A 57,100-nucleotide genomic window follows, 5' to 3' on the forward strand; every position below is an offset into this window, starting at 1 on the left:
CACGTCTTTCAGCTTGGCGAGCGTTACAGCAAGAGCATGGGGATTACCGTGCTCGACGAAACCGGTCGTGATGCCACGGTCACCATGGGTTGCTACGGTATCGGGGTGTCGCGGGTGGTGGCAGCGGCGGTGGAGCAGCATTTCGACGAACGGGGCATCACCTGGCCGGTGGCCCTCGCGCCCTTTGAGGTGGGCATCGTCGCCATCAACGCGCGCAAGTCACCGGATGTGACCGCCGCCGCCCAGGCCTTGCACGACCGCCTGGAGGCGGAGGGTTACAGCGTGTTGCTCGACGACCGCGATGAGCGTCCCGGAGTACAGTTCGCCACCATGGACCTGATCGGCCTGCCCCATCGCATCGTGGTCAGTGACGCGGTGCTGGCGCAGGGCGTGTGGGAATATCGCGCCCGGCGGACTACGGAAAACGTGCTGCTTGACGAAACACAACTCATGGAACGCCTGCGCAAGGAGCATGCCCGTGGATAAATCGCCCGTAAAACCGCTCATAAAGCATATTCTGGTGGCCGTGGATTTTTCACCCATGGCGCTGGTCACCGCGCAGATGGCCGCACAGGAGGCGCAACTGCGTGGCGCCCGCCTCACCCTGCTGCATATTTTCAATCCGCAGATGCTGAATCTGCAGATGCCGGAGGAAATCCTGCCCCCCACCCTGGATCTGCGCGAAAAACTGCTCCATATGGCCCATGCCGAAATGGAAAAGCTGCGTCAGTCGGTAACCGAAGGTGGAATCACGCCGCAGGTGGAGATAGTGGAAAGCGGGGAGAATATCGGCAAGGCAGTGATCGCCTTCGGCAAGGCCCATGAAGTGGACATGCTGGTGGTGGGCAGTCATGGCCACGGCGCCATTGGCCGGTTGCTGCTGGGTTCCGTCGCCAACGATATCGTCCATTATGCCCGTTGCCCGGTGCTGGTGGTCAAACAGCCGGAGGAGTGAGCCCGGGAATCGTCAGGGCTGGCGCGCGGAGTGCTCCGTAGCCGCCGTCTGCGCCGCCCAACTGCTTATCGCCCTCACGAAGCGTGCGCTGGCCGTGGCCATCGCCTTCGCGCCGCCCTGCGCACTCGCACTGGGAAGCATCTTGGTGAAACGGAAATGACGCTGCGCGATCACCTGATAATCGGCAGTTTTCACCAATGTCGCCGTACCGGCAACCAGCGCCGCGCCCGCATCCGGACCGCTGAAATTCACCACGAAGTCCGTCAGTTTTACCTGTAGCAACCAGACGGAACGGCCTCTCGACAGCGGCGTCAGCACGGCCCGCCACTGGCCGGATTCTTCCAGTTGCCGTTGCAGACGACTGGCAATCATCTGCGGCGGGGTGCCGATCCAGCGGGCATCCCGGTAGGCCAGCAGTCGCTGCGGGTCCTGGTAGAGCAGGTGGTACTGATAATTGTCCGTTTCCAGCCAGTGCACGGCGCTGACCGGCCTCAGCCGCAGCACGGGCAGCGTCGCCGTTGAGCCCGTGGTGCTGGCCAGAGGGGCAGGATGTGGGGGCGTAATATCGTAGGGCGCCTGCCAGGAAACGCTAGTGGCACAACCTGTGGCGAGCAGGACCAGACCCGCCAGTATCATGCGCTTCCCGACTGGTGAACATTTGGAGTAAAGGTGTCGCATGCGCTCAGTTTCCTCCTGCGGAAAATCCCGGTTCACCCGGACCCGGCGGCGGGCCACGATCGCCGTAGAGCAGCGATTGTGGGGAGCGTTGCAGCGAGCGGCTGAGACTCTGCACCGCCGTGCTGCTGGCGATCAGACTTTGTGTCAGACGATTCACCTGTGGCAACGTATCGTAATTGAGGGTATTCACCGTCCGCTCCCCGGCCACAGCAAGTCCACGCAAGGATTTGGCGGCCGCTGCCGTGTCCGCCAGTGGTGCCTGGGCGGAGACCGTCAGCGCATCCAGATGTTTGAGCATTTGCTGGCTTGCCACCATGGTGGACCGGGTGGCGGCGACCATCCCGGGCAGCGCCTTGATGGTCGGCAATAATGCCGTCTCCATCTGCACCAAATGGTCCGTGGCCTGGTCCAGGTGGGCAAGGGTCTGCGCAAAACGGGTACGATTCTGGCGGTTGAGCAGCACGTTCAACCGGCTGGCCAACATGTTGCCACGATTCACCAGGGATTCGCCATTGCGGGACAGCACCTCCAAAAAGCTGGGATGCATGGGAATTTCGGCCGGTCGGCCGTCCACCCTCGGCAAAGGCGCGAAGTCGGTACCGCGATCCGTCAGGGATAAATAACTCAGCCCAGTTACCCCTTGCGGCGACAGTTCGGCGAAAGTCGCTCGGGTAACGGGAGTCGCCTCATCCACTTTGATCCGCACCCTGATCATGCGCGGATTCGCCGGATCCAGACCAATTGCGGTCACGTCTCCGACCCGCACGCCTTTGAAACGTACCGGCGCCTGCAGAGTCAGACCCGCTACGCTGTACGGGGATATGACATCGAAGGTCACGCCCGGCCTCTGCCGGTGATGCATCCACAATCCGACCACCACCATTCCAATGCCGAGAACGGCCAGAAAGATGAGTGCTACCAGCGCGTGTGCACGGCTCTCCAAGGGGAACTCCTCTGCGATATCCTGGACTATTGGAGCACAGGACGGGCGCCAAGCCAATGACCCCCCGGCACGTCCATGGCCCGGCGCACGGATTGACTTGCCACAAGACCCATGCCTAAATGTCGGAAATTCACTGGAACGCTGATGCCCTATGGACTTTGACATCCTCCGCCGTACCATGATCGACACCCAGATCCGCACCTGGGATGTGCTCGACCCCCGTGTGCTGAACGCCGTTGCGCAGGTGAAGCGCGAGAACTTCGTAGCGGCCGCCTACCGGCACCTGGCTTTCGCTGATTTCACCCTGCCTCTGGAGCATGGTGAAACCATGTGGTCGCCGAAAATGGAGGCGCGGGTCGTTCAGGAGCTGGATTTGCGGGAACAGGACCGGGTACTGGAGATCGGTACCGGAAGCGGCTATCTGACCGCCCTGATGGCACAACTTGCGGGAATGGTACACAGCGTTGAAGACCGCGCCGATCTCTCCCGGACGGCGGGAAATCATCTGCGCATACAGGGTATTCAGAATGCCTGTCTGTACATTGGCGACGGCTCCGAGGGCTGGGCGGACAATGCCCCATATGATGCCATCTGCATCACCGGCTCCCTGCCGGTACTGCCGGATGTCTTCAAACAGCAACTGACGGTCGGTGGGCGGCTGGTCGCCATTCTCGGCACCGGTCCGGCCATGGGGGTGCGGCGCATCCTGCACTCCCGGCCGGGTGTTTTTGAGAGCTCGGAGCTTTTTGAGACAGAGATCCCGCCTTTGCGTCATCAGCCGCTACCAGCCCACTTCGTGTTCTGAGCAGTCATGCGTATCGAGGCTGCGCAGAGCATCGTCATTGCCATCGATCTGCAGGATCGCCTACTCGGTACACTTGTGCCGGCGCGGCGGACGCCGCTCCTGGACAATGTCTCCCGGCTGCTGAAATCGGCCACCACCCTGGGGCTGCCTGTCCTCGCCACCGCCCAATATCCGCAGGGACTGGGGCCGGCCCGCGAGGATATCTGCGTCCATGCTGCACAGGTTCTGGAAAAGACCGCCTTTTCCTGCTGGCGCGGCGATGACATCCGCCAGTGGCTGACGGCACAGGACGATCGGCGTCAGGTCATTCTGACCGGCATAGAGTTGCACATCTGCGTGCTGCAAACGGCGCTGGACCTGCAGGCGGCGGGCTGGCAACCGGTGGTAGTGGCCGACGCCTGCGCCAGTCGTGACGCCGAGCATCAGCAACCTGCCTTGGAGCGGCTGCGGCACGCCGGGGTTACGGTCGCTGTCGCCGAATCCGTATTTTATGAGTGGCTGGGGGACGCGACCCACCCGGCCTTTCGCGGTCTTGCCGCCGCATGGCGTTAGGAATGCTGCTTTGACCATTCCCCCACTGAGTTACCGGATCAGCGCCGCGCCGCGGGCCCATCTTTTTCGGGTAACCCTGAGCATTTCGGAAGCGGACCCGGAAGGACAGATCCTTGCCCTGCCCGCCTGGGTGCCCGGCAGCTACACCATCCGCGACCTTGCCCGTCATGTGACCCAAATCCGCGCAGAACGCAACGGACAGGAGATCGCCCTGCACAAAATCGCCAAAGACCGCTGGCGGCTTGCGCCAGGGCATGGTCCGGTGGTCGTCCGTTACGCCGTCTACGCCTTCGACCGCTCGGTACGGACCGCATATCTGGATGATCAGGGTGGCTTTTTCAACGGCCCGGCCATCTACCTGCGAGTATCCGGACAGGAGACACAAACGCACGCGGTCCTCCTCGAAGGCCCCGAAGACTGGCAGGTAGCCACCGCCCTTCCCCGCCATAGCGGTGCGGTGTGGAGTTGGGGCGGTTTTGAAGCCCCCGGCTATGATGCCCTCATCGATCATCCAGTGCTCATGGGGTCCCTTACCCTGCTGGATTTCGAGGTAGGAGAGCGGCCCCATCACCTGCTTATCCAGGGCACTCACCAGGCGGATCTGCAACGTCTCGGTACCGACCTGACCCGCATCTGCGACTGGCAGCAGCGCTTCTGGGGGGATGCCGCCTTTGCCGAGTATCACTTTCTGTGCATGACCGGCGCCGACGGCTATGGCGGGCTGGAGCACCGTGCGTCCAGCGCCCTCCTCTGCGCCCGGGATGACCTGAGCGGTCGTAACGACGACCATTACCGGCGTTTTCTGGGGCTGGCCAGCCACGAGTATTTTCATGGCTGGCTGGTGCAGGCCATCCGTCCCGCCGTGCTCAGCGCCAGCGCACTGGACCGGGAGGTACTCACCCGCGATCTCTGGGTCTTCGAGGGTATCACCTCCTATTATGACGACCTCTGCCTGCGTCGCGCCGGTCTGACGACCCCCGCGCAATATCTGTGCGGCGTCGGGAAGGAACTTACCCGCCTGCTGCGCCGCCCCGGACGTTTCCTGCAAAGCGTGGCGGAATCCAGTGAAGATGCCTGGATCAGGCTCTATCATCCCCATGTCAACAGCGCCAACTTTGAGATCAGCTATTACAACAAGGGCGCCCTGCTCGCCCTCTGCCTGGACCTCAGTCTGCGCTTGGAGAGTGCCGGCGCCCTGAGTCTGGACACGGTACTTGTGCGCCTGTGGCAGAATTTCGGACGCACCGGCATTCCCCTGCCGGAAGGCCAGTGTGTCGGAATAGTCGAAGACCTTGCGGGCCCTGCGCTCGCCGGGCGTCTGCAGGACTGGATCACCGCGAGGACCGACTTACCGTTGCCGGCGCTGCTCGCGGAAATGGGCATTGCGCTGCGCCTGCGCGCGGCCAGCGGCCCGCAGGATGAGGGCGGACAGCCCGCAGAGAAAACCCTGCGCGCATGGCTTGGCGCGCAGTGGTTACCCCATGCGCTGGGTGTCCAGTTGCGCCATGTGCAGACGGACAGCCCTGCGGAGCAGGCGGGTCTGTCGCCGGACGACATTCTCATCGCCCTGGATGGCGTCCGGACTACGGCGGAACAATTGTCGGAGCAACTGGATGCGGTTCCGGGGGGTGCGGCGCTGCGCATTCAGTTCTTCCGCGACGACATCCTCCGGGAAACCCGCGTGACCCCTACCCCACCACCACGGGATACGGCCTGGCTGGAATTACTGGAGGACGTAGATGATGTGGTCCTCGCGCGTCGCCGCGCCTGGCTGGAGGGGAACGGGCGCGGCCAGTGAAGCGTCCCGATGCGCGTCCCTGCCGTACGGGGGATGGGCTCAGGATATTTCTTGCGGAAAGTCGTAACGCACACGACGCACGGCGCTGCATCGGCCAGTGCCCGTATCCACCGTCATCAGCAGGCCGCAAAAAGTGGCCACGCCGTCCACCGCTTCTCCGTGTCCGGGCAGGGCGGTAATGAAGCGGCGAATGGCGGCGTCCCTGTCCACGCCGATCACCGAGTCGTAGCAACCGCACATGCCCGCATCGCTCTGATAGGCCGTGCCGCCGGGGAGCACTCGCTCATCCGCCGTAGGCACATGGGTATGGCTGCCCATGACGCCAGCCACTCGGCCCGCCAGGTGCCAACCCATGGCCGTCTTCTCACTGGTGGCTTCGGCGTGCATATCGACGAGGACGACATCGCAATCCATCGCCTCTCGCGCCAGCACGGCATCCGCGGTGCGAAATGGGCAGTCATACACCGGATGCATGAACAGCCGTCCCATGAGATTGAGCACCCCCAGACGCCAGCCGCCCTGCGCCTCCACCACCACCCAGCCCGCTCCCGGTGTGCCCGGCGGTGCATTGCAGGGCCGCAGCAGGCGCGGCTCCTCCCGGATGAAGGCCAGCGCCTCCCGCTGATCCCAGACATGGTTCCCGGCAGTAATCACGTCCACACCCCAACCGCGGAATTCCCGGACGATGGCCGCCGTGATCCCCATACCGCCGGCGGCGTTCTCCCCATTCACCACCACCGCGTCCAGCGGCCCCTCCTGCCGCAGCCGCGCCAGCGCCAGCCGCAAGGCACGCCGCCCTGCGGACCCCATCACATCACCGGCAAACAATATTTGTGCCATCATGATCCGATCCGGTAACAGCCTTTTTCTGTACAGACGATGCCCAGTGGAATATCCCAGGGCTCTCTGGGCAGCCGGGGCACCTCCTGAAAGGCATGCCCGACACCAACCAATCGCGGGCGCCGCCAACTGCGGCGATGGGGCAGATGCGCCAGGCTGCGATCATAGAAACCGCCGCCCATCCCCAGACGGTACCCCTCCGCGTCGAAGGCAACCAGCGGCAGGATCAGCAGATCCAGCTCGCGTACCGACCGTTGACAGCCGGGGGGCACCTGCGGTTCCGGGATGTGAAAGCGATTGCTGCGCAGGTCCGTATGCGGATGAAAAGGCGCAAAGCGGAGGCTGCGCGCAAAGTGCCCGGCCAGCACCGGCAGATAAAAATGTTTGTTGCCGGCGATGGGATGCTGCATGACCGGCAAGGGGCTGATTTCGCCCTGCATAGGCCAGTAGAGTCCGATATGCCGGGCCCGCCGAAAATGGTTGAGGCGCACGAGGTGACTGGCGAGGGCCGCGGCGGCATGGTACAACGCCTCCGACGATAGCCCACGTCGCTGCTGACGTATCTGTCGGCGCAACTGACTTTTGGTCGGCAGATCATCCTGCCCTGGAAATAAGGAACCCCCCGCCTGGGTCGTGCAGCCCGCTACCCCATGAACCTGATGTACAGGTGGGAATCCACACACCGCTTCAGGCTACTCCGCAAAGGAGCGGCACACCACGGCGATGACTGGGGACACCCTGGATAGACAATGTTGGTTCAGGAATCATCTCGGCCACTCGAGCCCCGCAGGAGGCAATAACCAAGCTACTCTGCCCCCCTACCCATGTCAACCAGCCGGCGCAGGCGACTCTCCAGCCGATCGAGCTGTTCATCGCGCGCCTGCACTTCCTGGCGGGCGCGCTGCAGGTCTGCGGCCAGATTGACCGCCACCATCAGAGCGGTGCGCTCCTTGCTGATCGTCCGCCCCCCCGCGCGGGCGGCGTCGAGCTGTTGATTGAGCAGAGCCACCGCCTCCAGGAGCAGCGCCTGCTCTTCGGGCAGACAGGGTACCTGATAGCTTTGCCCCATCAGGTTGATATTGACGCGGTTGGTGGCGGAATTACGGGTCGCTTCAGGCACGGTCTTCTCCATCTGTCTGGGTGTTCTTTATTCGTTTTCCCAACAACTGACCTGCGTGAGCAGTTCGCTGAGTCGCAGACATATTGCCTCCTGACGTTCCCGCAGCAGGGTATTTTCTGCATCCAGCATCTGGAGTTGCTTCTGCAGTGCCTGCAGGGAACGCCTGTCGCGGTCGTCGCCTTCGAGGTGACGACGCAGGCCACGATAATCCGTTATAATGCTCTCCAGCTCTATGAACAGGGATTCAAAACGGGACTCCACCACTGCGCCACCCCATCTCTCCAAGGATTTTGCGTTCGAGTGTACGAAGCGTCCCAGCCATTTGCAAACTGAATCAGGTCATTCCCGGTTATGTCCCCTTCTGATCACGAGAAACGTATTCGCAGCTTCCGCTTCCGACTAGGGGTGGCAGCCGGTCTGATGTGGCTGGCGATACTGGTCGTCGTGCTGCGCATCGTGGACCTGCAGGTGCTGCATTATTCCAAATTTCGCACCCTGGCCTACGATAATCATGTGGCTCTCGTGCCCGTCGCACCGCCCCGCGGCCTGGTGCTGGCCGATCACGGCGCGGTGCTGGCCGAAAATGAGCCCACCTATGCCCTGGAAATCACCCCCGACCAGGTGCCCAAACTGCAGGACACATTGCAGCGACTGCAGCAATTGCTCGGGCTGGACGCGAACGATATGCGCCGCTTTCAGGAACGGCGCATGGGCAGGCCGGATTTCGATCCGGTGGTGCTCAAGGCCGGTCTGACACCGGCACAGATCGCCGCGGTAGCCGTGCGCGCGTTGGATCTGCCCGGGGTGCAGGTGGTCGCCATGCTTCATCGTCATTATCCCTACGACGCGCTCTTTTCCCACGTCGTCGGCTATGTCGGCCCGATTACCGCCACCGACCTCAAGGATTTTCGCGCCAGCAACTATGTCGGACGCAACTACATCGGCAAGAATGGCCTGGAACGCTATTACGAACGCCAGCTCCGCGGCACCATGGGCTATCAGATCAAGGATATCAATGCACGCGGCCTGCAGGTGGGCACCCTGCGCGAGATCCCGGCGCGCCCTGGTGAAAATTTACTCACCCACCTGCGGGTGCGGGTTCAGGAGGCGGGGGCACTGGCCCTACAGGGCAAGGGGTATCGCGGCGCAGTCGTCGCCATGAACCCGAACGATGGCGCTGTACTGGCCATGGTGACCAGCCCCAGCTTCAATGCCAACTGGTTCGTGGATGGTATCAGCACGGCCCACTGGCAGAGCCTCCTGGACAATCCGGGTCGCCCATTGATGAATCGCGCCGACAATGGCCTCTACCCGCCAGGTTCCTGCGCCAAGCCCTTTTATTCTGTAGAGGCGGTACAGGAAGGCATCATTGCGCCGGATTACCATACTTTCTGCGCGGGTAATTATCAGCTTGGCGGCCATACCTACTGGGACTGGAACCGGGCAGGATTCGGCAACACCGGCCTGACCAAGGCACTGACCTGGTCGGTGGATGTTTTTTATTACAAACTTGCGGTGAAGATGGGCATCGCCCTGCAGGACAAGACCCTGTGGCGATTTGGCTTCGGCAGCAAACCACCCATCGATCTGCCAGGGGGGGCCAGCGGCCTGGTACCCACCCCCGCCTGGAAGCAGGCGCATCTGCATGCCCCGTGGTACACCGGGGATTCCGTCATTCTCGGAATTGGCCAAGGGTATCTTCTGGAGAGCCCCCTGCAATTAGCGCGGGCGGTCTCCGCGCTCGCCAATGGCGGCTATCTGGTCCAGCCTCAGGTGGCCAAAGCCTTCGTCGATCCGGACAATGGCAGGGTGGAGCCCATCGCCGATGCGCCGCCCATCGACCTCCACATTTCCGCGGAGGCCATGCAGGCGGTGCGTAAAGGCATGGAGTCCTGTGTCACCAGCGGGACCTGCCATACGGTCGCCATCCCCGGCATCACCATTGCCGGGAAGACGGGCACCGCGCAAGTCCCGGTGGGGTACAAAAATGGTCACACCGTCTATAACAACGACTCTCTTTTTATCGGCTGGGCACCGGTACATCACCCCAAAATCGCCGTCGCCGTCGTGGTGGAATATGGTGGGCATAATGCCTGGCAAGCCCTGCCGGTAGCCCGCGCAGTGATCAACGCCTATTTACGGCCCGATGGAAAAATGCCGGAAACGGTTGCCGAAAAAACCGCGGCGCATTATGATGCGCCCCTTGCCATTGGGGAGAAAGGTTCTGTCAACCCTCGCCCCGCTCAACCCGCGATACCATAAGGAGTCCAGAAAATGACAGATTTTGCGATTGCGGCCCAGCCGCGCGAAGATATCGGCCGTCGTGCCAGCCGCCGCCTGCGCCGCACCGGCATGGTACCCGCCGTGCTCTACGGGGACGGCAAGGCCGCGCTGGGCATCAGCATTGAAGCCCGCCTGCTGCGCAAGCTGTTGCCCGACGAGCGCGCCTATACCCACATCATCACGCTGCAACTCCCCGGTCGCAATGAGACGGCCCTGATCCGCGATATTCAGATGCACCCTTATAAGGAGGAGGTCCTGCACATGGACTTCCTGCGCGTTCACGCTGGCGAACAAGTACGCTTGCATGTGCCCGTCCACTTCCTGAACGAAAGCACCTGCGCCGGCATCAAGGCAGGCGGAGTATTGCATCGCGCCCTGGTGGAAGTAGAAGTGGAAGCGCGGGTGGATCGCCTGCCGGAAGCCCTCCAGGTGGATATCGCCGGGCTGCACATTGGTGACAGCCTGCATCTGTCCCAGATCAGTGTGCCCGCCGGCGTGACACTGGTACCTTTGCTGCATGAAGACGACAAGGAAGTCGTCGCCATCCACAATCCGCGTACCGGTGCCGAGGCGGAAGAGGCCCCGGAGACCACCGCCTGAGGCCTTATGGACTGGTTGTTGGCGGGCCTGGGTAACCCCGGCGCGGAATACGCCCGGACCCGCCACAATGCCGGTTTTTGGACGCTCCAAACCCTTGCGGATCGGGTCGGGGCGTCTTTGCGTATGGAGAAGCGCTGGCATTGTCTGGCCGCTACGGCGCGAGCTTCGGGACTGGAACTGGGGCTGTGTATGCCCCAGGATTTCATGAACCGCAGTGGCGGCCCGGTGCAGGCCATGGCGGCCTTTTATAAAGTACCCGCGGAACGGATTCTGGTGATGCATGACGAACTGGACCTGTTGCCGGGCACGGCGCGGCTGAAACGCGGTGGAGGTCATGGCGGCCACAATGGGCTCCGCGACCTCGAACGTGCCCTGGGCACACGGGATTACTGGCGACTGCGTATCGGCATCGGCCATCCGGGGCATAAGGACGCAGTCATCCCTTATGTGCTGAGCGCTCCGCCGCCGGCGGATAAGGCCCTGATTGACGAGGCGATTGAACGCAGCCTCGGCGTACTTCCCGACTTTCTCTGCGGCCGCACGGATGCGGCGCAAAAAACCCTGCACAGCGATTAGGAGTTTCTTATGGCTTTGGCCTGCGGCATCGTCGGCTTACCCAACGTCGGCAAATCCACCCTTTTCAACGCCATCACCAGGGCGGGCATCGCGGCGGAAAACTATCCCTTCTGTACGATCGAGCCCAATGTCGGGCTGGTTGCCGTTCCGGATCCCCGTCTTGAGGCCCTGTCAGAGATCGTCAAGCCACAGAAGGTACAGCACGCCACTATGGAGTTCGTGGACATCGCCGGGCTGGTGGCCGGTGCGGCGCAGGGCGAGGGTCTGGGCAACCAGTTTCTCGCCCATATCCGCGAGACAGACGCCATTGCCTTGGTCACCCGCTGCTTTGAGGACCCCAATGTAGTTCATGTGAGCGGTCACGTGGATCCCGTGGCAGATCTGGAGGTGGTGCTGACGGAGCTGATTCTGGCCGATCTCGGCACCGTGGAGAAGGCGCAGGCACGGGTGGCGCGACAGGCCAAGGGCGGCAACAAGGACGCGGTGGCCGAAGTCGCCGCCATGGCCCGTCTCCTGCCCCATCTGAATGAAGGAAAGCCGGCCGCCAGCCTGAAACTGAACGGGGAGGAGCAAGAGCATCTGCGCGGCCTCTGTCTGCTGACCATGAAACCCCTCATGGTTATTGCCAATGTCGCCGAGAACGAGTTGCAGGGTGGCCCCTGGCGTGCGCCCCTGGAAGCCTGGGCGAGCGAACGGCACGCGAGTGTGGTGCCCGTCTGCGCCGCCATAGAATCAGAGCTGGCAGAACTGGAACCGGAGGAGCAAAGCGCTTTCTTGCAGGACTTGGGACTGGAGGAGCCCGGCCTCAAGCGCATCATCCGTGCGGCCTACCGTTTACTGGGTCTGCAGACCTACTTCACTGCCGGCGTCAAGGAGGTCCGCGCCTGGACCATCCCGGTGGGCGCCACAGCGCCACAGGCGGCGGGTGTGATCCACAGCGACTTCGAACGCGGCTTCATCCGCGCCCAGACCATCGCCTATGACGATTTCATCCGCTACAAAGGCGAACAAGGGGCGAAGGAAGCAGGCAAGATGCGCGCGGAAGGAAAGGAATATGTAGTGCAGGACGGAGATGTGCTGAACTTTTTGTTCAACGTGTAGGGAATACCGTCCAAAATAGATTGCATATCGCGCGTTTTAACGTACACTCTCCGCCCATGGAACAGGTCTGCAAAAAAATTCGGCAACTTCGCGAGGATAAGAGATGGTCCGTGCGCGGGCTGGCAGCGCGTGCCGAAATTTCACCCAGCGCCCTCTCGCAGATCGAGGCCGGGCAGAACTCCCCCTCCATCGCCACGCTGGAAAAAATCTGCGCGGCGCTGCAGATTCCCATCGCCGCAATTTTCGATGACGGTGAAACGGCGGGTTTGCCATGGATCATGCGCAGCGGTGACCGACGCAAGTTTTACAGTGCCGGTTCCCACGCTTCACTAGAACCGCTGGCCCACGGCCTGCCGCAAAAGAAAATGCAACCGCTGCTGATGGTACTGGAACCGGGCGGAGAGTGTGGTGAGCACCCCTACACCAGCGCCGAAGGAGAAGAATTCACCATCGTCATCCGCGGGACAGCCGCTTTTGAGCAATCCGGGGTGGCCACGGAACTGGGGGAAGGCGACGCCATTTACTATGATCCGCGTCTGCCCCACAACTGGCACAACCGCGGCCACTCCGCAACAACCCTGTTGGTGGTGGTAGCCTAGTGATCTCCTGCCTGCCTCTGGATCTCGCCACTGGGGCATTACTGCTCTGGCTGGGTCTCGGGCTACTGGGCTTTCTGCTGGGCGGCTGGCCAACCGCCGCCTGCCGGCTGATCTTCCCCCTCAGCAGCGTGGTTGCCCTGCTGCTGGCCATTGCCGGGTTCAGCGCGCTGACGGCCCCTCCAGACCAACTGCAACTGCGCGGGCCCCTGCCCGCCTTGCCTTGGTCTTTCCAGATCGATCCCCTCTCGGGATTTTTCCTGATTCTGCTGGGATTGCTAGCCTTCGCGGTATCCCTTTTTGCCACGGGCTATTTCCGCACCCTTTCGGGACCGGCACTGCGTCGGCTCGTGCTCCAATACCACACCTTTCTGCTGGGGATGGGGCTGGTTCTGCTGGCGGCCAATGCCTTCACTTTCCTGGTCGCCTGGGAAGTCATGGCGCTGGCCTCGTATTTCCTGGTGGTGACGGAGCATGAGGAGGCGGGCAGCCGCCATGCCGGTTTCGTCTATCTGCTCATCGCCCACCTTGGGGCGCTGGCCATTTTGCTGGGCTTCGTCCTCCTCGCCGGAGCGGCCATAGCCCAGGGCGGGCCGTTCAGCGCCATGCTGCACGCCCCCCTCGATCCATTCTGGGCATCGGCCGCCTTTCTCCTGACCTTTTTCGGATTCGGTGCCAAGGCGGGCTTGCTTCCCCTCCACATCTGGCTGCCGGATGCCCATCCTGCCGCCCCCGCACCGGTCTCCGCGTTGATGAGCGGGGCCATGCTGCAGATGGCCTTCTATGGCATGTTGCGCGTGGACTTTCTCTTTCTCGGCAAGCTGGCCTCGTGGTGGGGTCCCTTTGTACTGGGCGTGGGCCTGGCGACGGCCCTCTTCGGTGTGCTTTTCGCTGCCGTCCAGACCGACATGAAACGCCTGCTGGCCTATTCCTCCATAGAAAACATGGGGCTGATCATGGTGGCCTTCGGCCTCGCCCTGATCTTCCGCGCGCATGGACTCGGTGCCCTGGCGGCACTGGCTCTGGCCGCCGCCCTGTATCACGCCCTGAACCACGCCTTCTTCAAGGGTCTGCTTTTTCTCGGCAGCGGCAGCGTCCTGCACGGAGCGGGCAGCGTGGCCATGGATCGACTGGGCGGCCTGATCCGGCAGATGCCTCAAACCGCCTTTTTCATGCTCCTCGGCACCCTCGCCATCGCCGGGCTACCCCCCCTCAACGGCTTCGTCTCTGAATGGCTGCTCCTGCAGGCATTCCTGCTGTCGCCTGCCTTGCCCCAAAGCACCCTCAGCGCGGTATTGCCCCTGGCGGCCTCCGGCGTCGTGCTGGCGGTAGCGCTGGCGGCCTATGCCATGGTCAAGTTTTACGGTATCGCCTTTCTCGGTCAGGCGCGCGGCGCACGGCATGCCCATGAGAGCGGACGCTGGGAACGCTCGGCCATGGCCCTGCTGAGTGTCGCCTGTATTGTCCTCGGACTTTTTCCGGGTATTTTGTTGAATATGCTGCATCCCGTGCTGCAGGAGATGCTCGGCCAAGGCTTCGCCGTCCAGCACGGGCTGTGGCTGACTCCGGTCTCCGCGCAACGCGCCAGTTACAGTCCGATCATTTTCTTCCTCGGCATAGCCACCGCCCTGGGACTGGGTTTTCTCCTGATCTGGAGCTTCTTTGGCCGGCCCCTGCGGCGGGTGCCGGTCTGGTCCTGCGGCTTTCCCGTCCGGACGTCGGCCATGCAGGATAGCCCACTGGGATTTGCGCAACCCCTGCTGCGCATCTTCGCCCCGCTGTATCAGGCGGGACGAGAGGCGGACGGCGCCGGCCGCTGGCGAATGCGGATCGGAGAACCTTTGTACCGTGGCTTCTATCAACCCCTGAACCTTGTTGCCTTCTGGCTCTCGGCTCAGGTGCTGCGCCTGCAGCAGGGCCGCATCACCCTGTATCTGCTCTACAGCTTCCTGACCCTGCTGGTCCTGCTGGCGATCTGGCGATGACGGGCATACTGCTGGAACTGGCACAGGTACTGCTGGTGGCATTTCTGGCGCCACTCTTTGCGGGGTTGCTGCGGGCCTTGCGGGCGATCCTGCAAAACCGGCGACCGGCAGGCTGCTGGCAGAACTACCGTGATCTGTATCGTCTGTTCCATAAAGAATCTCTACAGGCCGACGGCACGTCCTGGCTCTTCCGCTTTGCCCCTTATGCAATTTTCGGGGCGTTCTGTCTGGCGGCGGCGATCATCCCCATCCTTGCCACCGGCCTGCCTCTGGCACCCGCCGCCGACGTCATCGCCTTGGTGGGTCTGTTCGCCCTGGCACGGGTTTTTCAGGTGCTGGCAGCCATGGACACGGGGACGCCCTTCGCCACCCTGGGCGCCCATCGGGAAATGCTGATCGCCGGACTCGCGGAGCCCGCCCTGCTGGCCACACTCTTTACGGCGTCCCTGCTCTCCCGGTCCACTTCGCTGAGCGTGATCGTGGCCCATCTGGAGCAACTGCGCTTCGCCCTGCACCCCAGCATGGTTTTCGCGGCCGCCGCCTTTTTCATCGTGCTGTTGGCGGAAAATGCGCGGATTCCCGTGGACAATCCCGCTACCCACCTGGAACTGACCATGATTCACGAAGCCATGCTCCTGGAGTACTCGGGGCGGCATCTCGCACTCATGGAGTGGGCGGCGCAGATCAAGCTGACGCTCTATGTGGCCATCGGTATTGCGCTGTTCCTGCCCTGGGGTATCGTGCCCATCGCAGAAGTCGCGATACTGCCCGTGACCCTGCCGGTCCTGCTGCTGAAATTCGCGGGCGCCGCCGTGATCCTGGCATTGATCGAAACCTTGCTCGCCAAGCTCCGACTTTTCCGCGCCCCGGAGTTCATGGCCACCGCCTTTCTGCTCGGGGTTATCGGCCTTTTGACTTTTTTCATGCTGGGGGCATGACATGATCATCACCGCACAGGGACTCGCGTGGGGCATCCCCCTGCTGAAGCTCCTCGCCGCCCTCCTCCTGCTGCTCGCTTTCGCCATGCTGGCGCAACGGCGCCTCCTCACCCTGATCCATCTCCTCGCTTGGCAGGGAGTAGTCCTCGCGGCCGGCACGGCGCTGGTGGCACTGCTGACCGGGCAGACGGAATTGTGGTTTTCCGCAGCCCTGACCCTGGGGCTGAAGGCCATTCTGATCCCAACGGTACTGCATCGTCTGTTACGACGCCTGCAGGTACATGGCGATGTGGAGGCAGTGCTCAACATCCCCCTGACCCTGCTCGCCGGCATCGCGCTGGTCATCTTTGCGTTCTCCCTGGCCGCCCCCATCACCGCCCTGACCGACACCGTGACCCGCGGTATGGTCGGCATTGCCCTCGCCGCCGTGCTGCTCGCTTTCCTGATGATGATCACGCGGCGCAAGGCCATTTCTCAGGTGGTGGGATTTCTGGCCATCGATAACGGCCTCTTCTTCGCCGCCACCAGCGCCACCCTGGGCATGCCGATGATCGTGGAACTGGGGGTGGCCCTGGATGCCCTGATCGGCTTCGTCATTCTCGGCGTATTCTTTTTTCAGATACGGGAGACCTTCGACAGCATGGATCTCCAGAATCTGGAACATATCCGGGAGGAATGATGCTGATTCTATTGGTTCTGGCTTGTGCGGCGATGGGCATCCCCCTGCTTGCCCTCTGGGGCGACGGGCGCCGGGGGGCGGCGATGTTCATCGGCTTCAATACGCTGACGCTGCTGGCCATCCTGGCCCTGGCCATACAGGTGCTGCAAGACGGTGCATTTACCGCGGGCGGCGGGCAATTCTTGGTGGATGATCTCAGTATCGTGCTGGTACTGGTGGATGGCGTGGTGGGACTCAGTACGGCGTGGTTCTCCCGCAACTATATGCTGCACGAAACGGCGCACTGGTCGCTCTCTCGCCGGCGTGTCCGCCTTTATCACGCCATGTTTCAGACCTTTCTCGCCACCATGCTGCTGGCCCTGCTGACCAACAATATGGGCATCCTCTGGGTAGCCATGGAAGGCGCTACCCTATCCACGGTACTGCTGGTGAGCCTCTTCCGCACCGCGGAGGGCCTGGAGGCGGCGTGGAAGTATTTCATTCTCTGCGGCGTCGGTCTGGCGATGGCGCTATTCGGTACGATCCTGCTATATTTCGCCGCCCAGAAAATCATGGGGCACGGTGCGGACGCATTGTTGTGGACGCATCTGGCGGCCGTGCGCCATCAGTTGGAGCCGCAGGTCATGGCCATCGCCTTCATCTTCATGCTGGTGGGCTACGGCACCAAAATCGGCCTGACTCCGCTCAACAACTGGCTGCCGGATGCTCACGCCAGCGGCCCCAGTTCGGTTTCGGCGGTGCTCTCCGGCCTGTTGCTCAATGTCGCCCTCTACGCCATCCTGCGCGCCAAGGTACTGGTGGATGGCGCTCTGGGTCGGGACTTCGCCAGCCACCTGCTGATGGGTTTCGGTTTGCTCTCCCTGCTGGTGGCAGGCTTTTCCATGCTGCGGCAACGGGATGTGAAGCGGCTTTTCGCCTATTCCTCCATCGAGCATATGGGGCTGGCCACCTTCGCCTTCGGGATCGGCGGACCACTAGCGAGCTTTGCGGGCTTGCTGCACATGGTCAGCCACAGCCTGACCAAGTCCTCGGTGTTTTTCTCGGTCGGGCAAGCGGTACAGGACATCGGCAGCCGCGAAATCCAGCGCATCCGCGGTATGCTGGAATTCAACCCCTTGCTGGGCTGGGCGTTTATGCTGGCGGTGCTGTTCATCCTGGGAATGCCCCCCAGCGGGCTTTTCTTGAGCGAATTCCTGATCATCACCAGTACCCTGCAGGCCCAGCCCTGGCTCACGCCCTTGCTTCTGCTGGGGTTGGGTGTGGCTTTCGCCGGGATTTTCCCGCGTCTGCAGAGCATGGTCTTCGGGGTACATCAGGAAGGCGTTGTGCGCCAGTCCGCCGTCGGCATCATTCCGGTCTTCATCCAATTGGCCCTCGTCGCCATGCTCGGGGTGTTCATCCCCTTGACGCTGGACCAGTGGATGCAGCACGCCGCTCAGCTTCTCCACGGATAGGGACGCCATCATGCCCAACCCCGCGCTGCGCGTACTGACCGATTTCCGACAGTGGGGCACGACCTTGCCGGTGTGGTCCGGTCGCCTCTGCAAAGAGTACTGGCTCCTTGCCGCCGAAAACATCCATGCGCAAGGGGGTCGCCTGCTGGCCCTCTGGGGCGAGGACCGCCGTACTGAAGAACCTGGTTATCTCGTCCATGCGGCCTTTTTGTCGGAGACGGGCATCGTGCATACGGAGATGATCGTAGACCCGGCCGCGGCGTCCTGCCCGAGCCTGGCCGCCGTTTTTCCGGGCGCGCTGCGCATGGAACGCGCCCTATACGACCTGCTGGGCATTCGCGCGGGGAATGGCGACACTCGTCCCTGGCTGCGGCATGCCGCATGGCCTGCGGATCAGTTTCCCCTACGCACGGATTTTTGCGCTGACAACCTTACTACCGCTGGAGACGGAGACTATGCCTTCGTGTCTGCCGCCAGCCCGGATGCCCACGAGATTCCGGTGGGTCCCATACATGCCGGCATCATCGAGCCGGGGCACTTCCGCTTCCAGGTCCTGGGCGAAGAGATTCTGCACCTGGAGGAGCGCTTCGGCTATACACACAAAGGGGTGGAGCGCCTGCTCCAGGGCCTGGATGTGGATGCGGGCGCACGTCTGGCCGGACGGATCAGCGGTGACAGCACAGTGGCGTATGCGTGGAGTTATGCCCAGGCGGTGGAGCAGATCGCCGCGATGCAGGTCCCGGAACGCGCCCAATGGCTGCGCGTCCTCTGCCTGGAACGGGAGCGCCTGGCCAATCACCTCGGTGACATCGGCGCCATCGGCAACGACGCCGGATTGGCCTTCGCCCTGACCCAGTTCCAGGCGCTCAAGGAGGATCTGCTGCGGGAGAATCAGCGCTATATCGGGCATCGCTACCTTATGGACCGGGTCTTGCCCGGTGGGGTGGGCTTTGACCTTACGGCGGTGGCCGTCGCGGCCCTCCGCAGTGCGGGGCAAGCGCTTGGAACCGCCGTCGGGCGCCTGCAGGAAATCCTTGCCGAACATGGCGGTCTGCGCGACCGTGTGGTGCGGCTGGGCATAATTTCCCCGGAACGGGCGGCGCATCTGGGACTCATGGGGGTCGCCGGCCGCGCCAGCGGTCAACCCTGGGACCAGCGCATACAATTTCCCCAACCCCCTTACGATCAGATCCAGGTACGCATGGCCACCGCCACGGAGGGCGACGTCGCGGCGCGCATGGCGGTGCGCTTTCTCGAGATTTTCGAGTCGCTGCGCCTGCAGGAGGAAATCCTCCGCAATCTGCCCGGCGGGAACGTGTGCCAACCCCCGGATCTCCGGGATGCTGCGGGAGAGGGCGTTGGTTGGGTGGAGGGCTGGCGGGGTGAGGTATTTTTCTGGCTGCGCATGGAGCAGGGACGTATTCGCCGCTGTCATCCCCAGGACCCGTCGTGGACCCTCTGGCCGGCGCTGGAAGAAGCGGTCCTCCGCGATATCGTCGCGGATTTTCCGCTCATCAACAAATCTTTCAACCTGAGTTACAGCGGTCATGATCTGTGAGCACGGCGCCGGGACAGTTCCCGGAAGGAGATGGTGATGTACCGGATATTGCGTGAGCTGCTGCGGCTGGGAAGGGTGGGAGAGACACCACCGCGGACGGAACGGGACCCATCCTCCGCCAGCCCCCTTGTTTTTCGCCACAGCCTCGGCATCCGCCATGTGGATGCGGGCTCCTGTAATGGTTGCGAGCTGGAGCTGAATGCCCTGGGCGGCCCACATTATGGCCTGGAGCAGGCAGGCTTCCACTTTGGCGCCTCACCGCGTCATGCGGATGTGCTGACAGTGACTGGACCAGTGACCCGCCACATGGTCGCGGCTTTGCAGGACTGCCACAATGCCATGCCCGAACCGCGGCGGGTCATCGCCATTGGCGACTGCGCCTGTGGTGGCGGCGCATTCCGGGGCAGTTATGCGGTCATGGGCAGCGCCGCGGAGGTCTTGCCGGTGGATCTGCAGATACCAGGCTGTCCGCCGGATCCGGACGCGCTGCTGCGGGGACTTTTGCAGGTGTCCGGGGAACGAATAAACGGTTGACGGACGGACTCCGGCACCGAGGGTCTGACGCAGTCCGGCAAAAGCGGGGCAAACGATCCATAAGCTGATACTTACCGATCCAATAAGATTCTTCTGGTATATGGGTCGGTTTGACAATGCTATAATGCCCGGGGTTATTTGTTTTGTTGCGTGGAACGCGCTGCTCGCACAGTCCATCGGCCGGATCCGGCAGGAAGTCAACCGCAACATCGGACTTTTCATGATCAATATGCAATATGCACAAGAGGAACAACCATGGATCAATCTAATCGCTATGCCGATCTTTCGCTAAAAGAGGAAGACCTTATCTCTGGCGGCAAACACGTTCTGGTGGCCTACAAAATGAAGCCCAAGGCTGGCCACGGTTATCTCGAGAGTGCCGCCCACTTCGCCGCCGAGTCCTCCACCGGCACCAACGTCGAGGTCTCCACCACCGACGACTTCACCAAGGGTGTCGACGCGCTGGTCTATCACATCGACGAAGCGACCGAAGACATGCGGATCGCCTATCCGCTGGAACTGTTCGACCGCAACGTTACCGACGGCCGCTTCATGCTGGTGTCCTTCCTGACGCTCACCATCGGCAACAACCAGGGCATGGGCGACATCGCCCACGCCAAGATGATCGACTTCTACGTGCCCGAGCGCGTGATCGAGATGTTCGACGGCCCGGCCAAGGGCATCTCCGACCTGTGGCGCATCCTCGGCCGCCCGGTCAAGGACGGCGGCTATATCTCCGGCACCATCATCAAGCCCAAGCTCGGCCTGCGTCCCGAGCCTTTTGCGGCAGCGGCCTACCAGTTCTGGCTGGGCGGCGACTTCATCAAGAACGACGAACCCCAGGGCAACCAGGTGTTCGCCCCGATCAAGAAGACCCTGCCGCTGGTCTACGACTCCCTCAAGCGCGCCCAGGATGAAACCGGCCAGGCCAAGCTGTTCTCCATGAACATCACCGCTGACGACCACTTCGAGATGTGCGCCCGCGCCGATTTTGCGCTGGAAACCTTCGGTCCCGATGCCGACAAGCTGGCCTTCCTGGTCGACGGTTTCGTCGGTGGTCCCGGCATGATCACCACCGCCCGCCGCCAGTACCCCAACCAGTTCCTGCACTATCACCGCGCCGGCCACGGTATGATCACCTCGCCCAGCGCCGAGCGCGGCTACACCGCCTTCGTGCTGGCCAAGATGAGCCGGCTGCAGGGCGCTTCCGGCATCCACGTCGGCACCATGGGCTACGGCAAGATGGAAGGCGAAGGCGACGACAAGGTCATCGCCTACATGATCGAGCGCGACGAGTGCCAGGGCCCGGTCTACTTCCAGAAGTGGTACGGCATCAAGCCCACCACCCCGATCATCTCCGGCGGCATGAACGCACTGCGCCTGCCCGGCTTCTTCGAGAACCTGGGCCACGGCAACGTGATCAACACCGCCGGCGGCGGCTCCTACGGCCACATCGACTCCCCGGCGGCCGGTGCCATCTCCCTGCGCCAGGCCTACGACTGCTGGAAGGCCAAGGCCGACCCGATCGAGTGGGCCAAGGAGCACAAGGAATTCGCCCGCGCCTTCGAGTCCTTCCCGGGCGATGCCGACAAGCTGTTCCCCGGCTGGCGTGAAAAGCTGGGCGTGCATAAGTAATCCTCCGTCTCCGATCAACCAGATAAATGCGCCCCCGAACGGGGGCGCTTTTGTTGAAAACGGCCTCCAACAGCCCGTTTCGAACCGACTCATTCCCTGTTTCGCCGCCTCTGGCGGCAAACCACACACGGAGCGCCGCATGACTGCAACAGATTCCTCCATCCTGAACCAGTACCTGGTAGGCAAGGAACCGTTTTACCAGCCTCAGCACGACGAAGTGGCCCTGTTTGAATCTGCCTACCGCAAGCGGCTGCCGGTGATGGTCAAGGGACCGACCGGTTGCGGCAAGTCCCGCTTCGTCGAATACATGGCCTGGAAGCTCTCCAAGCCGCTGGTCACCGTAGCCTGTAACGAGGACATGACCGCCGCTGATCTGGTCGGCCGCTGGCTGCTCGACAAGAACGGTACCCGCTGGCAGGACGGCCCGCTGACGGTGGCGGCACGCTACGGCGCGATCTGTTATCTGGACGAAATCGTCGAGGCCCGCCAGGACACCACCGTGGTGATCCACCCGCTCACCGACCATCGCCGCACCCTGCCGCTGGACAAGAAGGGCGAACTGATCCGTGCGCATCCCGACTTTCAACTGGTGATTTCCTACAACCCCGGCTATCAGTCGCTGATGAAGGATCTCAAGCAATCCACCAAGCAGCGCTTTACCGGCTTTGAATTTGACTATCCCAACGCCGAACTGGAAGCCGGGATTCTGGTGCGGGAAACCGGTGTGGCGCCGGCCACAGCCACCCAGTTGGTCGCCGTGGCCGCTACCGCCCGGCGTCTCAAGGGCCATGGTCTGGACGAGGGCATCTCCACCCGGCTGCTGGTCTATGCCGCCATGCTGATGGACGATGGGGTGGCACCGCGCGCGGCCTGCCGCATGGCTTTGGTGCAGCCGATCACCGATGATGCCGACATTCGCGCGACGCTGGAGCACGCCATCGACATGACTTTCGCCTGAAGCGCGGCAGTGGCCTCCATGACGGATCATCCGTGCGACGCCTCTCTGCCATCCCGCCTGGCAGCATACCGGAAACAACTCGACTGTCGCTTCCCCCGGGTCGGCGAGGTGTTTCCCGACTGTATCGCCAAGGCCAGTGCCTGCCTCGGCCCGGCGGGAGTGAGCGCCTATGTTGACGCAGCGCGCGTCCTCTGCAAACTCGGGCGGGGTGAAGAACCGGTCCTGATTTTCCTCGAAGAATGGCCGGACATCGGCGCCGCGCTGGGCGACGGTACACTGGAAATGGTCATGCAGATGGTGCAGCACATGCAACGCACCCCCAACGGCAACGCCATCGGCGGATTTCTGCAAACCCTGGCGCCGGTCAGCCGCGCCCTGCAGGGCCGCGAGCAATTGGGGCATTACCTGGACACGCTACGCGACATGATGGAGCGTACCACCGGCTCCATCCACGGTCATCACCAGACCCACCCCAGCCCCGGTCTGCCGGAGCTCCTGCGCCAGGCACCCACCCTGTTGCAGAGCCTGACCGTGGATGGCCTGCGCCATTGGGTCGACTATGGCGTGCGCAATTATCTCCACCACCCCGAACGTCAGAAAGACTTCTTCTCGCTACAGTCGCCGGACAGCCGGGCGGTGCTGCAGCGCGAACGACACGGCACCCTGCTGGCGGACGTCGAACGCAAACTCGACCTGTACCTGCGCGGGCTCTGGGAGGACAGCGAAGTATTGGTCCCCTACTCCACCGCCTTTACCACGCTGCGCACGCCGCAGCCCTACTACGACGCGCTTGGCATGCGGCTGCCGGATGTGCTCGTTGATCTGCCGGGTGTCAGCGCGCTGGACCACTACCGCGCGATCCTGGCGCATATGGTCGGCCACCGGCGCTGGTCGACACCGCAAATAGCCGATAACTGGAGCCCGTTCCAGCGCCTGGCCGTGGAGTTTTTCGAGGACGCCCGCATCGACATCCTGGTCATCCGGACCTATCCCGGCCTGCGCACGCTATTTCTCGCGCTGCACCCCAAACCCGGTGAGGATGCCTGCGATCCGGAGACGACCTCCTGCTTGCGCCATCGTCTGGCGATGCTGTCGCGGGCGCTGCTCGATCCGGAACATGGTTACCGCAATCCCGTGCTCCATGACTTTGTCGGCCGCTTTCACCGGGAACTCGCGGGCGGCAATGCCGATACGGCGACCATGGCCCGGCTGGCGCTGGATTACGTCACCACCACACGCCGCCAGAGCGACCAGTTCGCCAAAGTGCATTTCGCCGATACCGAGATCAGCTACCGCGACGACAACCGCGGCTTATGGCGCTTCATCGAATCCGGCGATGAGGAAGAGGCCTTTGACGCGGCGCAACGCAAGGCGCCCGACCTGGAAACCCAAGGACTGCCGCCGCGCCACTATCCCGAATGGGACTATCAGAGCCAGAGCTACCGGCCAGACTGGGTCAGCCTCTATGAAGGGCTGCACGCCTCGACGGCGGCAGCGGCCATCGATCAACTGCTTCTCAAGCATGCGGCGCTGGCCAAGCACCTCAAACGCCTGCTCGATCTGCTCAAACCGCAGGACAAGGTGCGCATCCGCTACCAGGAAGAAGGCAGCGAACTGGATCTGGACGTCGCCCTGCGTTCCTGGATCGATTTCAAGAGCGGCAGCACCCCTGACCCGCGCATCAACATGAGCCATCGCACGGCCGGGCGCGATATCGCCGTGACCCTGTTGCTGGACTTGTCCGAATCACTGAACGAACCTGTCAAAACCGGCGGCGGTGACGGCCAGACGGTGTTGCAACTATCGCAGGAAGCGGTATCGCTGCTCGCCTGGTCCATCGAACAACTCGGCGATCCGTTGGCTATTGCCGGTTTCAACTCCAACACCCGCCATGAAGTGCGCTATCAGCACATCAAGGGTTTCTCCGAACCTTGGGGAGACACCGTCAAGGGCCGCCTGGCGGCGCTCCAGGCCGGTTATTCGACCCGGATGGGTGCCGCCATGCGCCACGCGGGACACTATCTGGCGGCACGCAAGGCCGACAAGAAACTGATGCTGGTACTCACCGACGGCCGGCCCTCTGACGTCGATGTGCAGGACGAACGTCTCCTGATCGAAGACGCCCGCCAAGCAGTCAATGAGCTGGATCGCGACGGCATCTTCACCTACTGTATCAGCCTCGACGCCCATGCCGACGCCTATGTCGCCGACATCTTCGGCCGTCAGTACACCGTCATCGACCACATTGCCAGACTGCCGGAAAAGCTGCCGGAACTGTTTATCGCCCTGACCCGGTAGGGGCCCTTATGCGGGCAGCAACCGCGCCGCATCCTGGTTCAGCAGAAAATCCCGGAAGGCCTGAGCGGCTGCCGAGAGGCGCTTACCCTGACGATGTACCAGATACCAATGGCGTTCGATAGGCATGCCTTGCACATCCAGCACCGCCAGATGTCCCGCCAGCAACTCTTCCCGCACCGTATGCAGAGAAGCGATGCCCAGCCCCATACCGGCGCGCACCGCATGTTTGATCGCTTCGTGGCTGCTGACTTCGATGCTCGCATGCAGCGCAACACTGGCCTTTTCGAAAAATTGTTCCACCGCGATCCGCGTCCCCGAACCCGACTCCCGCATAATGAAAGGATAAGCCGCCACCGCCTCCAGAGTAATCGCCCTGACCTGAGCCAAGGGATGATCAGGCGCGGCGATGATCACCAGCGGGTTTTCCAGAAAGGCCGTAGCCTCCAGCGACAGCCCCGCTGGTGGCCGCCCCATGATGGCAACGTCCACTTCGTTTTCCGCCAACTGATGCAGCAAGGTCTCCCGATTGGTGACATCCATACTGACCGTCACCTGCGGGTGCAATTTACTGAACGCCGCCAGTAGATAAGGTGCGATATATGCCCCAGTGGTCGCCACGCTGATATGAATATGTCCCCCGGCCAGTCCCTTGAGGTCATTGATCACTTGCACCGCCTCATCCAGCTGCTGGGTGATGGCGGCACTGTAGCGCGCCATTTCCCGCCCCGCTTCAGTGAGATATATCTGGCGCCCCAGTTGTTCAAAGAGCGGCAGTCCAACCTGCTCTTCCATCTGCCGGACCTGCATGGATACGGCGGGCTGGCTGAGATAGAGCGCCTGCGCGGCGCGGGTAAAGCTCTGATACTTCGCCACGGCGGTAAACACCTGTAACTGGCGAAAGGTGAGATGCATGCTCATGGTGTTTTACGTAGAAACTCGGACTTTAACTGTATCGCACCAACACCATCCACCTTACAATCAATGTTATGATCACCATCAACAATACGGACATTTTTTATTTTTGTTCCAACTTTTATTATTGATGACGAACCTTTGATCTTGAGATCTTTCACCACGACCACGGTATCGCCATCATTGATGGCATGGCCATTTGCATCAGAAGCACGAAGAGAGTCGATTTTTTCCAGATGGTTTTCTTTTGGCCATTCTTGTGCGCACTCTGGACATATATAAAGATTGCCATCTTCATAGACGTAATTTGAACCGCATTTTTGACAACTCGGAATACTGCCCATAGATAAGCCTTCCTTAGTGGTTATTGGTAAAAACAGCATCTTGCGGACCAAATATGGGTGCCCCATATACGCAACGACCATCCCGTTCCCAAACAAATCCGCCTCGACAGCAATGACCTGGTCGTCAGATCTCTCGCAGATTCTGGTGATACAGGTACACATCTTCTATCACTATTTAACATATTGGCCACCAATACGCCACCCTTCCGGGGTCTGGCGTAGCATGCCCGTAGAACTCCGCGCTGCATAACTGTCTGGCCTGGCCATCCTGGTTGAATCCGTCAATGAGCAGCACATCGACAAGTTTGGAGTGAACGGCCCCGAGTATTGTGGAGGCTGTTCAGGTTAAGTCATACCGCTTGACCGGCCTGACGTTCGAGTTGCTGATAATATTGTGCCTCAGCTTCTGCCGGAGAGATATAACCCAAAGACTCCAGCAGTTCATTACTAATAGCTATTTACAACTCCTTTCTCACAGGACGGTAGTTTCCTGCCAAATGACCATTTACACAACAATTCTTACAACCCCCGTTCCCGTCCGGCTGGGGAACTGCTAGCATCTACCCAGCAGCGGCCCCACGGCGATTTTTGAAGGCGGGTGCATGAAACTTGGAAGTTCGGGGTTGTTTCTCCAGACCGGCAGGGCACAGCGGATGGGAAAGCCGGGCATGCGCGTTGTTTGGCAAATGGTGTCTTTACTCGCCATATTTTTCGCCATACCGGCTTGGGGATCAGGGGCGGAGCGCGTCGTGCCCATCCTGCTCTACCATCGTTTTGGTCCCGTGGTGAGAGATACCATGACCGTTCGCACAATGGTCTTCGCGGCACAGATGGAATACCTGAGGAGCCATGGCTACCGGATTGTCCCGCTCAAGGAAGTCGTAGCATATATTCGTGGCGTTGGTCCCCCTCCCCCTCCCCATTCCGTGGTGATCACCGCGGATGACGGGCACCAGTCGGTGTACACGGACATGTTTCCCTTGGTGCAGCATTACCATATTCCGGTGACGCTCTTCATCTATCCTTCCGCCATATCCCGGGCGTCTTACGCCCTGACCTGGGATGAGTTGCGGATCATGCGCGACTCCGGGCTCGTGGACATCCAGTCCCACACCTACTGGCATCCGAACTTCAAGACAGAAAAGAAACGTCTTGCCCCTCAGGCATACGAGAAGTTCGTGGCCATGCAATTGGAAAAGTCCAGGGCGAAGCTCGATCAGGAACTGGGGATCAAAGTGGACATGCTTGCCTGGCCCTTCGGGATCTACGATGAAGAGCTCATCAAGAGCGCCGTGGCGGCGGGATATATCGCCGCCTGCACCATGGTAAGGGCGCCTGCCGGGCCATCGGATAATGTGATGGCCCTCCCGCGCTATCTGATCACGGACCAGGATACGGGCAAGACATTGGGAAGACTGTTGACCACGGACTCCAGATAAACGAGGTGAGCTGTGAAGGGTTATAAAAACATAAAAAACATATGCGCTTCGTTAGTTGCAGTCTTGTTGCTCGTCTCGGGGAGCGCTGCCGCCTACAGCGGGATGGTCGTGGACGCCTTGACATGCAAACCGATCCCAGGGGCATTTGTGACCTTGGGAGATACGGTCGTGCGCACCAGCCAGGGTGGACGTTTCCAGATTGGCGGAGAAGGGGCGGTGCTTGGCCTCAGGGCCTACGGCTACAGGCGACGCGAGGTCCCCGTCGGAGATCTCAAGGAGGATGAGACCCTATCCCTCGCGCCTTTCAAACCAAAGGCCCTTTATTTGTCTTCCTACGGAGCGGCCAACACGCGCCTGCGGGAATCCGCGCTTGATATCATCGGCAAAACGGACCTCAACGCCGTAGTGATCGATGTGAAAAGCGACCGGGGAAGGATTGCGTACAAGACCGACGTTCCTCTGGCGACAGAGATCGGCGCCCAAAAAATGATCACCATTAAACATATCAAGCAACTAATGGACGATTTGCACAAAGAAGGCATCTACACCATTGCCAGGATCGTGGTTTTCAAGGACAACGTCCTCGCATTGGCGCGACCGGATCTGGCCGTGAGGACCGCGGGCGGTGCCATCTGGAGGGATCGGGAGGGCCTCGCCTGGACCGATCCTTTCAGCAGGCAGGTATGGGACTACAACATCGACATCGCCATCGAGGCCGCCAGGGACGGCTTCGACGAGATCCAGTTCGACTACGTCCGCTTTCCCGACGCCAAGGGCCTGGTGTTTTCCCGGCCGACTACCCGGGAAAGCCGGGTCTCGGCAATTTCCGGCTTTCTCGCGGAGGCCCGCAGGCGCTTGATCCCATATAATGTCTTTCTTTCTGCGGATATCTTTGGTTACGTGATCTGGAACCGCAATGACACCGGGATCGGCCAAAACCTGGATGAGATGGCGCAGCAGGTCGATTATATCTCTCCCATGCTCTATCCATCGGGCTTTCAGTACGGTATTCCCGGCTACCCCAACCCCGTTCTCCATCCGCACCAAATAGTGTACCTCTCGCTGCGCAAAGCCGAAGAAAGAACGGGTTTGCCTGCAGTGCGCTTCCGCCCCTGGCTGCAGGCATTTCGTGACTACGCCTTTGGCGGGAAACCCTTCGAGGGCGAGGAGATTGCGGCGCAGATCGATGCGGCGCAGACTTTCGGATCAGACGGATGGATGCTGTGGAACCCCCGTAATGTCTATACTACGGCAGGACTCCGGCCGAAGTCGGGGATGGTGACAACCATTCGCGAAGGCCACCTGAACAATCCTGGAGGGATCGGAACGGGAATATGTTCACGCAATACGCCGGTAAAAATGGCGCATCTCGCGCGCTGACCTGGAAAGGCGCCCTATGGGCTCTGGTGTTCTTCGCCTTGCTGTGTACGGGCATATTATCCGCCCAGGCGGATGCTGACCCGGAAAGGCTTCATCGGGCGGACTTGTCGGGAATCGCGCAGATCGTTCAGAAGGAGATCCAGAGCGGCAGAATTCCCGGAGCCGTCATACTCGTGGGCAACGAGGGCCGGATCGTCTACCGCCAGGCCTTCGGATATGCCGCGCTGGAACCCGAAAGGATCCCCATGAGCGTCGGGACACTGTTCGATCTGGCGTCTCTTACCAAGGTCGTCGCAACCACCACCGCCGTGATGCAACTCGTGCAAGAAGGGAAACTGGATCTCGACGCCCCTGCGGCCAGATACTGGCCGGCCTTCGGGGAGAATGGCAAGGAAGTCATTACGGTACGGGAACTGCTCACCCATTACTCGGGGCTGGCCCCAGATCTCAACCCGAGAATCCCATGGCGCGGTTACCGGGGGGCGCTTGGGGCAATCATCGCGGAAAAGCCGGTGGCTGCGCCCGGTAGCCGTTACCTTTACAGCGATATCAATTTCGAGGCCCTCGGCGAGATCGTCCGCAGGGTTTCCGGCGAGCCGCTCGACGTCTACTGCGCCGAGCATATCTTTAGGCCGCTCCACATGCGGGAGACGACCTTCCGCCCACCCGCATGGAAACGATATCGCATTGCGCCCACGGAATATCTGGGTGGCAAGCTGCGCTGGGGCAAGGTGCATGATCCCACGGCCTACCGCATGGGAGGGGTTTCTGGCCATGCCGGGCTGTTTTCCACCGCCGGCGATCTCGCGATTTTTGCGCAGATGCTTCTGAACGGTGGCGCCCTTCATAGCGTTCGGATATTGGAGCGCCGTTCCGTGGGGCGGATGACCATCCCCCAATCCCCGCCCGGAAAGGTGCAGCTGCGCGGGCTGGGCTGGGACCTGGCCGCGCCCTTCGCCCCCAACCGTGACGACCTCCTGCCCGTGGGCGCCTATGATCACACCGGCTTTACCGGGACACTCCTGTGGATCGACCCGGTGTCCAGGACCTGTGTGATCATCCTGACCAACCGCGTCTATCCCTTCGGCAAGGGCAACGCCGGCCCACTCAGGGAAGCGGTGGTCCAACTGGTTTCTTCCCATCTCGGTCCCTTGACCGACGCCGAGGTGGCAGCGAGCCGCCCACGCCTCGGGCGTTATTACGCGACGGTGAACCGGCCAGATGTGGGGCCGAGCCATGTGCAAACCGGCATGGGAGGCCGGAAACGCCACTATGTGCAGAAGTCTTCGGGAAATCGTCCGGTGAGTGGATAGATCGTCCGTTACTGCGTAGGGCGGTCAGCGGCTTCCACCAACCGGATATCGGTTCTCGGAACGGCAAGGATCGGTCATGGGCGGCGGATTCATGTTGATCAGCGGCGCCAGTTCCTGCAACGCCTGCCAGTAGACGCGGCGTTTGAAGGAAATGATTTCATTCACCGGCATCCAGTAATCCACCCAGCGCCAGTCCTCGAACTCCGGCTGCCGGGTGCGCAGATTGATTTCTGCCTCTTCGCCCTCAAAACGAAGTAAAAACCAGATCTGCTTCTGCCCGCGATAGCGACGCCGCGAGACGCGATGGCGGGCGCAGGGCACTTCATAGCGCAACCAGCCCCGCGTCCTTCCGATGATGCAGACCTTGGCGGTCCCTACTTCTTCTTCCAGTTCACGGAACATCGCCTGCTCCGGCGTTTCTGCATAATCGATGCCGCCCTGGGGAAACTGCCAAGCATTTTCACCCAGGCGTTTGGCCCACAATACCTGATTCTGTTCGTTACAAATGATCATGCCCACATTGGGGCGATAGCCGTCTGCGTCTATCATGTTCATCGTCTCTGCCGATGCCTTTTATATTGGCAATATAACACGCTGCAGGGCCAGCGTCAGTCCAATTCCACCTCCGGGGCGCCTTCAGACCATGTGAAGCAGTTCCAGCGGGTAGCGTTGGCCCGCCCGATAGTCCGCCATGCAGCGCTGGACCATGGCGCTACGCATCTCTCCCTCACGCGCCACAATCTCCTCCGGGGTCAGCCACACCGGACCGATGATGCCCGCATCCAGAGCGCGGCTACTGTCCCTGGTGCCGAGCTGTCCGCCGAAGGCGAAGCGCAGATAAGTCAGGTTTTTCGCAGGATATTCCCAGTGATAAATACCAGTCAGATATTCCGGCCGAAAAAAGTGGCCGGTTTCCTCCAGGGTTTCGCGAACGACCGCCTCCAGCAGCGTTTCACCAGGATCCCAGTGGCCGGCAGGCTGATTGAAACAGCGCCGCCCATCTACCACTTCTTCCACCAACAGGAAACGGCCGTTCTCCTCTGCGACGGTGGCTACCGTCACATGGGGTGTCCAGATCATGGAATTTCCTCCCTCATACGCTCCGCCACTGTGAGTTCACGCCACTGACCGGCCGGGAGATCGCCCAGCAAAAAAGGGCCGTAGGCCTCCCGATGCAGTGTCAGCACGAGATTATCCAGAGCCGCGAACATCCGGCGGACTTCATGGTAACGCCCCTCCGTCAGTGTCAGCAGGACCTCGCGCTCTGTCAGGCAGTGCAACGTGGCGGGGCGACAAGGTGTGTCTTCACCGTCCAGCATCAAGGTTCCCGCGGCCAGAATGTCCGCCGCATCCCCTCGCAATGGTTCCTGCAGAGTCACGCGATACACCCGGGGAATGGCACGGCGGGGGCTCGTCCAGTGGTGCAGCCAGTCACCGTCATCGGTGAGCAGCAGGACCCCGCTGGTCTCCCGGTCAAGCCGACCGACACTGCTCAGCGCTGGCCGCCGATAGCGCCAGCGCAGGGGAAAATCCTGATAGATGGCGCGGGGATCATCGTGAGCACAGACCTTCCCCAGAGGTTTATGATAGAGCAGATAGAAAGCATGGGGATGATCAATGGGCTCCTCATCCACCCAAACCTCCGCCGCGTTCACTCTGGCAGAGGCCTTGCGCAGCAGTTCCCCAGCCACGCGCACGCGCCCCTCGCGCAACAGGTCGCGCACTTCGGAGCGGCTGCAATACCCTAGGCGGGACAGTAAATGATCCATACGCTCGGCAGTTTTTTGCATAGGACGCAGTTTAGCCTGTCGGACAGGCTGACGAAAAGTCATTAAACTCCTATGATGTCGGGGTGACGGACAACGGAGCGGACCATGGCAGCTGAATACACCCTTCCCGCGGAGTGGGCTCCGCAGCAATCGGTACAACTCACCTGGCCGCACCCGGATACCGACTGGGGGCCGCGCCTGGAAAGCGTGCTGCCCGTCTTTGCCCGCATTGCCCGTGAAATCAGCCTCCGCGAGGACGTGCTCATTGCCTGCCATGATCCGACCAGCATCGAGGTCTGCAGGCAATATCTGCATCAGGCCGGTGCCAACCTATTCCGCTGCCACCTGCACATCGTCCCCAGCAATGACTCCTGGGCGCGCGACCACGGTCCCATTACCCTGAAAAATGCTGCTGGACAGCATAAACTGATGGATTTTGCCTTTAACGCCTGGGGCCTGAAATTTCGCGCTGATTTAGATAATCAGATCACCCGTCACCTGCATGCTCAGGGTGCCTTTGGTGCAGCAGCGCTGGAAATTTCCGGCATGGTGCTGGAAGGTGGCAGCATTGAAAGCGACGGCCAGGGCACCTTGCTGACCACGAGTGCGTGCCTGCTTTCGCCCAACCGCAATCCGCAATGGTCCGCGGCGCAGATCGCAGACGCCCTGTGCGCCCAACTCGGTGTGGAACGCGTCCTCTGGCTGCATAGCGGCCATCTGGAAGGAGATGACACGGATGCCCACATCGACACCCTTGCCCGTTTCTGCAACCCCCATACCATCGCCTATCAGAGTTGCGATGACCCTGACGACAGTCATTTCGCCCCGCTCCAGCAAATGGCGGCGGAACTCAGAGCCTTCCGCAACCGGGATGGCGCACCGTATCACCTGATTCCTCTGCCTTGGGCACAGGCGCAAAGGGACGGTGATGGCGCCCGTCTGCCCCTCAGCTATGCCAACTTTCTCATTCTCAACTCTGCCCTGCTCCTGCCGACTTACGATGATCCCGCCGACACGGTGGCACAGAATCGCCTGCAACACGCCTTCCCCGATCGGGAAGTAATCGCCATTCCCTGCATCGAACTGGCTCGCCAGCATGGCAGCCTGCACTGCGTAACCATGCAGCTACCGCGCTGAGAATGGAACATTGAGGGCACCCCAGAACTACATTATATGATTATATACCGTTATAGAACATTACAATAAATAAATTGATTTTTATCAATTCCCACCCGGCACCAAGGCGCGTAGCATATCACCATATAATGACATTCTAAACTCATTATATTATTAAAAACATAGCGCTTATTGTGCACAGGAGGCCTTCAAATGGCTTGGCAGTTTCCAAAAATGACCCGCCGTACCTTTCTTAAAAGCACCAGCGTCAGTGCCGTGGGCGCGACGCTCTACCATCCCGACTGGATCAAACTGGCTGGCCCCACGCATCCCGACGCTGCCGACCACTTTGCCCACTCCATTTGCAACTACTGCTCTTCCTTTTGCTCGCTGCGTATTACCGTCGCGGAGAAAAAAGGCAAGCAGCGCATCATGAAGCTGGGCGGCAACCCCAACTCCACCCTCAACGGCGACAAGATCTGCGCCCGCGGCCAATCGGGCTTACGTCAGGTCTACAGCGCCAACCGCATCAAGACGCCCCTCATCCGCGTGGCGGGCAGCAAGCGCAGCGAGATGAAATTCCGCGCCGCCACCTGGGAAGAAGCCTGGGACTACATCGCGCAGAAGAGCAAGGGGATCAAGCCGTGGGAATGGACCATCTATGGCGGCTGGAGCACCTGCTCCTTCTATATTCCCAACACCTTCTGCTTCACTGCCGCCAATCAGATCCCCAATCTCATCACCTCGCCCACGCAAAATTGCGTTTTCAACGGCCATTTCGGCACCAACTCCATGACCGGCAACTATGTCGTTCACGGCGAGAACATTGAGGATTACGAAAACAGCGACTACATCCTCTCTATCATCGGCAACGGCAGCATCGGCGGCGTCTCGACCTGCCGAGCCGTGCGTTTCGCCGCCGGCATAGAGAAAGGGGCCAAGGTGGTAGTTCTCGACCCGCGCGCCTCGGAAACGGCGGCCAAGGCCGACGAGTGGTATGCCATCAAGCCCGGCACCGACCTGGATTTCACCCTCGCCATGCTACGGGAGATGATGAATAACGGCTGGTACGATGAGGAGTTTCTCATCAGCCACAGCAACATGCCCTTCCTGGTGCGCAAAAATGCCCACAACGTCTGGGAACTCTATCTTTCGGCGCAAAAAGAACCCGCCGTCATCGACGCCAAGAGCGGTCAGGTGGTCTTTCTCCCCGCCTTCAGCAACCACAATCTGCAAGGCAGCAACGGCAACAGCGTGACCCCCTTGCTTCGCGCACCCCAAGGCTTTACTCACAATGGCGAGGCCATGCTGACGGTCTTTGATGCTCAGCATCAGGAGATTCAATCCTATACACCCGAATGGGCTGCTGCCAATACCGGCATCAACGCCGCCGACATCCGCAAGATCGTTCGCGATTTTCATCAGGCCAAGTCGCCCATCCTCATCCCCGGATGGTCCGGGGCCCGCTACGGCAACATCCAGATGCTGCGCAGGGTCCAGGCCATGATCCAGGGCCTCAAGGGCGGGTTCGACGTGCCCGGCGGCTGGATCTTCGGCGGGGACTACCGCGAGCAGGTGCGGCACATGTGGGAGGTGAAGAATGATCCCAAGGCGCCGCCCATGGCCAGCTTGGCGGGCATGCCCTTCGTTTACTGGAGCGCCAAGGCGGCAGCCGATCCCAACACCTATCCCCACGGCTATCCGGCCTGGGCGGCGGTGCATCGCGATCAGACTCCCAAGGATTCTCCCGACTGGGCGGCGTTTCCCTTCACCACAGAGGTAGGGTTGGATTCCGCCGTAAAAGGCAAACTGACCTGGAAAGGCGCGCCCTATCTCTGCAAAGCCATCCTCTTCAACGGCACCAACCCCCTGCGCGATGCGCCCGAGAGCTTCTGGGAAGAGGTCCTGAACCATCCCAACATGGACTTGGTCGTCGTCATGGACGTAATGCCCTCGGATACCCTGGCCTATGCCGACGTGGTCCTGCCCGAACTCACCTACCTGGAGCGCGATGAACCGGCCATCTACGGCAACGGCACCAATCCCGACAACATGCTCATCACCCGTTATCAGGCCGTTCCGCCCCTCTACGACAACGTCATTCTGCCCGATGCCTTGCTGAAGCTGACGGAGATCATCAGCGGCAGCAGCGAACCCTATTATCGGGCACTGGAGCAGCTCGCTGGCGTGCCCGCCGCCCGCCTCAAGGCCCTGACTGCCGAGAATCGCGCCAAGGGCATCAAAAATCCCTTCAACATGGCCAGCCGCCAGGTGGATTTTGAAATGAAGGCCAAAGGACTCGGCATCACGCCGCAAAAGCTCGATGCGGTGTTGCGCGAGAAGGGGGTCTATCCCGTCGCCAAGGCCGAGGAACTCATCGCCAACTACGGCATGCCGCGCAAGATGGCCCTGCCCACCCCCAGCGGGCGAGCCGAGTTCTACAGCAACCTCTATGGGCAATTGCGGGAGCAGTTTGGCCTCTGGGATAACCCTTATTTTTCGGTACTGGCCACCCACATTCCCGCCGATTGTCGACCGGGCAGCAAGGCACCCATGGCCGATGACGAGTTCTATTTTACCTTCGGCATGGTGCCCGTGGTTTCCCATTGTTCGCCGAACAACGATTTCCAACCTCTGGTGAGTATCAGCAAGTTCCGTGGCGACATTTATACGGGTCTATGGGTGCACAGCCAGCGTGCCGGCAAACTCGGGCTCAAGGAAGGCGACAAGGTATGGGTGACCAACCAACTCACGCAGCAGAAGGCCGAGGCATCGGTTCATGTCACCCGCCTCGTCCGAGAAGATACCGTCTTTCTCTACAGTGGCTATGGCGACCAGAATCCGGCCCTCACCCATGGTTACCGCATGGGCACGGCCCTGAACAAAATCACGCCCGACTTCATCGAACCGGTGAGCGGCGGTTTCCGCTCCCAGGAATTCACCGTGCGCCTCGAACGCGCCTGAGGAATCTGTCATGACCAAATATGCGATGCTCATCAATCTGGATACCTGCGTCGGCTGCAATGCCTGTATGGCCGCTTGCGCCATGGAAAACCAGACGCCCGTGTGGAATCCGGAAAAATACCGCACCTATGTGTACGACGAAGAAATTGAAATCGGGGATAAGTTCCTCCGCCAGTTTTTTCCCAAGCTCTGTAACCATTGCGACAACCCGCCCTGTGTGAGCGTGTGCCCGACTGGCGCCACCTGGAAGGAGGCCAACGGCATCGTCCGCGTCAACCCCGACATCTGCATGGGTTGCCAGGCCTGTGCCATGGCCTGCCCCTACGATGCCCGCTACCCTGCCGACAGTAACGATATCGACAAGGGACTGGGCTATTACGGCAAGGACTTTCTCAAACGTACCGTGCCCAGCATCGATAAATGCGACTTCTGCTACGACCGCCTGCAGCAAGGTCTGGATCCCGCCTGCGTGGAAACCTGCGTCGCCCACTCCCGTATTTTCGGTGACCTGGACAACCCCAACGACCTCATCACCAAGGTGGTCGCGACCGGCAAGGCTCAGGGTCTGCTCACCGAACTGGGCACCGGCCCCAATATTTACTACATCCACAAGCTTCCGGAGGATCTCGTATGAACTCGGTCCATTTTGCCACCAGTCTCATCGTTCAGGACCGCTGGGCGACGCTGGTCGCGGCTTATCTTTTCCTCGGTGGTCTAGGTGCAGCCCTCATTGCCCTGAGTCTCTTCAGTCATCTCTATTTCCGGGCCAACCGGGCCGTCACCCTCTGGGGTACCCTGGCGGGAGAGGCTTTTCTGGGTGTTGGCTCCGCCCTGCTGCTGATCGATCTGCTTCACCCCCTCAATGTCTGGGAAATCCTGATGCCCTGGAATCCCTTCTTCCTGCCCTGGTCCTGGATCGCCTGGGGTACCCAGTTCATCGTCTGGGCGATGGTTTTCGGCCTGCTCTACATCTGGCCGCTGATGATCGATGAACCATGGTTCCGCCGCCTGCCGCTGGTGGGACGCTGGCTGAATTTCTGGTTCGAACTGCCGCTGATCAAACTGGTGGGCGTCTGGGCGCAGAAACTGCGCACCCCCATTGCCTGGGTGGCCATCCTCTGCGGAGTAGGCACCGCCGTGTATACAGGGTTGCTGCTACGCTCCTTCCCGGCGGCAACCCTCTGGGCCAACGACCTGGTGCCGCCTTTGTTCACGGTTTCCGCTTTCTCTACGGCGCTCGCCTTTCAATTGCTGGTACTGTACGGCGTACTGCATCAGCATGACACCCTGGCCCGCTGGTATGAGCGTCTGGACATGCTCCTCATCGCCGTTGAAATCGTGCTGATTTTCAGCATCATGCTGGTCATTTTGCCGGGCAATCTCAGCGGTCAGGCCACACTGCACATCCTCCTGCACAGTTGGGGCTGGATGATAGGCTTCCTGATGATCGGTCTGATTCTGCCCTTCCTGCTGGAGATCAAAGGCACGTTCAATGGTTGGAAGGGCAGCGCTCCGGTGATCCTCACCGCCTGTATGGTGCTGCTGGGCGGCTTCCTGCTCCGCCATTACTTTCTCGCCAGCGGGGTGTACGTCTTCCCTTGGGCCAATGCCGGCCACGACGGCGTACTTGGTGCGGGTATCTATCATGTCCTCACCAGCCACTGAAGCGGGTGTGTGTGCGGAGGTCTGGCGCTTTATCGCCATGGCCCTGGCCGAGCCCGCTGCCGACTCTGCGGAGTTGATCAGCGAACAACCCTATCAGCCGGAGTGGTTGACCTCGGCCTTGGGGGAATTGGCCACAGTGGCCCTGGATGTCTGGCAGGGCGAGCATACGCGGCTGTTCACCTTTCCTGCCGTCTGTCCACCCTTCGCCTCCACCTTCCTGGAGGACGGCGTGCTGGACGGTCACCGCGCCGGCGAACTGGAGCGTTTTTATGGACAGTATGATCTCGCTATTCAGGGGTTGCCTGCAGATTACCTGGGTACCATGGCGGAGTTCATCGGCTTTTTTCTGGAAAAGGACGACACGTCCGCGGCGGCCGATTTTTATCGGGAATACCTGGCGGACTGGCTGGATCGTTTCTGCGACTGCCTGGAAAGGCATGCCGAGTTCATGTTTTATCGGGAGCTGGCGGGCGAAATCCGCCGTCAGGCTAGAGGATTGCGCCCATGAACTGGCAACTCATGGCGGATCGCGACGATCTGACCCAGACCCTGGAGGGGGTGTTTGCCGACTGGCATCAACGGTGCTTTGCAAACAGTCCCAACGTCCATCCGGGACTCTCCGTCGAGATACGGGATTTGCAAAAAGTGCAGGACTGGTATCTGGCCTATCTTCTGACGCCCATCGCCCTCTATCGCCTGGCGATGCCCCTCAAAGTCCCCGACATTCCCCTGCCCGAAGGCTGGTCTGCTGCCGCACGGGTGAATCAGCCCTGTACCGGCCTTGGTCCCGCCCTGAGTCTGAAGATTCCGGGCGTGCTCGGGCAGGGCCACCTCCAATACCTGCCGGAGATCGGGCATTTTCTCTGGCAACCGCTGGTCCAGAACCTGCGCCGCTATCCCGACGCCGCCGCCGTGTTTGCGGCCTGGGAGGGCGTAATCGACCACCGCCGCAAAACTCGCGCCAGCATGCAGGAACAACAGCAGTGTGATCGCCGCGATTTTCTGCGGCGGCTGATGCCGGCGCCCAGGGAGCCATAAGCAATCGCTGTGAACCGCTGACCGATACGAAGGTCGCTTGCAACCGCCGCCCAGCGCCCGGAACTTGCTGCCGGGCGCGGTCGATATGCCTTCACCTGCGGTCCCAACTTGACAGAATCGCGAGGCTCCGCCATGGTGGCCTGAAATTGCGAGGGCACCTATGCTGCATTTTCCGGATATCAACACCGTCGGCTTCCAGCTCGGCCCCATCACCATCCACTGGTATGGCCTGCTGGAGATCATCAGTTTTGTTATCGCCACCGTCTGGCTCATCCGGCGCGGCCGCATGGCGCACTGGAACTGGCGCAAAGAGCAGGTCGTCGACCTGGAATTCTATGTGGCCGTCGGCGCCATTCTGGGCGGACGGGTGGGTTACGTGCTCTGGTACAACCTTCCCTATTATCTGGCCAACCCTATAAAAATGCTGGCCATATGGGATGGCGGCATGTCTTTCCACGGCGGCCTGCTGGGTGTCGTCATCGCCTGCTGGGTATTTGCGCGACTCCATGAGCAACATGCCTTTCTGCCCACTCTGGATTTTATCGCGCCGGCCGTGCCCATTGGGTTGGGTCTGGGACGTCTTGCCAACTTTATCAACGATCAGCTTTTTGGCCGCGTCAGTCACCTGCCCTGGGCCATGGTCTTCCCCTCCGGTGGTCCGCAACCCCGGCAGCCCTCGCAACTTTACGAGTTTCTGCTGGAGGGCGTTCTACTCCTTGTGATTCTCGCCATTTACAGTCGCAAAGCCCGTCCTGCCGGCGCAGTGGGCGGGATGTTCGTTTTCCTGTACGGCGTCTTCCGGTTTGCCGCGGAATATGCGCGGCAGCCGGATATCCAACTGGGCTTTGTCTTCGGTCCTTATACCATGGGTCAGGTGCTGTCCGTACCCATGATCATTCTTGGCCCGGTGGTGATCTGGTGGGCCTATAAGGGCGGTTTTTCCGAATCCCCTGAAAGCATACCGGCAGTCGGTAAATAGCGGCTGCAAACCCCCACCCATATGACACCTATGGCTGATCTCAATCCGCCACAGCAGGAAGCCGTAACACACATCCACGGTCCCCTGCTGGTGCTGGCCGGGGCCGGGTCGGGCAAGACCCGGGTCATCACCCGGAAAATCGTCCATCTCATCCGGGAGCAACAGGTCGCACCCAGGCATATCTGCGCGGTGACTTTTACCAACAAGGCCGCCCGTGAAATGAAGAGCCGCGTCGGGGAGGCCTTGCAGGGCCATAACAGCCGCGGCCTGATGGTCTCCACCTTTCATCATCTCGGCCTGCAGATCCTGCGTAAAGACATCGAGCGCCTGGGTTATCGCGGCAACTTCAGCGTCATTGACCCCGGCGATAGCCTGGGGATGGTGCGTAATCTGCTCCGCGAGGCCAATGGCCCCAGCGACCTCGCCGAAGCCATCCAGTCCCGCATCTCCCGCTTCAAGAATGACGGCGTCTTTCCCGAGGAGGCACGTGCCGATGACCGTCTCGGCCAGGAGGCTGCTCAAATCTATACGACCTATCAGCGTTCCCTCAGCGCCTGCAACGCCGTGGATCTGGATGACCTCATCCTCTTGCCCACCCGTCTGCTACAGGACGATGCGGAGGCCCGTTATGCCTGGCAGGACCGTATCCGCTACCTGCTGGTGGATGAATATCAGGACAGCAACGGCGCACAGTACCGGCTGATAAAAAGCCTGCTGGGCACCCGCCACAACCTGACCGCAGTGGGAGACGACGACCAGAGCATCTACTCCTGGCGGGGTGCGGCTGCCGGCAACCTGGATCGGCTGGCGCAAGATTTCCCCAACCTCAAGGTGGTCAAACTGGAGCAGAACTATCGTTCCACCGGCCGCATTCTCCAGGCCGCCAATACGGTCATCGCGCAAAATCCACACTTCTTTGAAAAACGCCTGTGGAGCACCCTGGGCGATGGCCACAGCATCCGCGCCCTGCGCTGCGCCAACGAGACGGACGAGGCGGAGCAAGTGGTCAATGCCATTCTCCGCGACCGCTTTCAGCGGCAGGGTGAATACCGCGATTACGCCATACTGTACCGCAGCAACCATCAGGCCCGTCCCTTCGAAGCGGCCCTGCGCAATGCCCGGATTCCATACCAGATATCCGGCGGGCTCTCTTTCTTTGAACGCAGTGAAATCAAGGATTTTCTGTCCTATCTGCGGCTACTGGTCAATCCTGACGATGATCCCGCCTTTCTGCGGGCGGTCAACACGCCACGCCGGAGCATCGGCAGCAGCACCCTGGAACGCCTGGGTGCCTTCGCCAAGGAGCGTAATCTCTCGCTCTTCGCCGCACTTTGGGACGATGCGCTGGACGTTCCCGACAAGGCGCGCATCGCCCTGCGCGGCTTCGCCGGCTGGGTGAATCTCAAAACGGACGAAATCGGCAAGACCGAACTCATCCCCGCCCTACGGGGTCTGCCGGAAGAAATCGGCTACCTGCAATATCTGCAGAATGAGGGAGATGAAAAAGACGCCGCGCGCCGCTGGGAGAATATTCAGGAGCTTTTGAACTGGATGCAACGCCTGCAGGAACAGGATGAAGGCCCGCAAACCCTTGCGGAGATCCTCAACCGCCTGATGCTCTTCCATGTGCTGGAGCGTGAGGAGGATGACGATCGCGATGTGTTGCGCCTGTCCACCCTGCACGCGGCCAAGGGCCTGGAGTTCCCGCAGGTATTTCTGGTTGGCGCAGAGGAGGAACTGCTGCCCCACCGCAACAGCGAAACCCCGGAGCAGATTCAGGAAGAACGCCGCCTCTTTTACGTGGGCATGACCCGCGCCCGCTTCCGCCTGACCCTCAGCCTTTGCCGTAAACGTCGCCGCTACGGCCAGGATGTCCATCCGGAACCCTCCCGCTTCCTCCAGGAAATCCCCAAAGAGCATCTGGACTGGCAGGGCGACCAGAACCCAGAAGAAGAAATGGACCCCACCGCCGCTTTCGCCCGTCTGCGGGAGATGCTCGGCAAGACCTGACCAGCGGGTTCGCCGCACATAAAAGCAAAGAGGCGATCCACACAACCGGATCGCCTCTTCTGCTACGCAGTCCACACGGACTGCGGGAATACCGCCCTCATTACTGGGCGGCGTTACCCATCGCCTTGACACGAGCCGAGAGCCGGCTCTTGGTGCGGGCTGCCATGTTGCGATGTGCCACGCCCTTGCCAACCGTCTTGTCGATGACCGACTCCGCGGCGCGCAGTGCGCTGCGTGCCTGCTCTTGATCACCGACATGTACGGCCTTCAGCACACCCTTCACATAGGTGCGCAAGCGCGACCGCAGGCTGGCATTATGCAGGCGCCGCTTTTCATTTTGTAATACGCGCTTGCGCGCCTGAGCTGTATTGGCCAACTTTTACTCTCCATATCTACAATCCCGCGTCTGCGGGAAATTAAGTCGCGTATTCTGGCGCCAACGCCCAACCCTGTCAATATCAATGGATTGCAAAAACCACCAGGCGCTACGAAAATGGGGCGCATGGCCTACTACTCTACTTCGGCCATCACATGTACATGCTCTGGTGCCACCTGTACCCAAAGCGTGGCGCCTAGCGCCAGAGACCTGCCTTCGCATTGTAAGCGAGGTAACAGCATATCCAAAGAACAAGCCCCTTCCATTCTGACGCGCAAGGCGACACCCTCCTCCCGGAGGCTCACGACCTTCAATTTCAGGGCATTCGGCGCTGGGACGCCCAAAACGTCGCCCGGCACGAGATCCTCGGAACGAATGGCCACGGTCACCGGTATACCCGGATGCATGCCATACCGAAAACCGGTACGCAGACGCCAGCCAGATCCAGCCACCACCATTCCGGCTTCCGCTGTCTCCTCAATGCGCCCCACCAGGAAATTACGAAATCCCAGCAAACGCGCCGCTCCCATAGTGGCGGGTCGTGCAAACACCGCACGGGGAGGGCCTTCCTGCACGATATGCCCACCCAACAGCACTGCCATGTGATCTGCGAGCATCGCCAGGTGCGGATCGTGGCTCACCGCCAGCACCGGCACTCCAAAATCGTGGACCTCCCGGATGAGTTCGTCCAGAATCTCGTCGCGCGTGGCCATGTCCAGCGCCGAGGTGGGCTCGTCCAGCAGCAGCAGCTCCGGACGCCGGGCCAGAGCACGGGCGAGCGCCACCCGCTGACGTTGCCCGCCGGAGAGGGCCGCAGGATAACGCTCCGCCAGGTCGGCAAGCCCCACGCGCGCAAGCAAATCCATAGCCTGCGTGCGGCGGCCTGCACCCCTTGGCAGCGGAAAGGCGACGTTTTCCCAGGCCCGCAGGTGCGGGAAAAGCGCATAACCCTGGGGCAAATAGCCAATGGGGCGTCGCTCGGCAGCAAGGCCACCGAAGGGATACCCATGCGCCGGAATCAAACCGGCGATGGCCTTGAGCAGCATCGTCTTGCCCTCTCCGGATAGACCGAGCAGGACGGTGAAATCCCGCACCTGCATCTGGATATCCAGGGTGACCGGCGTTTCCAGTTGATAACGAATTTCCATGAGTTTTAGCGCGGAGTCATCAGAACATTCCCTGTCGGCGCGAGCGCAACCCCAGCCACAGAGGTAAAGGCACAGCGACCAGAAAGAATATCCAGAGCAGAGGGTAAACCGCACTCAGCCCCATATCCTCCAGATTGACCCAAAGCTTGACCGGAATGCCCTGCGGGAAATACGCCACGATGAGCACGATGCCGAACTCGCCCATGGCGCGCACCCAGGCCAGCGCCACCCCGGCCGTCAGTCCCAGACGGGCCAGCGGCAGCGTCACCCGCCAGAAGGTCTGCCAGCGATTGCGGCCCAGGGTGCGACTGATCTGCTCCAGCTCTTCCGGAACCCCCTCAAAAGCCGCACGGGCGGCCAGCACATAGTAGGGCATGGCCCCGTAAATCTGCGCCAGCACAAACGCCGAGGCGGTATTGGTCAGGTAGAGCCCTGCCTGACTGAGCAGTCCACCCACTGGTGAGTAAGGTCCGTAAAAGGAACTCAGCAAAATGCCCATGGCCAGGGGTGGGGTCAGCAACGGCAACAGCAGCAGCGCATCCACCAGCCACTTGCCGCGGTAACAATAATGCGCCAACCACCATGCGAGCGGCGTTCCCGCCAGCACCACGAGCGCCAGAGCCAAGGCACTGTAAAACAGGGAAACCTGGATGGCGGCGAGGTCGCCGGGCGCAAAATGAAAATCGTGCCAGTCCGTGGCGAAAACCAGCGCCGCAAAAGGCGCCAGCAGAAACGTCAGAACGGTGGCAGCTGTTGCCGTCGCTATCCAGCGCGCCGATGGCTGGCGTCCTGCGCTGATCCCTACAGCCGCCCCATGACTCAAAAGAACCTTCCTGATGCGCCATATGCCCTTTGCCCGTCATCCGGGATACTCGCAGCCAGCATAATACGATAAGGCATCCACATCGGCAGATCCGGCATATTCAGGTGATCCGTTATTGTTCGTCAGATACTTCCGTGACCATCTTATATCGACGCCCCCGGAGCGGGTCAAGGGCACGGAGAAATCTTCCATACAAAAGCCCCACCTTGCATTTTTATGCTATGCTTACATGGAAAGGTATGCGAAAGCGGCGCGAGGACGCGCAACATTTTGAACGGAAAATTAAAATATTGAGCGAACCGACCATGCACTGGACCATTCTCATCAAATCCCATCCGGATGCCAGCGGCAATCCCGTTCTTCAGGGTCTGCGCATGGCGGCAGCCGCTCTCGCCGATGGCATCCCAGTCAGCCTGTTTCTTTCCGAAGAAGCGGCATCTCTGGCGCTACATATAGAAAATCCAGGGGATCGGCAAAAAGTTCACCACGATCTCATCGCGGAGATTCAAGAACTGGGCGCCGAAATTTATGTAATTGGTCTCGACTGGATGCATGCGGTCGGAAGCCTGACCTTGATTCCCGGCATCAAAGTAGCGAGCATGAAAACTCTGGTTCGCCAGATGAGGCTTTCCGACCAGGTTGTCGCGCTCTGATTTATGACCACCACGTACGCCATGGGCGACCTGCAGGGTTGCTATGTCCCCTTTGCCGCTCTGCTGGAACAGGTAGACTTCACACCGCAGACAGACCGGCTCTGGCTGGCAGGCGATCTCGTCAACCGGGGACCGGATAGCCGCGCCGTCATCAACCGGCTTTACGCCTGGCACGAGCGGGTGCAGATCGTCCTGGGCAACCACGATTTATACGCACTCGCCCGCTGGGCGGGCATCGTTGCGGCAAAAAAGAACGATACCCTCGGCCCACTGCTGGCCGATCCTCACACCGATGACTGGATGGAGTGGTTACGCACCCGTTCGTTACTGCATACCGATCCGCAACTGGGCTGGAGCATGGTCCACGCGGCTATCCATCCCGACTGGGATATGGCCAGCGCGCGAGGGCATGCTGACGCCGTCGAGGATGCGCTGCGCGATCGTCACTGGCGGCGTTTCCTGAAATCTCTCTGGGACGCCCCGGCACCCAACCGCTGGGAGGCTTGTCGCAACGAGGAAGAGGCGCAACGCTTCCGGGTCGCCGTATTCACCCGCGCCCGCTACGTGACTGCCAAGGGTGTTTTCAACTGGTCCAGCACTGCGCCCAAGGACACCGCTCGCGAATTTGTACCATGGCATGAGCGTTTTTTGGAAAAACAGACGTCTGGGTCTATCATCTGCGGTCACTGGGCCACCCAGGGTCTGCTGGTGCAACCACGTTTGCTGGCGCTGGACAGCGGTTGTGTCTGGGGTCGCCAACTGACCGCGGCACGGATCGATCTGGACGAACCCCTTATTTACCAAACCCCATGCCCTATGTTTGCACGACCGGACAGCGGGTGAGGGGCTGACCACCAGATTTTTGGTCCATCCCGTTTAGCGCTCAACCTGAGGCACCATGCCGATCCTCCCTACCCAGCAGCCAGTGGAAATCCTCCGCCACACCTTCGGTTATGACGCCTTCCGGGTGCCGCAGGAAGAGGTAATCCAGACCCTCATGGCGGCCCGGGATGCGCTGGTGCTCCTGCCTACGGGGGGTGGAAAATCCCTGTGCTATCAGATTCCCGCCATCGCCATGGCAGGGACGGGCGTAGTCATTTCGCCACTGATCGCGCTCATGGAAGATCAAGTCACCGCCTTGCGTCAGGCGGGTGTCGCTGCTGCCGCCCTGAACTCCACTGCCAGCCCCGCAGAAACACGCGCCACCGAGGAAGCGTTGCTACGGGGCAGCCTCGATCTGCTCTACATCGCTCCGGAACGCTTGCTGCAGGAACGCACCCTCAACCTGCTGCAAAGGGCCACGGTCAACCTCTTCGCTATTGACGAAGCCCATTGCGTGTCCCAGTGGGGTCACGACTTTCGCCCGGAATACCTGCAGTTACGAGTGCTGCATGAGCGCTTCCCCCAGGTGCCGCGCATCGCCCTCACTGCCACCGCCGACTCAAAAACCCGCGCGGAAATCACCGAACGGCTGGCGCTACAAGAAGCGGCCGCCTTTATCGGCTCCTTTGACCGACCCAACATCCGTTACCATATCAACAGCGGTGGTCAGGGTGCGCGCAACGCCTTGTTGCGATTCATCCGCGACCGCCACACCGGAGATGCCGGCATCGTATATTGCCTGTCCCGCAAGCGCGTGGAGGAAGTTGCCGAGTGGCTGCAGGGCGAAGGGCTGGACGCCCTGCCCTATCATGCCGGTTTGGGGTTCGACGAGCGGCGTCGTAACCAGCAACGATTTCAACGGGATGAGGGTGTGATCGTTGTCGCCACCATCGCCTTCGGTATGGGCATTGACAAACCCAATGTCCGCTTTGTAGCGCACCTGAATCTGCCCAAGAGTGTCGAGGCCTACTATCAGGAAACCGGGCGTGCCGGGCGCGACGGTCTGCCTGCAGAAGCCTGGATGCATTACGGTCTTCAGGATGTCGTGCAGTTACGGCAGATGATCCAGCAATCCGAAGCCGACCTGCCGCGCAAACAGATGGAAGGACATAAGCTGGACGCTATGCTCGCGCTTTGCGAAACCACGGACTGCCGCCGTCAGACCCTGCTCGGCTACTTTGGCGAAAGCCTCTCCTCCCCCTGCGGCAATTGCGACAATTGCCTGCAGACGCCGGCCACCTGGGATGCCACGGTGGCCGCACAGAAAGCCCTGTCTGCCATTCATCGTACCGGTCAGCGCTTCGGGGTGCAGTATCTGGTAGACGTGTTGCTGGCTCGGGAAGATCCACGCATTCGGCAACAGGGCCATGATCGGCTCAGCGTATACGGTATTGGCAAAGAACTGTCCGCCAACGCGTGGCGCGCCCTGTTTCGCCACCTCTTGCTGCGCGGACTTGTGGAAGTGGATCACGACGGTCACGGCGGCATGCGCCTCAGCCCATCCAGTCGCCCGCTCCTGCGCGGCGAAGAAAAGCTGACCCTGCGCCAGCACGAAAGCTCGGTCCCGAAGCAACGCGAACAACGCCCGGAGATCGCACCCCGCGACACCGCGCTCTGGGAAGCCCTGCGCCAGCACCGCCGTGAACTGGCGCAAGCCCAGGGCGTGCCGCCCTACATCATTTTTCACGACGCCACCCTCATGGAAATGCTCCATCGACGCCCGCGTGACCTGGAAGCACTGGCGGCGCTCCCCGGCATCGGCGAGCGCAAACTGGCGGCTTACGGCACATCTTTTCTGAAGATACTGCATCGCGATCGACCTTCCTAAGTTCCTCGCGCAGATACGACGCGGAGATGACGGCTTGCCCTGCGCCGCCGCAGACTGCATCATGAGGGCATGACTCAGGATAGCCCCATGAACCCGCAAAGCTTCGCCGTCACCGTCGAAAGCACCCTCGATGACCTGCAGAACCGGATAGAGGCCGATGCTCCCGAAGTGGAGTGCGACCTCGTGGACAGCGTGCTCACCCTGCTCCTGCCCGACGACAGTCAGATCATCGTCAATCGTCAGGAAGCGGCGCAACAGATTTGGCTGGCGTGCAGCGATGGTCCGGCACGTTTTTCGTGGCAGGGCGGCGCGTGGCAGGATAGCCGGACGGGGGAATCCCTGAAACAGGCCGTCGGCCGCCTGCTGAGCCTGCGTCTCGGCCACCCCGTGTCACTGGGTTGAGCGAATGGCCTACTGGCTGATGAAGACCGAGCCCGATGCCTTTTCCCTGCAGGATTTGCAGCGACGCGGGCAGGAGCCCTGGGACGGCATCCGCAATTATCAGGCCCGAAATTTCCTGCGTAGCATGCAGATCGGCGACGAAGCCTTCATTTACCATTCACGTGTACCGGTCCCGGGTATCGTCGGCACTGCCGAAGTCGTCTGTACCGCTTATCCGGACCCTACCCAGTTTGACCCGCAGAGCAAATATTACGACCCGGCCTCCCATCCCGACCGGCCGCGCTGGGATCTGGTGGAAGTGGCCTATCGCCGAACCTTTGCCCACGGCATCGCGCTGGACTTTCTTCGCTCCGTCCCGGAGTTTTCAGACAGCCCACTGATTCGCAAAGGGAATCGCCTGTCGATCTTGCCCATTAGCAGCAGCCAGTGGCAGTATATCCTGCAATATGCAGGATAAAACGGTGCAGGGTGAAAAAGCCAACCTCGCGGACGGCGTTACCATCCCCTCCGATTTACCATGTCATTTGTCGTTTGGCGGCGTGAGCCGAACTTTCTCATCCCGGAGTCCAGCATGACCTATCAACAACTCATAGAATTCCTCGACCGCCATTTGGGATACCCCTTCCTGCCGGATATGGCGCCGGATGCGGCGCTGCGTGCCGCGCAACAGGGCGGGCTTGACGACGCGCTGACCACGGAGGTGCTGACCGCCCTCTATCAGGGCAACCAGTGCAAAAGGGTCGATGACCCCGTGGACCGCGCGCACAGCTTTGATGGACTTGCCCACCTGCGCCTGCGCAGCCAGGCCGATGACACGGATCCCGCCGTATTCCGCAAGGTTCTCAAACTTTCCCAGGAACTCGACAATGCGTTTGACCAGGAACTGATTCGCCAGCGTGACGCTGCGCTCAGCTAAAGCGATGCAACACCCCGGCAACAGCCGCAAAGAGCGCAATGGGCAGGAGCGTGGCGGCTAGGGGTGGTATCCCGCCGGAGACGCTGATATATCCCGACATCTCCGTGAGGAAATGAAATCCCAGTCCCAGCACCAGCCCCGCCATGACCCGCGCCGCCAGGCCTCCACCTCGGGGATTGCGCGTCACAAACGGTACCGCCAGCAAAATCATCACCAGACCCACCCACGGATAACTCACCCGACGCCAGAACGCCAGGGCAAAGCGGGTCATGTTCAACGCCCCGCTCTGCAACGCCTGGTAACTTTGCCACAGGGTGAGCAAGGTCATGGTGCGTGTCGGGTGTGCAAAACTGCTCAGGGTGGCCGGGTGCAGGGCTACCGGCCAGGGCGTCTCCGTAACGGCCGTCATCCGTATCTGGTCAGGCGTGATCCTGAACATCCGGACATCGTGGAGATACCAGTGCCCCCCTTGGAATACAGCTTCAGAGGCCGTCGTGATGGCATTGATGCCCACCATACCCTGGCGCACGTCGGCGATATGCAGGTTCTGCAGGATCTTCCCGCCATCGCCCACTGTGCCCACCTGGATTATCTGTGTTTCATAGCGCAGCCATAATCCCCGCGGTCCCATATTGTGGAAGCCCGCTCCCGGCTCACCGGCGTTGGCCCACATCGCCTCGGCGGCGGGCGCCGTCACTGGTATGACCCATTCTCCCAGGGCAAACATCAGGCCGGCACCCAACAGTCCGACCAGCAACAACGGCTGCTCCAGGCGCCAGACCGACCACCCCGACATGCGCAGAGCAATCACCTCGGAATGCCCGCTCAGGATACTCATCCAGACCAAGGCACCCAGCAGTAGCGCCAGCGGGATCACATCGTACGCCACGTCGGGCAACTGCAAAGCGGCATAGGACAGCAGACGGGTCATAGACCAGACGCCGTGCCCGGGCCCGGAGGATTTAGCGATGAGCTGGGCGATATAGACCAGCGTCAGCAGCATGGCCAGCACGAGGCTGCTATACAGCAGCATGCCGCGAAACAGCAATCGGTCGGCGCGTTTCATGACGCAGACCGCCCCGGCCAGGCGGGTAACATCGGCAGATCGCGGCTGCGCCGGAGAAAGGCATAGGCAGCAACCACCAGAATCAGCACGAGTACCCACAATAATCCGGGGAAAACTGGCATGCTACCATTCATCATATGCTCTTTGACGTAAACGACGATGTTATTGACGGCCAGCAGAAACAGTATACCCACCAGCATGCCCGCCGCCCGTCCGCTGCCGCGGGGCTCACTGTAAGCCAGGGGGATGGCCAGCAAAGCCAACAATGGCAACGCCAGCGGCCAGAGCAGGCGCCACTCCAGCTCGGAGACGGCAAAACGCATCCCGGTGCCGCGCAACTGCCGTACCAGCTGCGGCAAAGATGCGCTGCTCCAGTTGATGCCGCCGCGCTCGACGCCGCCGCTGTCCTGGTTGTCCAGCAATACCCGGTAGCGTGCGAAGGAAAGGACTTTGAACCCGTCTTTTCCCGGCTGCCCCAGGTAGCGTTGGCCATCCACCAGCACCAGGGTCAGGGCACCATCCTGAGCGGGCTTGACCTCGCCGTAAGCCGCTGTCGCCATATCCAGTTGCCCGCCCTGGGCAACAGACAAAAATATCTCCTGGAAGCGGTGGCTGTCTTTACCGACGGCCTGCCCCACGTAAATAACCCTGCCACCGGGTAAATTCGTGAAACTACCAGGCTGCAGCATGGCTTCTGCCGCAGCATTGGCGAGGCGTACCGATTCGGACTGCAACTCGCGCTGCGCGCCGGGCGCCCAGGAAAGGGACAAAATCAGTTCCAGACAAAAGACGCACGCCGCAACCACCGCGACGGGCGGCAGAAGTCCCATCAGCCCGGTGCCGGTACTTCGGATGGCCACCATCTCGTTGGAACGATAGAGGTTGCTGAACACCAGATAAACCGCGAAAAAAAAGGCCAGGGGCAATACCATGACCAGCAAGGTCGGCAGCGCCAGTCCCAGCAATCGCAGAATGATCGACAATGGCAACTGCCCGGAGGCGACCTGCCTCAGCAATTGGGTCAACTGACCGATAGACAGAATGGCGAGCACCACCAGGCTGGTCAGCAGAAAGGAGATCGTGAGATTGCGCACGACCTGCATACGAATGCGGGTCAAGCGGGCAACCCCTGGGGATTATACGCAAGACTTGATTCCCTGTGCCTCTGGGGCTTATGTTCTGTCTTTGACATCGTCTCGAATTCCTCACCCATAAGATTATCAGGAGAACCGCCGTGGAGATAGCCGTACAATGCCAGAACCCGACTACCGACAACAGTGACTGTGTGGTCGTCGGAGTTTATGAAGGCGGCATATTGAGCCCTGCCGCAACGCTGGTTGATCTGGCCAGCGGCGGCGCGCTCCGGACCCTCCTCGATACCGGAGACTTTAGCGGCGCCTGTGGTGACACGCAGTTGCTCTACCAGGTGCCCGGCGTGGCTGCGGCGCGAGTACTGGTTCTGGGCCTCGGCAGCCATGGCAAGGTCAAGGACAGTCAGTTCCGCAAAGCCGCGCTGGCTGCGGCCCGCGCTTTGCAGGGTGCCCATGTCGGGCGCGCCAGTCTGCACTTGCTCGACATCCCGGTAATACGTCGTTCCGCGCCGGCTTGCGCCAAAATACTGGTCCAGGCCGTGGCGGACGCGGAGTATCACTTCGATCGCCACAAGAAACCTGCTGACGCGCCACAACGACCCATATCCGAACTGCAGCTATCCATTCCTGAAAACGATACCGCAGCGCTCGCGGAGCTTCAGGGTGCCGTAGCAGAAGCTCATGTAACGGCCCGCGCCGTCGCCTGGACCCGGGATATGGCCAACGAACCCGGAAATATCTGTACTCCCACGTGGCTCGCTGAACAAGCGGAGGCCATGGCCGGGCGGCTGGGCATCAAAAGCACTATCCTCGGTCCGGACGCGATGGAAGCCTTGGGTATGCACCTACTCCTTGGCGTGGCCCACGGATCCCGGCAGCCGCCCCGCCTGATCATTCTCGAATACCGGGGCGGTGCCGAAAATCAGGCGCCTATCGTCCTGGTCGGCAAGGGTCTCACCTTTGATGCGGGCGGCATCTCTCTAAAACCCGCCGACAAGATGGATGAAATGAAGTATGACATGTGCGGCGGGGCATCGGCCCTGGCAGCGATTCAGGCAGCGGCAGAACTCCAACTTCCGCTGAACATCGTTACCGTGGTGCCCGCTTCGGAAAACCTGCCCGACGGGCAGGCCACCAAACCCGGCGACATCCACAGGAGCATGAACGGCATGAGCGTGGAGGTCGTGAATACCGATGCCGAGGGCCGGCTGATTCTTGCGGATGCGTTGACCTATGTGGAGCGTTTCGAACCCGACGTGGTGATCGACATGGCCACCCTTACCGGCGCCTGCATCATCGCCCTGGGGCACCAGACGGCGGCGGTAATGGGCAATCATGAAGGGCTCGTTCATGATCTCATCGCTGCGGGCAAGGAAAGTATGGACCGGGTTTGGGAGTTACCCCTCTTCGAGGAATATCAGGAGCAATTGAAGAGCCCGGTTGCGGATCTTTCCAACGTCGGTGGCCGGCCGGCGGGGACCATCACCGCCGCCTGCTTTCTCTCGCGCTTCACCGAAAACTATCACTGGGCCCATCTCGATATTGCGGGGGTGGCGTGGAAGAGCGGCGAACACAAAAATGCGACGGGCCGCCCGGTACCGTTGTTGGTGGAGTATCTGCTGCGGCGGGCTCGGCAGGTGGCCTGAGAGGACCGCCCTTGCCTGTCGCCTCGTTTTATACCCTGCCGCCGACACTGCTTACCGCGCACGAACAGCGGCGCGGCATGTGCCGGGTGATTGCCAAGGTGTGGCAGGTCATGGGAGAAGCAGATATCCTGTGTCCGGATACGGAGGCCGGGCAGGCCCTGGATGACCTGCTCTGGACCTTTCAGGCGGGAGCTTTCGTGCCCCATGTCCGGGGCGCAGGAGAACCGGTACGCATCCACGAGAACGGCGCATGGCCCTTGCAGGGCAAGGCGCTGGTGCTCTGCGGGCTGGACGAATTGCCGGCGCCCCTCCCCCCCTGCGAGCGGCTCATCGACTTCATTCCGGTCGCGGAGCAATTACGCGGCTTCGCCAGAGAACGATACAGACAATTAAAGAACGCAGGATTCACCATGCAGGTGCATCCCCTGGAAGCCTGATCGGAGACACGCCATGGCAAGCATGACCACACGTAAGGAACCTGTCCTCGAAGAGCAGATGGACGTCGATGACGACGCCCCGCTGTTGCTCACCAACCTTGTACGTCCGGGGTTGCCACCCCAGCTTTGGCGACATGCGGACGACGAAGCGCCGGAAGCCGTAAACCGTCCGCCGGCAGAGGCGGCGCCGGACCAACTCCCTCCGCATGGTTCCGGGCCGGTGGCGACGCCCGACAATCCCGCCGCCTTTTCCATGCGTTGGGAGGAGGCTGCGGCAGCGAGCAATGGCGCAGCAGCGACTGCCGGAGAATATGCACAGGCAGCGCCACACTGGCAGGATGACGCGGCTTCCCCGGAAACACTGCAGGAGACCACGACAACCGATGCCCCCGAAATTGTCGGGTCAACCGCCGCGATGCCTCCCATGACCCTCGATTTTCTCAAAGACTTCGAAGAGTTGCTTTTCCGGGAGATCGAACGACGGATCATCAACGAGATCGAAGAGCAGGTGACACAGCATCTGCAAACCGTCTGGAAGGAGCGGATCAGCCTGACGATCATGCGTACCCTGGCGCTGGAGGGCATCCAGTTGCGTGAAAGCCTGAGCGAAGATCTTCGCAAATCGCTTCCGGAAATACTGCAGCGCGTCCTGCACGAAGGCCTGGACCAGATCAACGCCTCGGAAATCGAGTAAGATACCCTCCCATGACTGACACTCTGAATCGCCCCTTCGCCCCCGCCGAAATCGAAACCCAATGCTACGCACGCTGGGAAACCCACGGCCTGTTCCAGCCGAAAGGCAGTGGCACCCCCTATTGCATCATGCTTCCGCCACCCAATGTCACTGGCACCCTGCATATGGGCCACGCCTTTCAGGATACCCTCATGGATATCCTCACCCGCGTCCACCGGATGCGCGGCGAGCGCACCCTCTGGCAGCCGGGCACCGACCATGCCGGTATCGCCACCCAGATGCTGGTGGAACGGCAACTGGTACAGGAAGGCGGCGATCGCCATCAGATGGGCCGCAGTGCCTTTCTGGAACGGGTCTGGCAGTGGCGCCGGGAATCCGGTGGCCATATCACCCGGCAGATGCGACGGCTGGGGGCATCCTGTGACTGGTCACGCGAGCGTTTTACGTTAGACAGCGGGCTCTCCCATGCGGTCACCGAAGTCTTCGTCCGCCTCCATGACGAAGGGCTGATCTACCGCGGCAAACGGCTGGTCAACTGGGACCCGGTCCTGCGTACCGCAGTCTCCGATCTGGAGGTCGTCAGCGAAGCGGAGCAAGGCTCGCTCTGGCATATCCGTTATCCCCTCAGTGATGGCACCGGCTCCCTCGTGGTCGCCACCACCCGTCCGGAAACCCTGCTGGGCGACGTGGCGGTGGCGGTTCACCCCGACGATCCGCGCTACGCCGCCCTCGTCGGCAAGACCCTGCGCCTGCCGGTCATGAACCGTGAGATTCCCATCATCGCAGACGATTATGTCGATCCGGAATTTGGCTCCGGCTGCGTCAAAATCACCCCGGCCCACGATTTCAACGACTATCAGGTGGGGCAACGGCACAGCCTGGCCCTGCTCAACGTCTTTACCCCTGACGCGCGCATCCGGGACAGTATCGAGGTCTTCGGCGACGGCGTCGTCGCCGGGGAGATTCCCGAGACCCTGCGCGGACTGGACCGTTATGCCGCCCGCCAGCAGATTCTCGCCCTGCTGGCGGCGGAGAACCTGCTGGAACGCACTGACGAACACCAACTCATGGTGCCCCGCGGCGACCGCTCCCATGCCGTCATCGAGCCCTATCTGACCGATCAATGGTATGTGCGGGTCGCCCCCCTGGCGGAGCCGGCCATCCGCGCGGTGGAAGAAGGCCGCATCCGCTTCGTGCCGGAAAACTGGAACAAAACCTACTTCGACTGGATGCAGCGCATCGAGGACTGGTGCATTTCCCGCCAGCTCTGGTGGGGGCACCAGATTCCTGCCTGGTACGGTCCCGACGGCAAAATCTTTGTCGCTCGTCGTGAAGAGGAAGCGCAGTCGGAGGCCGCCCGCCATTACGGCATGCCGGTGGTCCTGGAACGCGACCCGGACGTGCTCGACACCTGGTTCAGTTCGGCGCTGTGGCCCTTCACCACCCTGGGCTGGCCGGAAAAAACATCGGACCTTGCCCAGTTCTACCCCACCAGCGTGCTGGTCACCGGCTTCGACATCATTTTTTTCTGGGTGGCGCGAATGATCATGATGGGTCTGCGCTTCATGGACGAGGTGCCATTCCATGAAGTCTATGTCCACGGTCTGGTGCGCGATGCCGAGGGCCAGAAGATGAGCAAGTCCAAAGGCAATGTCCTCGACCCCATTGACCTCATCGACGGCATCTGTCTGGAAGACCTCGTCGCCAAGCGTACCCGAGGTCTCATGCAGCCGCAGATGGCGGCCAAAATCGAAAAGGCCACCCGTAAGGAGTTCGCCGACGGCATTCCCGCCTTCGGCACCGATGCCCTGCGCTTCACCTTCGCGGTACTGGCCACCCAGGGCCGGGACATCAAGTTTGACCTCAAGCGGGTGGAGGGGAATCGCAATTTCTGCAACAAGCTTTGGAACGCCTCGCGTTTTGCCCTGATGCAGACACGAAATCCGGCCGATCTGGACGGCGAGCGCGAGCTACTGGCGCCGGAACGCTGGATCATCGGTCGCCTGCAGCACTGCGAGGCGGACGTCAACAGCGCCATCGACCAGTATCGCTTTGCCGACGCCGCCCATGCGCTCTACCAGTTTTTCTGGAATGACTACTGCGACTGGTATATCGAACTGAGCAAACCGGTGCTGCGCGAGGGCAGCCCGTTTACCTCGGCACAGCAGTGCGGCACCCGCAATACCCTGCTGCGGGTGCTGGAGGCCGGACTGCGTCTGCTGCACCCGGTGATGCCCTTCCTCACCGAGGAACTCTGGCAGCGGGTCGCACCGATGATCGGCAAGGCGGGCGACAGCATTGCCCTTGCCCCCTACCCGGTGGCCGATCTCGCTCGTGTGGACGCCGATGCCGATGCCGATACGGAATGGCTGATTGCCGTCATCCGCGCCATCCGCTCGGTGCGCGGCGAGATGGATATCCCACCGGGGAAACCTCTGCCCCTGCTCCTGCAGGCCGGCGATACCCATGACCGGAAAAGGGTGGAACGCTATCAGTCCTGGCTCTTCGCCCTCGGCCGCCTCGCCAGTCTGGAATGGCTGGGCGCCGAAGAGGAAGCGCCGCCCGCCGCCTTGCAACTGGTCGGCGATCTGCGCGTCCTCGTCCCTCTCGCGGGGGTGATCAACGTGGCCGCCGAACAGACCCGCCTCGCCAAGGAACAGCAGCGACTGGAACAGGATCGCGCCAAAACCGTCGCCAAACTCGGCCAGGAGAGCTTTCGCAGCCGGGCGCCCGCAGAGGTGGTCGCCAAAGAAGAGGAACGTCTGCGGGAGGTGGATGCCGCATTACTGCAACTGGAGGAGCAGGCACGGCGGTTAGCCTCGTTGTGATCAACGCCCCCGGAAATCGGAGACACCCGGATGGCTAAACGCCAGATCTATCCCCTGGAACCCCTGTTCGGAAGAATGCTCTCACCTTTCGAACAGTTTCTGCGGCGGGCAACGGCGGGTGGTATCGTGCTCATCGCGGCGACCATCCTCACCCTGATTCTCAGCAACTCAACCTGGCACACGGCCTATCACGCGTTCTGGGAGCAGCATCTCAGCCTGCACTGGGGTAACTGGATATTCGATCAGAGCCTGCATCACTGGATTAACGACGGGCTGATGGCGGTATTCTTTTTTGTGGTCGGGCTGGAACTCAAGCGCGAATTTCTGGTGGGGGAACTGTCCTCCCTGCGCGATGCCGCCCTGCCGGTTATCGCCGCGCTTGGCGGCATGCTGGCTCCGGCGTTGATTTATCACCAATTTAACCCGACCGGCCCGGCGGCAGACGGTTGGGGAATCCCGATGGCGACGGATATTGCCTTCGCCATCGGGATTCTC

The 57,100-nt window shown here is 61.2% G+C and carries 57 protein-coding genes and 1 other RNA gene (2 of these 58 running past the window's edge); 41 read left to right on the top strand and 17 right to left on the bottom strand.

Annotation, left to right across the window (positions count from 1 at the left end; all coding sequences use genetic code 11):
• Positions 1-486: the 3' end of a proline--tRNA ligase gene (locus tag F6A13_RS09180; protein WP_126604224.1), read on the top strand. Its footprint begins 1,227 nt before the window's first position; the window shows 486 of its 1,713 coding nt (coding positions 1,228-1,713); its start codon lies off the left edge, out of view; its stop codon occupies positions 484-486.
• Positions 473-955, top strand: coding sequence for a universal stress protein (locus tag F6A13_RS09185; protein WP_126604225.1), 483 nt, complete (start codon positions 473-475; stop codon positions 953-955). The genes F6A13_RS09180 and F6A13_RS09185 overlap by 14 nt, the downstream gene beginning before the upstream one ends.
• A gap of 12 nt (positions 956-967) precedes the next feature.
• Here F6A13_RS09185 and F6A13_RS09190 read toward each other — a convergent pair whose 3' ends face one another.
• Together F6A13_RS09190 and F6A13_RS09195 are read right to left on the bottom strand one after the other, a co-directional pair.
• A complete protein-coding gene (locus tag F6A13_RS09190; protein WP_225981781.1) occupies positions 968-1,591 on the bottom strand; it encodes an ABC-type transport auxiliary lipoprotein family protein in 624 nt (207 codons plus the stop codon).
• 46 nt (positions 1,592-1,637) lie between these two features.
• Complete coding sequence (locus F6A13_RS09195; RefSeq protein ID WP_113525422.1) at positions 1,638-2,576, bottom strand: MlaD family protein; 939 nt, start codon at positions 2,574-2,576, stop codon at positions 1,638-1,640.
• 151 nt (positions 2,577-2,727) lie between these two features.
• Here F6A13_RS09195 and F6A13_RS09200 point away from each other — a divergent pair, with 151 nt between their 5' ends.
• Genes F6A13_RS09200 through F6A13_RS09210 form a run of 3 tightly spaced genes read left to right on the top strand, consistent with a single transcriptional unit; the run spans position 2,728 to position 5,731 of the window.
• A complete protein-coding gene (locus F6A13_RS09200; protein WP_113525421.1) occupies positions 2,728-3,381 on the top strand; it encodes a protein-L-isoaspartate O-methyltransferase family protein in 654 nt (217 codons plus the stop codon).
• A gap of 6 nt (positions 3,382-3,387) precedes the next feature.
• Positions 3,388-3,933, top strand: coding sequence for an isochorismatase family protein (locus F6A13_RS09205; protein ID WP_113525420.1), 546 nt, complete (start codon positions 3,388-3,390; stop codon positions 3,931-3,933).
• A 10-nt stretch (positions 3,934-3,943) separates the two neighbouring features.
• Complete coding sequence (locus F6A13_RS09210; RefSeq protein ID WP_113525419.1) at positions 3,944-5,731, top strand: M61 family metallopeptidase; 1,788 nt, start codon at positions 3,944-3,946, stop codon at positions 5,729-5,731.
• A 39-nt stretch (positions 5,732-5,770) separates the two neighbouring features.
• Here F6A13_RS09210 and F6A13_RS09215 read toward each other — a convergent pair whose 3' ends face one another.
• The 5 genes from F6A13_RS09215 to F6A13_RS09235 all read right to left on the bottom strand — a co-directional run bounded on the left by F6A13_RS09215 (position 5,771) and on the right by F6A13_RS09235 (position 7,955).
• The gene (locus tag F6A13_RS09215; protein ID WP_113525418.1) at positions 5,771-6,574 is read right to left on the bottom strand and encodes a YmdB family metallophosphoesterase; all 804 of its coding nucleotides are present in this window, start codon (positions 6,572-6,574) and stop codon (positions 5,771-5,773) included.
• Positions 6,571-7,146 (bottom strand): 5-formyltetrahydrofolate cyclo-ligase, encoded by a 576-nt coding sequence (locus F6A13_RS09220; RefSeq protein WP_126604227.1) that lies wholly within the window; start codon positions 7,144-7,146, stop codon positions 6,571-6,573. Before F6A13_RS09220 ends, F6A13_RS09215 begins: the two co-directional genes overlap by 4 nt.
• A gap of 40 nt (positions 7,147-7,186) precedes the next feature.
• Positions 7,187-7,367: non-coding RNA, 6S RNA (gene ssrS, locus F6A13_RS09225), on the bottom strand.
• 9 nt (positions 7,368-7,376) lie between these two features.
• A complete protein-coding gene (locus F6A13_RS09230; RefSeq protein ID WP_126604228.1) occupies positions 7,377-7,691 on the bottom strand; it encodes a cell division protein ZapA in 315 nt (104 codons plus the stop codon).
• A gap of 27 nt (positions 7,692-7,718) precedes the next feature.
• Positions 7,719-7,955 carry a hypothetical protein gene (locus F6A13_RS09235; protein ID WP_126604229.1) on the bottom strand — a complete coding sequence of 79 codons (237 nt, stop codon included), beginning with the start codon at positions 7,953-7,955 and terminating at the stop codon, positions 7,719-7,721.
• Positions 7,956-8,042: 87 nt separating this feature from the next.
• Between F6A13_RS09235 and mrdA the strand changes: the two genes are divergently transcribed.
• The 14 genes from mrdA (at position 8,043) to F6A13_RS09305 (ending at position 24,886) form a co-directional block, all read left to right on the top strand.
• The gene (mrdA, locus tag F6A13_RS09240) at positions 8,043-9,953 is read left to right on the top strand and encodes a penicillin-binding protein 2 (protein WP_126604230.1); all 1,911 of its coding nucleotides are present in this window, start codon (positions 8,043-8,045) and stop codon (positions 9,951-9,953) included.
• 12 nt (positions 9,954-9,965) lie between these two features.
• Complete coding sequence (locus F6A13_RS09245) at positions 9,966-10,574, top strand: 50S ribosomal protein L25/general stress protein Ctc (RefSeq protein ID WP_113525414.1); 609 nt, start codon at positions 9,966-9,968, stop codon at positions 10,572-10,574.
• A 6-nt stretch (positions 10,575-10,580) separates the two neighbouring features.
• Positions 10,581-11,150, top strand: coding sequence for an aminoacyl-tRNA hydrolase (gene pth / locus F6A13_RS09250; RefSeq protein WP_113525413.1), 570 nt, complete (start codon positions 10,581-10,583; stop codon positions 11,148-11,150).
• A gap of 9 nt (positions 11,151-11,159) precedes the next feature.
• Positions 11,160-12,251: a redox-regulated ATPase YchF gene (gene ychF / locus F6A13_RS09255; RefSeq protein ID WP_113525412.1), complete on the top strand. Its 1,092-nt coding sequence runs from the start codon at positions 11,160-11,162 to the stop codon at positions 12,249-12,251.
• 56 nt (positions 12,252-12,307) lie between these two features.
• Positions 12,308-12,850: a helix-turn-helix domain-containing protein gene (locus tag F6A13_RS09260; RefSeq protein ID WP_113525866.1), complete on the top strand. Its 543-nt coding sequence runs from the start codon at positions 12,308-12,310 to the stop codon at positions 12,848-12,850.
• Positions 12,850-14,832, top strand: coding sequence for a hydrogenase 4 subunit B (gene hyfB, locus F6A13_RS09265; RefSeq protein WP_113525411.1), 1,983 nt, complete (start codon positions 12,850-12,852; stop codon positions 14,830-14,832). Before F6A13_RS09260 ends, hyfB begins: the two co-directional genes overlap by 1 nt.
• A complete protein-coding gene (locus tag F6A13_RS09270) occupies positions 14,829-15,770 on the top strand; it encodes a respiratory chain complex I subunit 1 family protein (protein WP_113525410.1) in 942 nt (313 codons plus the stop codon). Before hyfB ends, F6A13_RS09270 begins: the two co-directional genes overlap by 4 nt.
• 1 nt (position 15,771) lies before the next feature.
• Positions 15,772-16,449 carry a formate hydrogenlyase gene (locus F6A13_RS09275; RefSeq protein ID WP_126604231.1) on the top strand — a complete coding sequence of 226 codons (678 nt, stop codon included), beginning with the start codon at positions 15,772-15,774 and terminating at the stop codon, positions 16,447-16,449.
• The gene (locus F6A13_RS09280; RefSeq protein WP_225981782.1) at positions 16,446-17,903 is read left to right on the top strand and encodes a hydrogenase 4 subunit F; all 1,458 of its coding nucleotides are present in this window, start codon (positions 16,446-16,448) and stop codon (positions 17,901-17,903) included. Before F6A13_RS09275 ends, F6A13_RS09280 begins: the two co-directional genes overlap by 4 nt.
• Before the next feature lie 10 nt (positions 17,904-17,913).
• Positions 17,914-19,461, top strand: coding sequence for an NADH-quinone oxidoreductase subunit C (locus F6A13_RS09285; RefSeq protein ID WP_126604232.1), 1,548 nt, complete (start codon positions 17,914-17,916; stop codon positions 19,459-19,461).
• Between the two features lie 36 nt (positions 19,462-19,497).
• Positions 19,498-19,995, top strand: coding sequence for an NADH-quinone oxidoreductase subunit B family protein (locus F6A13_RS09290; protein ID WP_113525406.1), 498 nt, complete (start codon positions 19,498-19,500; stop codon positions 19,993-19,995).
• A gap of 255 nt (positions 19,996-20,250) precedes the next feature.
• Positions 20,251-21,630, top strand: coding sequence for a ribulose-bisphosphate carboxylase (locus F6A13_RS09295; RefSeq protein ID WP_113525405.1), 1,380 nt, complete (start codon positions 20,251-20,253; stop codon positions 21,628-21,630).
• Positions 21,631-21,769: 139 nt separating this feature from the next.
• Complete coding sequence (locus F6A13_RS09300; RefSeq protein ID WP_126604233.1) at positions 21,770-22,588, top strand: CbbQ/NirQ/NorQ/GpvN family protein; 819 nt, start codon at positions 21,770-21,772, stop codon at positions 22,586-22,588.
• 18 nt (positions 22,589-22,606) lie between these two features.
• Positions 22,607-24,886 carry a nitric oxide reductase activation protein NorD gene (locus F6A13_RS09305; protein WP_126604234.1) on the top strand — a complete coding sequence of 760 codons (2,280 nt, stop codon included), beginning with the start codon at positions 22,607-22,609 and terminating at the stop codon, positions 24,884-24,886.
• Between the two features lie 6 nt (positions 24,887-24,892).
• Here F6A13_RS09305 and F6A13_RS09310 read toward each other — a convergent pair whose 3' ends face one another.
• Together F6A13_RS09310 and F6A13_RS09315 are read right to left on the bottom strand one after the other, a co-directional pair.
• Positions 24,893-25,804, bottom strand: coding sequence for a LysR family transcriptional regulator (locus F6A13_RS09310; RefSeq protein WP_172959314.1), 912 nt, complete (start codon positions 25,802-25,804; stop codon positions 24,893-24,895).
• Positions 25,801-26,142, bottom strand: coding sequence for a zinc ribbon domain-containing protein YjdM (locus tag F6A13_RS09315; RefSeq protein ID WP_126604235.1), 342 nt, complete (start codon positions 26,140-26,142; stop codon positions 25,801-25,803). Before F6A13_RS09315 ends, F6A13_RS09310 begins: the two co-directional genes overlap by 4 nt.
• 602 nt (positions 26,143-26,744) lie before the next feature.
• Here F6A13_RS09315 and F6A13_RS09325 point away from each other — a divergent pair.
• From F6A13_RS09325 to F6A13_RS09335, 3 genes are all read left to right on the top strand, one after another.
• On the top strand, positions 26,745-27,581 hold the full coding sequence (locus tag F6A13_RS09325; protein ID WP_126604236.1) for a polysaccharide deacetylase family protein: 837 nt from the start codon (positions 26,745-26,747) through the stop codon (positions 27,579-27,581).
• A 147-nt stretch (positions 27,582-27,728) separates the two neighbouring features.
• Positions 27,729-28,961 carry a putative glycoside hydrolase gene (locus tag F6A13_RS09330; RefSeq protein WP_225981783.1) on the top strand — a complete coding sequence of 411 codons (1,233 nt, stop codon included), beginning with the start codon at positions 27,729-27,731 and terminating at the stop codon, positions 28,959-28,961.
• Entirely contained in the window at positions 28,916-30,274 is a 1,359-nt protein-coding gene (locus F6A13_RS09335; protein WP_225981784.1) for a serine hydrolase domain-containing protein, read from the top strand. Before F6A13_RS09330 ends, F6A13_RS09335 begins: the two co-directional genes overlap by 46 nt.
• 24 nt (positions 30,275-30,298) lie before the next feature.
• On the opposite strand, the gene F6A13_RS09340 is transcribed toward F6A13_RS09335, so the two are convergent.
• From F6A13_RS09340 to F6A13_RS09350, 3 genes are all read right to left on the bottom strand, one after another.
• Positions 30,299-30,823 carry an RNA pyrophosphohydrolase gene (locus tag F6A13_RS09340; protein ID WP_126605658.1) on the bottom strand — a complete coding sequence of 175 codons (525 nt, stop codon included), beginning with the start codon at positions 30,821-30,823 and terminating at the stop codon, positions 30,299-30,301.
• A gap of 87 nt (positions 30,824-30,910) precedes the next feature.
• A complete protein-coding gene (locus tag F6A13_RS09345; RefSeq protein WP_126604238.1) occupies positions 30,911-31,354 on the bottom strand; it encodes an NUDIX hydrolase in 444 nt (147 codons plus the stop codon).
• Positions 31,351-32,064: a pseudouridine synthase gene (locus tag F6A13_RS09350; protein ID WP_126604239.1), complete on the bottom strand. Its 714-nt coding sequence runs from the start codon at positions 32,062-32,064 to the stop codon at positions 31,351-31,353. The genes F6A13_RS09345 and F6A13_RS09350 overlap by 4 nt, the downstream gene beginning before the upstream one ends.
• A gap of 84 nt (positions 32,065-32,148) precedes the next feature.
• On the opposite strand from F6A13_RS09350, the gene F6A13_RS09355 reads away from it, so the two are divergent.
• From F6A13_RS09355 to F6A13_RS09390, 8 genes are all read left to right on the top strand, one after another.
• Positions 32,149-33,180 carry an agmatine/peptidylarginine deiminase gene (locus F6A13_RS09355; protein WP_126604240.1) on the top strand — a complete coding sequence of 344 codons (1,032 nt, stop codon included), beginning with the start codon at positions 32,149-32,151 and terminating at the stop codon, positions 33,178-33,180.
• 192 nt (positions 33,181-33,372) lie between these two features.
• Complete coding sequence (locus F6A13_RS09360) at positions 33,373-36,123, top strand: molybdopterin-dependent oxidoreductase (RefSeq protein ID WP_126604241.1); 2,751 nt, start codon at positions 33,373-33,375, stop codon at positions 36,121-36,123.
• A gap of 10 nt (positions 36,124-36,133) precedes the next feature.
• Positions 36,134-36,757 carry a 4Fe-4S dicluster domain-containing protein gene (locus F6A13_RS09365; protein ID WP_113525395.1) on the top strand — a complete coding sequence of 208 codons (624 nt, stop codon included), beginning with the start codon at positions 36,134-36,136 and terminating at the stop codon, positions 36,755-36,757.
• Positions 36,754-37,788 (top strand): NrfD/PsrC family molybdoenzyme membrane anchor subunit, encoded by a 1,035-nt coding sequence (nrfD, locus tag F6A13_RS09370; protein ID WP_113525394.1) that lies wholly within the window; start codon positions 36,754-36,756, stop codon positions 37,786-37,788. Before F6A13_RS09365 ends, nrfD begins: the two co-directional genes overlap by 4 nt.
• The gene (locus tag F6A13_RS09375; protein WP_225981785.1) at positions 37,769-38,296 is read left to right on the top strand and encodes a molecular chaperone; all 528 of its coding nucleotides are present in this window, start codon (positions 37,769-37,771) and stop codon (positions 38,294-38,296) included. Before nrfD ends, F6A13_RS09375 begins: the two co-directional genes overlap by 20 nt.
• Positions 38,293-38,826 carry a [NiFe]-hydrogenase assembly chaperone HybE gene (gene hybE, locus F6A13_RS09380; protein WP_113525392.1) on the top strand — a complete coding sequence of 178 codons (534 nt, stop codon included), beginning with the start codon at positions 38,293-38,295 and terminating at the stop codon, positions 38,824-38,826. Before F6A13_RS09375 ends, hybE begins: the two co-directional genes overlap by 4 nt.
• 160 nt (positions 38,827-38,986) lie before the next feature.
• Positions 38,987-39,805 carry a prolipoprotein diacylglyceryl transferase gene (gene lgt, locus F6A13_RS09385; RefSeq protein WP_113525391.1) on the top strand — a complete coding sequence of 273 codons (819 nt, stop codon included), beginning with the start codon at positions 38,987-38,989 and terminating at the stop codon, positions 39,803-39,805.
• Positions 39,806-39,835: 30 nt separating this feature from the next.
• A complete protein-coding gene (locus F6A13_RS09390; RefSeq protein WP_225981786.1) occupies positions 39,836-41,815 on the top strand; it encodes a UvrD-helicase domain-containing protein in 1,980 nt (659 codons plus the stop codon).
• Between the two features lie 100 nt (positions 41,816-41,915).
• Here F6A13_RS09390 and rpsT read toward each other — a convergent pair whose 3' ends face one another.
• The 3 genes from rpsT to F6A13_RS09405 all read right to left on the bottom strand — a co-directional run bounded on the left by rpsT (position 41,916) and on the right by F6A13_RS09405 (position 44,162).
• Positions 41,916-42,191, bottom strand: a complete 276-nt coding sequence (gene rpsT, locus F6A13_RS09395; protein WP_009567470.1) for a 30S ribosomal protein S20 — start codon at positions 42,189-42,191, stop codon at positions 41,916-41,918.
• Positions 42,192-42,325: 134 nt separating this feature from the next.
• Complete coding sequence (locus F6A13_RS09400) at positions 42,326-43,339, bottom strand: ABC transporter ATP-binding protein (protein ID WP_113525388.1); 1,014 nt, start codon at positions 43,337-43,339, stop codon at positions 42,326-42,328.
• A 19-nt stretch (positions 43,340-43,358) separates the two neighbouring features.
• Entirely contained in the window at positions 43,359-44,162 is an 804-nt protein-coding gene (locus tag F6A13_RS09405) for an ABC transporter permease (RefSeq protein ID WP_126604242.1), read from the bottom strand.
• Between the two features lie 134 nt (positions 44,163-44,296).
• Between F6A13_RS09405 and F6A13_RS09410 the strand changes: the two genes are divergently transcribed.
• The 6 genes from F6A13_RS09410 to F6A13_RS09435 all read left to right on the top strand — a co-directional run bounded on the left by F6A13_RS09410 (position 44,297) and on the right by F6A13_RS09435 (position 48,843).
• Positions 44,297-44,815 carry a DsrE family protein gene (locus F6A13_RS09410; RefSeq protein WP_225981787.1) on the top strand — a complete coding sequence of 173 codons (519 nt, stop codon included), beginning with the start codon at positions 44,297-44,299 and terminating at the stop codon, positions 44,813-44,815.
• Positions 44,816-44,818: 3 nt separating this feature from the next.
• The gene (locus tag F6A13_RS09415) at positions 44,819-45,658 is read left to right on the top strand and encodes a symmetrical bis(5'-nucleosyl)-tetraphosphatase (protein ID WP_113525386.1); all 840 of its coding nucleotides are present in this window, start codon (positions 44,819-44,821) and stop codon (positions 45,656-45,658) included.
• Positions 45,659-45,713: 55 nt separating this feature from the next.
• A complete protein-coding gene (gene recQ / locus F6A13_RS09420) occupies positions 45,714-47,525 on the top strand; it encodes a DNA helicase RecQ (protein ID WP_126604243.1) in 1,812 nt (603 codons plus the stop codon).
• An 87-nt stretch (positions 47,526-47,612) separates the two neighbouring features.
• Complete coding sequence (gene cyaY / locus F6A13_RS09425; protein ID WP_113525384.1) at positions 47,613-47,927, top strand: iron donor protein CyaY; 315 nt, start codon at positions 47,613-47,615, stop codon at positions 47,925-47,927.
• A 4-nt stretch (positions 47,928-47,931) separates the two neighbouring features.
• Complete coding sequence (locus F6A13_RS09430) at positions 47,932-48,384, top strand: EVE domain-containing protein (protein ID WP_126604244.1); 453 nt, start codon at positions 47,932-47,934, stop codon at positions 48,382-48,384.
• Positions 48,385-48,498: 114 nt separating this feature from the next.
• The gene (locus tag F6A13_RS09435; RefSeq protein WP_126604245.1) at positions 48,499-48,843 is read left to right on the top strand and encodes a hypothetical protein; all 345 of its coding nucleotides are present in this window, start codon (positions 48,499-48,501) and stop codon (positions 48,841-48,843) included.
• On the opposite strand, the gene lptG is transcribed toward F6A13_RS09435, so the two are convergent.
• Both lptG and lptF read right to left on the bottom strand, forming a co-directional pair.
• The gene (gene lptG, locus F6A13_RS09440; RefSeq protein WP_151528162.1) at positions 48,836-49,909 is read right to left on the bottom strand and encodes an LPS export ABC transporter permease LptG; all 1,074 of its coding nucleotides are present in this window, start codon (positions 49,907-49,909) and stop codon (positions 48,836-48,838) included. The two genes, F6A13_RS09435 and lptG, sit on opposite strands and share 8 nt — an antisense overlap.
• Entirely contained in the window at positions 49,906-51,027 is a 1,122-nt protein-coding gene (gene lptF / locus F6A13_RS09445; protein WP_126604246.1) for an LPS export ABC transporter permease LptF, read from the bottom strand. Before lptF ends, lptG begins: the two co-directional genes overlap by 4 nt.
• A gap of 116 nt (positions 51,028-51,143) precedes the next feature.
• Here lptF and F6A13_RS09450 point away from each other — a divergent pair, with 116 nt between their 5' ends.
• The 5 genes in view from F6A13_RS09450 to nhaA are tightly spaced (at most 30 nt apart) and all read left to right on the top strand, a layout consistent with a single transcriptional unit that may run on beyond the window.
• Entirely contained in the window at positions 51,144-52,646 is a 1,503-nt protein-coding gene (locus F6A13_RS09450) for a leucyl aminopeptidase (RefSeq protein WP_113525379.1), read from the top strand.
• Between the two features lie 11 nt (positions 52,647-52,657).
• A complete protein-coding gene (locus F6A13_RS09455; protein ID WP_113525378.1) occupies positions 52,658-53,083 on the top strand; it encodes a DNA polymerase III subunit chi in 426 nt (141 codons plus the stop codon).
• A gap of 13 nt (positions 53,084-53,096) precedes the next feature.
• Positions 53,097-53,777 (top strand): hypothetical protein, encoded by a 681-nt coding sequence (locus tag F6A13_RS09460; protein WP_113525377.1) that lies wholly within the window; start codon positions 53,097-53,099, stop codon positions 53,775-53,777.
• 11 nt (positions 53,778-53,788) lie between these two features.
• Positions 53,789-56,605 (top strand): valine--tRNA ligase, encoded by a 2,817-nt coding sequence (locus tag F6A13_RS09465; protein ID WP_113525376.1) that lies wholly within the window; start codon positions 53,789-53,791, stop codon positions 56,603-56,605.
• A 30-nt stretch (positions 56,606-56,635) separates the two neighbouring features.
• Positions 56,636-57,100, top strand: partial view of a Na+/H+ antiporter NhaA gene (gene nhaA, locus F6A13_RS09470; protein WP_172959315.1) — the 5' portion only. Its footprint extends 891 nt past the window's final position; the window shows 465 of its 1,356 coding nt (coding positions 1-465); its start codon is at positions 56,636-56,638; its stop codon lies beyond the right edge, outside the window.

Origin of the sequence: Acidithiobacillus sp. 'AMD consortium', assembly GCF_008926505.1 — a bacterium.
In the GTDB taxonomy this organism is placed as follows: Bacteria; Pseudomonadota; Gammaproteobacteria; order Acidithiobacillales; family Acidithiobacillaceae; genus Acidithiobacillus; species Acidithiobacillus ferridurans.

Bases quoted from the DNA above. Each gene is read 5' to 3' on its own strand.
- F6A13_RS09185 (WP_126604225.1), top strand. From the start codon at position 473: ATGCCCGTGGATAAATCGCCCGTAAAACCGCTCATAAAGCATATTCTG.
- F6A13_RS09190 (WP_225981781.1), bottom strand. From the start codon at position 1,591: ATGATACTGGCGGGTCTGGTCCTGCTCGCCACAGGTTGTGCCACTAGC.
- F6A13_RS09200 (WP_113525421.1), top strand. From the start codon at position 2,728: ATGGACTTTGACATCCTCCGCCGTACCATGATCGACACCCAGATCCGC.
- F6A13_RS09205 (WP_113525420.1), top strand. From the start codon at position 3,388: ATGCGTATCGAGGCTGCGCAGAGCATCGTCATTGCCATCGATCTGCAG.
- F6A13_RS09215 (WP_113525418.1), bottom strand. From the start codon at position 6,574: ATGATGGCACAAATATTGTTTGCCGGTGATGTGATGGGGTCCGCAGGG.
- mrdA (WP_126604230.1), top strand. From the start codon at position 8,043: ATGTCCCCTTCTGATCACGAGAAACGTATTCGCAGCTTCCGCTTCCGA.
- F6A13_RS09245 (WP_113525414.1), top strand. From the start codon at position 9,966: ATGACAGATTTTGCGATTGCGGCCCAGCCGCGCGAAGATATCGGCCGT.
- pth (WP_113525413.1), top strand. From the start codon at position 10,581: ATGGACTGGTTGTTGGCGGGCCTGGGTAACCCCGGCGCGGAATACGCC.
- ychF (WP_113525412.1), top strand. From the start codon at position 11,160: ATGGCTTTGGCCTGCGGCATCGTCGGCTTACCCAACGTCGGCAAATCC.
- F6A13_RS09260 (WP_113525866.1), top strand. From the start codon at position 12,308: ATGGAACAGGTCTGCAAAAAAATTCGGCAACTTCGCGAGGATAAGAGA.
- F6A13_RS09270 (WP_113525410.1), top strand. From the start codon at position 14,829: ATGACGGGCATACTGCTGGAACTGGCACAGGTACTGCTGGTGGCATTT.
- F6A13_RS09275 (WP_126604231.1), top strand. From the start codon at position 15,772: ATGATCATCACCGCACAGGGACTCGCGTGGGGCATCCCCCTGCTGAAG.
- F6A13_RS09280 (WP_225981782.1), top strand. From the start codon at position 16,446: ATGATGCTGATTCTATTGGTTCTGGCTTGTGCGGCGATGGGCATCCCC.
- F6A13_RS09285 (WP_126604232.1), top strand. From the start codon at position 17,914: ATGCCCAACCCCGCGCTGCGCGTACTGACCGATTTCCGACAGTGGGGC.
- F6A13_RS09290 (WP_113525406.1), top strand. From the start codon at position 19,498: ATGTACCGGATATTGCGTGAGCTGCTGCGGCTGGGAAGGGTGGGAGAG.
- F6A13_RS09295 (WP_113525405.1), top strand. From the start codon at position 20,251: ATGGATCAATCTAATCGCTATGCCGATCTTTCGCTAAAAGAGGAAGAC.
- F6A13_RS09300 (WP_126604233.1), top strand. From the start codon at position 21,770: ATGACTGCAACAGATTCCTCCATCCTGAACCAGTACCTGGTAGGCAAG.
- F6A13_RS09305 (WP_126604234.1), top strand. From the start codon at position 22,607: ATGACGGATCATCCGTGCGACGCCTCTCTGCCATCCCGCCTGGCAGCA.
- F6A13_RS09310 (WP_172959314.1), bottom strand. From the start codon at position 25,804: ATGAGCATGCATCTCACCTTTCGCCAGTTACAGGTGTTTACCGCCGTG.
- F6A13_RS09315 (WP_126604235.1), bottom strand. From the start codon at position 26,142: ATGGGCAGTATTCCGAGTTGTCAAAAATGCGGTTCAAATTACGTCTAT.
- F6A13_RS09325 (WP_126604236.1), top strand. From the start codon at position 26,745: ATGAAACTTGGAAGTTCGGGGTTGTTTCTCCAGACCGGCAGGGCACAG.
- F6A13_RS09335 (WP_225981784.1), top strand. From the start codon at position 28,916: ATGTTCACGCAATACGCCGGTAAAAATGGCGCATCTCGCGCGCTGACC.
- F6A13_RS09340 (WP_126605658.1), bottom strand. From the start codon at position 30,823: ATGATAGACGCAGACGGCTATCGCCCCAATGTGGGCATGATCATTTGT.
- F6A13_RS09345 (WP_126604238.1), bottom strand. From the start codon at position 31,354: ATGATCTGGACACCCCATGTGACGGTAGCCACCGTCGCAGAGGAGAAC.
- F6A13_RS09350 (WP_126604239.1), bottom strand. From the start codon at position 32,064: ATGCAAAAAACTGCCGAGCGTATGGATCATTTACTGTCCCGCCTAGGG.
- F6A13_RS09355 (WP_126604240.1), top strand. From the start codon at position 32,149: ATGGCAGCTGAATACACCCTTCCCGCGGAGTGGGCTCCGCAGCAATCG.
- F6A13_RS09360 (WP_126604241.1), top strand. From the start codon at position 33,373: ATGGCTTGGCAGTTTCCAAAAATGACCCGCCGTACCTTTCTTAAAAGC.
- F6A13_RS09365 (WP_113525395.1), top strand. From the start codon at position 36,134: ATGACCAAATATGCGATGCTCATCAATCTGGATACCTGCGTCGGCTGC.
- nrfD (WP_113525394.1), top strand. From the start codon at position 36,754: ATGAACTCGGTCCATTTTGCCACCAGTCTCATCGTTCAGGACCGCTGG.
- F6A13_RS09375 (WP_225981785.1), top strand. From the start codon at position 37,769: ATGTCCTCACCAGCCACTGAAGCGGGTGTGTGTGCGGAGGTCTGGCGC.
- hybE (WP_113525392.1), top strand. From the start codon at position 38,293: ATGAACTGGCAACTCATGGCGGATCGCGACGATCTGACCCAGACCCTG.
- lgt (WP_113525391.1), top strand. From the start codon at position 38,987: ATGCTGCATTTTCCGGATATCAACACCGTCGGCTTCCAGCTCGGCCCC.
- F6A13_RS09390 (WP_225981786.1), top strand. From the start codon at position 39,836: ATGGCTGATCTCAATCCGCCACAGCAGGAAGCCGTAACACACATCCAC.
- F6A13_RS09400 (WP_113525388.1), bottom strand. From the start codon at position 43,339: ATGGAAATTCGTTATCAACTGGAAACGCCGGTCACCCTGGATATCCAG.
- F6A13_RS09415 (WP_113525386.1), top strand. From the start codon at position 44,819: ATGACCACCACGTACGCCATGGGCGACCTGCAGGGTTGCTATGTCCCC.
- recQ (WP_126604243.1), top strand. From the start codon at position 45,714: ATGCCGATCCTCCCTACCCAGCAGCCAGTGGAAATCCTCCGCCACACC.
- cyaY (WP_113525384.1), top strand. From the start codon at position 47,613: ATGAACCCGCAAAGCTTCGCCGTCACCGTCGAAAGCACCCTCGATGAC.
- F6A13_RS09430 (WP_126604244.1), top strand. From the start codon at position 47,932: ATGGCCTACTGGCTGATGAAGACCGAGCCCGATGCCTTTTCCCTGCAG.
- F6A13_RS09435 (WP_126604245.1), top strand. From the start codon at position 48,499: ATGACCTATCAACAACTCATAGAATTCCTCGACCGCCATTTGGGATAC.
- lptG (WP_151528162.1), bottom strand. From the start codon at position 49,909: ATGAAACGCGCCGACCGATTGCTGTTTCGCGGCATGCTGCTGTATAGC.
- F6A13_RS09460 (WP_113525377.1), top strand. From the start codon at position 53,097: ATGGCAAGCATGACCACACGTAAGGAACCTGTCCTCGAAGAGCAGATG.
- F6A13_RS09465 (WP_113525376.1), top strand. From the start codon at position 53,789: ATGACTGACACTCTGAATCGCCCCTTCGCCCCCGCCGAAATCGAAACC.